This is a genomic window from Kangiella shandongensis (assembly GCF_020005365.1).
In the GTDB taxonomy this organism is placed as follows: domain Bacteria; phylum Pseudomonadota; class Gammaproteobacteria; order Enterobacterales; family Kangiellaceae; genus Kangiella; species Kangiella shandongensis.
This window is the reverse complement of the sequence record NZ_JACNML010000005.1, coordinates 115344-173014: the sequence shown is the minus strand read 5'-3', so window position 1 is coordinate 173014 and position 57671 is coordinate 115344. Positions and strand designations below refer to the sequence as shown.

The following is a 57671-nucleotide window of genomic DNA, read 5'->3' as shown; positions in this document are numbered from 1 at the left end:
ACCAGATGGCGCCTCCCGATCCAGATAGGCCATAATGTATTGCATAACCTGCCGCCCCAAGCCTTTTCCCTGATGGTCAGGATCAACGGCAACATCGACCACGTCAAAATTCAAACCGCCATCACCGACCACACGCCCCATCGCAATAGCCTTGTCATCGACAATAATATGCACACCGTACAAGCTGTGCGGCAGTCCTTTCTCTGCCGCCGCTCTCGGTCTTGGTGTTAAACCCGAGACTTCTCTCAGTCGCATAAAGTCATCAATCGGTGCGACTTGCTCTATAGTGTTATACATAACTTCTATTCCAATACTGATTTACACAGCTCTCTCGCCAGAGAACTAACCTTCCTGAGGTGGACGATAGAATAGAGCCACCTTATTACCATCCAGATCACGGAAATATGCTCCATAGAATGCGCCCGAATTTCTTTCTCCGGGTTCCCCTTCACAACCGCCACCATGATCGATCGCCGCAGCATACAGCTGTCTTACCTGAGCTTTACTCTGTAACTGAAACGCCACCATAGTACCATTACCATAGGTAGCCGGTTTGCTATCAAAAGGCTTACTGACAGCAAACTTCGCACCGCCCTGCTCAAACTCCCAGAACATCACCTGTTCCGATTTGTAAATTTGCCTGCCTCCCATCGGAGGCAGAATTTTTTGATAAAATCGATCGGCTTTTTCGATATCATTGGTTCCAATCATCGTATGAGAAATCATTGGCGAAACTCCCGTTCCATCTTGAAATTAGGTTGCTCATTTATACATTCCAATAACGCACTATTTGCTTTTTATACTCTTTATTCATCAATACTGTTTACTGGTTAAGGCCTAACTCGTTCTGCTTTTTCTTGGTTAAACCTAAAGATACAATCCGGTGTGACTCTGTCAGGTAATACTTTAATTCATCAATGGTGTCTGCTGTCACCTCATATTGCTGGATCCATTTCATACCTCGTGAGGCCAGGTAAGGTGCGGGCCTGAAACCTGGCTGATCCTGTAACACCATATAGTTATGCTCAGATACTTTAAAAGTAAAAGCAGGCTGCTCTCTTGACTTATCCCAGCCACCGATGGCAAACACCTTACCACCGACCTTCCACACATGAGAACTTCGCCACTGCATGACATAGGTCGTAGCCGGTAATTTTTGACAAAAGTCATTAAACTCTTCATAAGTCACGCTTAGATCTCCTTGCTTGTTACCACCAGATTAAATGCTTCCTTCTGACTCAACCACCAGGACCCTGGCCTGCCCAATGGGATGCGCTACGTGCTCAGTCCCTACTGAGGCATAAAATATATCACCTGACTTTAATATGGTAGAGAACTCCTTCCCGTTCTCGCGGTAAAACATGTCGACCTTTCCATCCAGCACCGCAAACACCTCCTCACCATCATTGACGTGCCACCGATAAGGTTCATCGGTCCAGTGTAAGCGAGTAGTAATACCATTCATGTTTGCAATTTCAGTTGCCCCCCAGGCTCTATCGGCCTTGAACTGCTTACTGCGGATGATTTTCATACACTCACCAATTAGGTAAACTTGTTTGTGTTATAGCAAAGTCATCAGCAGTTATCACCACTTTTATGAGCCATGACTTTAGTCAGAACGGGACTTAATCAAGGTAAGATACCTCTGGGGAAATGCCTTCCTTGCGCTAACCGAACGATACAGTGCTAGCACTATAATACGCAGGGCCTCTCCTGTTCTGCTGGGTGTTTCGTTATGCTTTGTTTTTACCGTTTCCCTTTGAGCCAAACCGGCTCCTTATGTCGGCAAAAGCCTGCAAACGGGTACACACTCTTTGGTTCACCGTGCCGTCTTTGAAACTTCCTTCTTTATCCGCCTGGCCAGCATCAACGCCTGTTAATAGCGTAATCGCCTCATCTACATTGCTAATCGCATACACGCTAAACTTTTCTTCCCGAACCGCTTCAACGACGTCCTCGTGCAACATCAGATGCTTAACATTAGCTGCCGGTATTAATACCCCTTGGTCTCCGTTTAGTCCACGTTGCTGACAGATATCAAAAAAGCCTTCAATTTTTTCATTAACACCACCAATGGCCTGCACCTTGCCATGTTGATTCACTGAGCCAGTTATCGCCAGTGATTGTTTTATTGGTAATTTTGATAATGACGAGAGCAACGAACACAACTCAGCAAGCGACGCACTATCGCCCTCAACGCCTCCATATGATTGCTCGAAAGTGATACTTGCCGTCAGTGATAGTGGTGTTAGTTGAGAATAACGAGCCCCCAAATAACTGGAGAGTATGTAAACGCCTTTCGAATGAATCGGACCTCCCAGTTCCACCTCACGTTCGATATCCACCAGATTCCCTTCCCCCGAGCGAGTGGTGGCAGTGATCCGTGTTGGAAAGCCAAAGCTGGCTTCCCCCATTTTAATCACCGACAAGCCATTGGTTTGCCCAACCACAGCGTTGTCCGTGTCGATCATAACGGTACCACGCAAAATTGCTTCCTGTATCCGATCACGAATTCTGTCACTTCGATCTATTTGCTCTGTGATGGCCCGTTTAACATCCTTTGCTTCCACAATATCCCTGTCAGACTCACCGGCCCAGAAGCTTGACTCGCTTAACAGGTTAATAAGATGACCCATATGCGCCGAAAACTTCTCACTGTCCCCTGTCATCCGCATGCTTTGTTCAATAACCGCGGCTACTGCATCTCGCTCAAAGTCCAGCAGCTGGTGCTTGCGTATCAGTGTCGCCAATAAATGCGCGTACAACATTTCATTCAGATCGGCGCGTTTAAAATTATCTTCAAAATCTACTGCCACTTTAAACAGTTCTTTAAACTCAGAATCATACTCAGCCAACAAGTAGTACAGCAGGCGCTCCCCTATCAAGACCACTTTAACGTTAAGAGGAATAGACTCGGGCTCCAACGATATGGTACTCACCATACTCAGCATATTGTCCAACGACTGAATTCGCACTTCCTTAGAATATAAAGCCTGTTTCAGAGCTTCCCAGGCAAAAGGCTGCATCAATAACTTGTGCGCCTCAAGTAACAAATAGCCGCCATTAGCGCAATGTAAAGCCCCCGGTTTAATCAAGGTGAAATTAGTTACTAAGGTACCCAGCTCAGAAGAATGTTCAACACGCCCTAATAAATTTGTATAGTTTGGATTAGCTTCATAAATCACGGGTGCGCCATTCTGTTTATTATGGTCAACCAGAACATTAACCTCATAGCGCTGCAACGCTGACTCCGTATTTGCTTCTAAAAAACTTGGTCTGGATTCCGACTTGCCTGCAAACAGGTCGACATTATCAATGACATCTTCTTCGACCTCATACAAATACTTACCTATCGATTCAAATTCAACATACTTCTTTCTTAATGGATCAACACTTTGTCTGACAGTGTTAAGGGTGACCTCATCGTTCACTTTCTTGGTAAGCTGCCACTCTTCCTTGCGCCACTTTGGGATCTGAACATGTAAAATGTCCTGTAGCTGCTCTTCCAGACTTTTAATATTCTCACTGATAGACTCTTTCTCTTCCTCGGAAAGTTTCTGGAACTCCTCGGAGTCCATGGTCTTACCATCTTTGGTTGGAGCGAAAGTAAATTCGCCAGGGCTTTGCAAAACCTTAACGTGTTTTTCTTCAGCGTCTTTCGTTAATTGAGTAAAGGCGGCTTGCTGCTTTTCTTCAAACTCTGAATTGATCTGATCGATGCGGGCTTTGTATTCTTTACTTTCAAAGGCAGCAGGAATGGTCGTTTTCAGTTGCGCCACTAACTCCTGCATATCCATGCGCAACATCTTTCCACGTCCCGCCGGTAACCGCATAGACCGTGGTTTGGTCGCGTCTTTAAAGTTATTAACATAAATCCAGTCGGGCGGAACCTCTGCCGAAGAGGCTTTTTCTTTAAGGTATCGTGATATGGCAGTATGCTTGCCGACTCCAGCCTGACCTAAGGCATAAAGATTATAGCCCGAGTTTGGCATATCGGTGCCAAAACGCATTGCTTTTAACGCGCGGTCCTGGCCAAGCATTTCACTGATGTCCTTCAGCTCTGCCGTCGTCTCGAACTGAAGATTCTCAGCGGTAAATGTAACTCGCAGTTGATCAGCTGAGAGCGTTTTTATGTCACTCATGGCTCCCTTTCAATTCAGCAATCCTGCAACGCCTTACTTACAGCAACAGCACACACCTATAACTAAGGTCGAAAACAATAAACAGCTCCTGTAACCACTATATCGCCATTCTCTGACCGAGATCAACAGGCATGGTCATCGCTTACCGCCCCAGGCATTTCTGTAAAGTGCTATTCGCAAGGTCGCTGCCCAATAAGCTCTAAAAGGTAACCGTTTTATCTGCCCACTTGACCATCTCGACACAGTCATTCATGGTCGATAACGGGCATAGCTCTGAAGAATCCTGGTTTCTGGATTTAATGCAGGTACCGCAAGCTAATACAAGGCCTCCATTGGCGACAAAATCTTCAAGTTCCGCACTGGCGTTAAACTTTTCACCATTGATCCGTTCAACTTCAACTCCGGCACCCATTAAAAACAGCTTTACGACATGACCTTTTTGTTGCGCCGTATTAGCAAAACGAAGTCCATTCCAAGCCTGCTCAGGATCATTGGTTTCCAAAATGATACCAAAATACATGCGGTAACCTCCTTAACTTTCTCACAACGCCAGTAATAGATAGACCTCAACGCAGGACTCAAGTTTCTTTACGCCATAATAACCATCAGTCGATTTCCTCAACAACGCTATATGATTCGCCGTTGTAACTCACGCATACTTTTGCCAATAACAACCAGTATGATGGTGCCCAACAAAACGGGGGTCAGCAAAAAATTCCAGCTCTGGCCTGTTAACATGACTAACAGTGGGTTAGCTCCTGCTGGCGGATGGGTGGTTCTTGTCAGCAACATGGCGCTCACAGCCAGGCCCGTGGCAAGCGCTAAACTTAGCGGCGTTACGCCAATTAATTCAACAAAAACAATGCCTATAAATGCCGTAATTAAGTGCCCACAAATGACGTTTCTTGGCTGAGCCAGAGGGCTTTCCGGCAAACCAAACACCAACACAGTCGTTGCCCCAAAGGGGGCCATTAATAAAGCAAGGCTCGAAACCTCTGCATCAGAATAAGACAAAACTCCAATGGCTAATGCTGCCCCTAGTCCTGAGAATAAAGCCAGTAATAAACGATTCATAATCTCCTCCAAACAAGTAGACCGAATTGTCTACTTCGGCACATAATAGACAAACCGGTCTACTTGTGTCAATATCGCTTCGTTGCAGGAGGTAAATTATGAATAGCAAGCGCCAGACATTGGTTGATACCGCACTGAATTTATTTTATGAACATGGCATCAACAGCATCGGGATTAATCAGATTCTCAAGGTTTCCGGTATAGCCAAAAAAACCCTTTACCATCACTTTGATAGTAAAGACGCTCTGGTTTTAGCCACACTGGAGCAACGAAATCACAGCTTTAACGAGTGGTTAAAACACAGGCTTAATCACTCTAAAACAAATAGCGAAGTGATCAGTAACCTGTTCCATGCTCTGCAAGACTGGTTTTCGGATAAAGCTCCTGAGCTTGGTAAGTTTCGTGGGTGCTTCTTTATCAATACTTCGGCTGAGTTTAGCGATCCCTCCAGTGACATTTCTAAGTACTGTCAGTACCACAAGCAACAAGTACGTAATATCGTTGCACAATACCTCTTTAACCCAACGGAAGACCTGCTTGACGCAATCTGTATTTTAAAGGAAGGAGCTATATCCATGGCGTATGTGGCTAACGACCTTTCAGCACCGAAAAAATGCATACAGCTATTAAATAAATTCTAAACATGGTGCTTAGTGCACTCCCAGCACAATAAACCGTCGCCAGCTCGGTGAACTCCGCACGGCAAACGCTATTGAATGAACTGTCTGCGGGCTACCATTAGGGGCCGCATATTTTAGGCCAAAAATAAAAACCGCATAGGATAGTCCACCAAGCAGACCCGCGCCGCCCCGGTTACACTGACATTATTGCCTGCTCTTGAGGGCTTTTGTCAGTATTATTATCGCTGAGGCATCATTTGTTACACCTCCAATTTGACAGATTTAGTTGCCAATCAGTAGTATTTCCTTTACCAACATTAATTTTAACGATAATGGAACCTTTGATTTTTAAGGAAATTCCCCCCAGCGCTGCCTTATCGAGGCATATTGAGTGCTATTGGCAGGCCACATTTCAACTTTGTCAGTCACAGGAGGCACTCTGCAGTCTACCCCCGCAAGGCACCTTCGATTTGGTTTTTAACTCAAAAACCGTCAGCCTTTACCAATATGATGGTCATCACTATCGCCAGCAAAAACTCAAGCCTGGATGCTGGTTATTAGGTCAGCAAACCCGAAGCTACTATTGGCAAGCAGCTAGCCAGGCCAATCTTTATGGGATTCGGATAAAGCCTTTCGCCTTATTCTCCAGCAAAGCGATTGCAGCACCAGAATTAAAAAACGCTGTAGTTAACCTGAAAGCAGTCGGGAGAGAAGCAAATGAGGATATTGAACGGCTACTGATTGTACTTAGCGACTCGCAGAGCCAGCCATTCACTCTTGACCACTTGCATCCTTTTGCAGAGCGCATCTCGCTCAAATTATTTAATGATTCTTTACAAACTCCATTACCCTCGAGAATACTCTCCAATGTCATTATGCTACAGCGCGGCAACCTGCGCTTAACCGAGCTTTGCGCCCAGTTTGACATCGGCAAGGTCACGCTACGGCATAAATTTCTTACCGATATTGGCCTGCTGCCAAAAGAGCTGTGTAAGGTATGGCGACTTAATAACTTTCTACTACTTAAACAACATCAGCCACAACTCTCTCTAACCGAGCTCGGCCTCCAGGCGGGATACTATGATCAGGCCCACTTAATTCGAGAATTTAAAGCCACGTTTCCTTTGACACCCGCTCGTTACTTCAAACATCCAGCACGCCTATCCGCAAGCACGGCCGGTCAAATTCACCGTCGTTTTAATCGTCAATACGCCCCTTTTTCCTAAACACCTGCCTTAACTTTTTTACAATTATTGCTGTCACCGCTTTGCTAAACTGCTTAACCAACAGCGACAACCATGACAGGGTGAATAATGAACAAGCTTAAAATAACCTCCTTACTATTTTGGGTGCTTTTTACAGCACTTGGCACTACTACTCATGCCAAAGCACCGACTATCGACAAAAACATTAAGGCTGATACCGTTAAAAATATTGGTCAATTAATGCGTGATCACTATGTGTTCCCCGAAATGGGCAAGAAAACGGCTCAAGCGCTACAGGCCAGGTTAGAAGCTGGTGACTTTAAAGATATTACTGACAGCCATGAGTTTGCTAAGGCTTTAACAAAAGCCGTACGAGAAATTACCAAAGATAAACACCTGCGAGTGCGTCCTAACCCATTAGGTAGTCAAAAACATAGCCGTGAAGACGCCATCAACCATCGCCTCGATCGCCGGGAACATTCTCGCCAGGCTAATCTCGGCATTAGCCAGGTTCGTAAACTGGACGGTAATGTTGGTTACCTTGATCTTCGAGGTTTTCACTCTCTCACTCAGGCCAAATCATCTCTCGATTCAGCCATGGCTTTGCTCAATAGTTCTGACGCCATTATTATCGACTTACGCAAGAACGGCGGTGGCGATCCTCACACCGTACAGTACCTTTGCAGCTATTTTTTCGATGAACACCTATTGCTCAATAGCCTTTATTATCGTGAAGGTGATGTTACCACCGAATTCTGGACTCTGGATGAAGTCGATGGCGACAAGTTACCTGAAGTCCCATTGTTTATCCTAACCAGTGGTCGAACCTTCTCTGCAGCAGAAGAATTCAGTTATAACATGCAAACTCAAGAGCGTGCGACGTTGATAGGTGAAACCACTGGTGGTGGTGCTAACCCTGGCGGCGGCTTTAAAATTAACGAACTTTTCGGCATGTTTATCGCCACCGGTCGCGCTATCAACCCAATTACAAAAACCAATTGGGAAGGTGTTGGCGTGGTTCCTCAGATCAAAACAGATTCTGACAATGCTTTTGGCAAAGCAGTCGAACTAGCATCTGAAGCTGCAGAACAAAAGCGACAAGCAAAGCGAGTAGCTTATCTCGAGGGAGCCCTCGCTATGTATCAACATTTAGATCAAATGGCTCAATCAGTTCAATATCCATTCAATAACGAGCAGGAAACCAAATTTTTTGCAGCAATGGACAGATTTAAATCTAACCTTGCGATGAACGAGATACAGCTCAATGACCTGGGTTATGAGTATCTGCTAAAGAATAAACAACCTACCATCGGGCTCTTAGTCATGAAGTTTACTGCTCGAACTTACCCTGATTCAGCCAATGTCTACGATAGTTTAGGCGACGCCTGGTTAAACATGAAGCAGCCTGAGCTGGCTAAAAAGAGCTTTGCCAAGGGCTTGCAGTTAGTTGACGAAGCAGATGAAGCGCTCAAAGAAACACTCCAGCAAAACTTGGCTAAGGCAGAACAAATGGCGCAAGGTCAATAGACTTCAGGTTTCTACTAACACCATATAATAACCATAACCCTCCGCCGTAGTGGGCCTGCTCTACTACGGCGATACCTTTTCGATTCAATCATTGCTTATCCCCAGCGAACTTTTGACTTTGTGCTCAATGCAGTAACAGTGATCAAAATCAGTCCCATGCCGATAAACTGTAGACTGGTCAGGCTTTCGTTCAATACTACGACACCAAATAATGCCGCGGTAACCGGCTCAACCATGGCCACAACCGAGGCCAAAGTCGGCGTGGTAGAGTTCAGACCAATAATATAAAGAATAAAAGACAAGCCTCCACCAAGGACTCCCAGCACGACAAACAGCAGCCAGCTCGGTGAACTCAGCACGTCAACGGTTTGCTCGACGTCACCAAGAGAGGTGAGAATCACCACCAGTACGGCAAACGCTATTGACAGGATCGCCTGTGGGCTCCCATGAGGGGCCGCATACTTGAAGCCGAAAATAAAGACGGCATAGGAAAGCCCCGCGAGCAGCCCAGCGCCGACTCCGATAAGCGTGACACCAGAGGCTTCGGCTTCATAAATTCGTGTCAGCAACACCACCCCCATCAAGACCATAACGATGGCTAGCCATTTACGCGCTGTAGGGCGTTCGAGCTTGAGTACGAACGATACCAGATAGACGAAGACCGAGGCGCAATACATCAGGGTGACCGCCACCGCAATGCTGCCCTCGGCAATGCTCAGGAAATAAAATGTGAAATTTCCTGCCACGCCAATCCCGGCAATCATCGACCACAACCATAGACGCCAATGCCTTAACCCACTATTGCACGGTCGCAGCACCAGCCAGGCAATGATAAAGAACAGACCGATCCCGCCTCGGTAAAGCGTTACCACCAACGGCGACCAGCCATCGGCCATAAGAACTCCGCCGATCCCACCTGATAGCCCCCAGCACAAGGCTGCCAGAGCCACAAATAACGTACTCAACCTCTCCATTTGTCTCTACTTGCCTGATGACATAAGTTTCATCGATGGCGACGGTAACCCTGTGCCCGCAGGGATAACACCGCCACACTCAAGTCATTGTGTCACAAACATTTATACTGAACCAGATAGACAATGTTAGGGGCGACATTGAATGACGGCACCATATACCTTCACCGGGACTTCCTCTCAACGTGGACTTGTAGATACTGGACCGTTGCGGACTACTGCCTCTTTATAACGCTTAGGGGTAATTAAAGCGATGCGCTTGCACTCCCTGGTCATATGCGACTGATCTGAAAATCCGTTGTTCAGTGCCAGATCGACTAAATTCGTTTCAGGCTCGACTTTTAGTTGTTCAAGGACATTTCTGACACGCTGGATCCTCTGATATTCCTTCGCCGTTACACCCACCCGCTTCTTGAACTGACGTTCTAACTGACGTTGACTCATTGGAAAGTTTTTCTGTATCTGCCCCAGAGGCTTGATAACTTTAATTTCGTTTAAAAAACGTTGCAGTTGAGTCACGGATAAATCGCAGACCGGCATTATCGTGAGCAACCAACGGTACATTGCACCGATCTTGCCGTAGTGCCCCTGCACACTCTGCAACTGATAATACAGGTCCTTAAACAGCTGTCCTTTCTCATTGTCGATGGTTGCAGTAGGTAGCTGATCATAGGCTCCGAGGTAATCGAAGCCAATCCCTGGATGAAAGCGGATACCCGCCAGATTTGCTCCGGGCATCAAGGATATTGAATGAGATTGAGTAGTGACGGGAAGGTAGAGTAGTTTTTGATGATAAATTTTGTCGTTAAGGACAATACCATTGCCAAAGTTAAAGATCACACCGCTGCAAACATCTCCTTTTAACCACTGCTTTATACCATCAGATTCCTGAGATGGAATGGAAGCTGACCAGACGCCTTGTATATGCTGTGATAACTTACCCTGTGGCTTAAGTAGTCTTAACGACAAAGTAGCGCTCATGTTGTCTCCCTTAAATCGGTCGTGGTTCACCTATCTTCGGCTTAAAAACCTTGGTCACTCGGTTCCAATGATTAATGGCGTTAATCGCAACGGTCAACTCCACAAACCCGCGCTCACCAAACCTCTCTATTGCTGATTGATATACATCGTCGGGAATTTGCTGACAACCGGTCATTAATTCCGCCACTTCTAAAGCCAACGTTTCCTGTTCAGAATACAGCGGCATATCTTTCCACGCACTTAGCCCATAAATTCTTTCGGGTTTCTCACCCAGCTCGATCATTTCCTTGGTATGCATATCAATACAGAAAGCACACTGATTTATCTGTGACACTCGAATTTTGACCAGCCCTAAAAGTAGCGCCATTTCCGAACCACCTTTATGAAATTGATCACGCAGATAGTCCTCTAACTGAAATAAGATATCGAATACTTCAGGGGAACTTTGTAAATAATTTAAACGTTGATTCATAGCACGTCTCCTGTATAAAAATGCAAGAATAACGCTTTATATTTTTCAACGATTGAATATTTTCGACACCGATACCCTTGATCGATTTAATCGCTGAGGGATACCTGGACCTGCTAAAAAAAGATAAACAGCCCAGTACATTTACTGGGCTTTATCGATACTTTCACTGCGCGACCAGCTCCACTCGGCGATTCTTGGCACGCCCCTGCTCTGCGTTATTACTCGCAACGGGGGCAGCATATCCCACTCCCCACGGTTTTAAACGACTCGCATTGATCCCATAGTTACTGGTCAAAGCTTGCTTAACCGAAGCAGCACGGCGCTTCGACAGGTCGACATTGTAAGCAAAGTCTCCCTGATTATCGCTGTGGCCAACGACCAATAATTTTAAGTCAGGATTATCTTTCAACAGTTTGGCTATTTCATCTAAGGTCGGTTTAGACTCTGACTTGATGCTTGCCTTGTTGCTATCGAAATACAGTCCATACAATGCAACTTTACCGTTCAAGTCTATCTTTTCAGCCATTTCACTGGCTTTAACCATAACCACTTTACTTTCCTGCGCTTTTTCTTCTAACACATCAACTTGTGCAAATACCCGTTCGCTACTGCCTTCGCTGTTGGTTCGGCCATTTTGAATCACGTGCAACGAGACATAGGCATCACCTTCTGCTCTCGCTATCTTTGCCACTAAATAGCGCGTTTTATCGTTATGCGCATTTCCGAATACCAGTGCAAGAACACTGTAACCCGGAGCTACGTACTTAAAATTATTACCACTTCCCCTTGTGGTACAAGACTCCTGGCCACTATTACCGCTGCACTCAAAAATGATTTCAGCATTATTTTTCGCAAGCGCATCTTCGTAGGCTCGAAACATTGCTAAACTACTGGTTCCTTGCGGAGCGCGATAAGTCATTCGCGTTAACTTACCCTCTCTGGTCACCATATGCTTAGCATTCTCTTTTTTGACGCGTGACGTTAATGGCTCGACAATAAACCGAAACTCATCAAAATCTCTATAGCTGTATTCGATGATCTCAGCTCCCTCAAAACGCCCGGTCAAAGGATGATCCTTTGCACCCTCGACATCAGCTGCCGGGGCTGTGACAGCCCAACACATGATGCTTATCGTTACTGCAATTATTCGTAGCATTTCATAACTCCTTGTCGTTAATTTCTTTGTTCACACCTGATCGCTGAAAACACTTTCCCCCAGCCCGGCTCAACTCCATTCTACAAATAAGCCGTTTTTAGGCTCTAAAGCAGTCCACAACATACCAAATTCAGCCCCTTAAAGCAGGCATAACAGCTCATTAATCAGTTTTTACCCCTCGCATGTCACTGTCTTTGCGGCTTAGCCCTTAATTCTTCACAAGTTTTACATAAGCGACTGTACATCATGCGCCAGCCTTCCTATGCTATTGTTAAGCAGGGCATTCGGTTCATGGTTCCCATACCAACGATTGAACCCACAGGACAAGGAGTTTCACTATGACAACATTTAGCAATAAAACACATAAACATACAGGCACCGCTTCCTCGGCCATTATTACTCTCCTTGCTATCGTCGTTATAGGCGGTGGCATAGCATACTTTACACTCAGTAACGACCAGTCATTATCAAGCTCCCCTTCGGCGGTGACCCAATCTACAGACGCGCCCAAACAAAACGTCAAAGCCAGCCAACCCCCTGAACAACAAAAACAAGTCTCCGTTGATGCCGAAGCCTTCTGTACTCAACTGACAGAAGTAGGCAATGTATTTAACAAAGAATATACGGGCGGTAGAGTCAGGGAAAATGCCTCCTACGGTCCAAAAGCCGGATGTTCTTGGAACGGCCCTTCTGTCACCGTATATTTCGGCGATAAATCTTACCATCGCATGAGCACAGGCTTTGGTTCTGAAGTTAATACCGATTACCCGGGACTCGACTTTCCGGCTTTTAAAAAAGAGACTTCTACGACAACTGCTGGCTATGAAATTCGTGTAAAGTCAGACAAAGGATGGACAATAGTAATCAACGATGGTCGAGGGCTAAAACAGGATATTACCAAGCAACAGTATAACGCTATCGCCCACATTGTTAATGATGTGTTGAATAAGCATTATTAGAATTAAGAGTTACCAGAAAAAGCATGGCCCGAACCGCACATAATCACTGGAGTGCTTTTAGAGCACTCCCTGTGCTACATGCATGGATAATGTTTTTATTGTGATGGTGTAGAAAGATTCCAGCGAATAGTCACTGTTCGTTTGCCCCACTTCCGTGCCGAAGCTTTGTCTGTCATCAAAATATCAATTTTATTGCGCCAACGACGGTGCATCTTATCCAGCACCATAAATTTCCCCATGCCCACAATTTCGACTTCCGTCTTATGCTTCAGTCCTTTCTTAATCAAATCCCGAGACACCGCAATTGCCTTCATTCCCGGCTTCAGCCGATCACCCCAGGCAGCCACACCAATATGACCTTTTTTCGTTTCATCCTCAGCAATAGTATATGCCGTCGCCGTCACTTCCTGACTCAACTCTTGACCAGAGTTCTGCTCTGTACTTTTTGCTGACAAGCTTAAAATTGCGAGAAACGTTATTACCAAAAATTTCATGCAGCCGCCTTCTTCATCTCATCCTCTAGTTCGACATAAGGCTAACAAAGCAGAAAGTAAAAACCAGTTCCCGTGTCTCGAAATTGATAATTTACCAAGGAGCGGAAATAAATCCTTTACCCTTTTTAGGTTTTATTCCGATGTCGCTGCCTGTTTTTTAGAGCCGGGCTCACGGGCCGACAATACTTGGTTAGACTTCTGCTGGCTCCGGGCTCTGCTTCTGTCCCTCGGCAGATAAAGTGTTTTCGATCCAGTCTATGTAATGAGAAATACGAACATTATTTCCACCGTCACCATACTGCGGACCGGTATAGGTGCGTAAATCTCTGTCGCTGGAATCCCAGGCAATCAGGAAGAGCTTTGAAAAAGCACCACTACTTATTCGAGTCTTGTCTGCCTAGGTTCATCTGTTAGTAATTTGCGACTACTATAAGTCTGGAGCGGGCACTAGTAATACTAAAATAAGCCACCGGTACTAAAAGCATCGCAGAGCCGGATGACTTTTTTCAGTTATTATATTCTTCTACCGCCCTCCGTAAGCGAATGAGGCAGGCTAATGCTGATTTTTTATCAGGAAACGTGATTGTTACCTTGTTCCCAGTACAGCTGAACTTTAACTGCGAGGTACCAAGCATTCCAGGTTTGACTTTGATTGTATTTGGAGCTACTTGCCCAAAGCGATAAACCTTTCCAGTCCCACTCAACAAGTAGCCTTCCGAAGAAATCCTCAAAGCATTAGAAGTTAGGACAATAAACCTTCTCTGATCTTTTGCACTCATTGCCCCTTGGTCAAAGAATATCAGTAAAAGGCCCAATACCAAGGCAGCACCTGCCGCCTCAATAACAGGCATATCGGAATAATACCAGATCACAGCAGCAGCAATAGGCGAGAGGACTGCTGCATAAAGCAACCTTTCCTTCAACGAATAGAAATCACTTTCTTCAATGGTGTGCGTCCATATCACCTCTGACATTTCCGTAAGCCCCTTTTACATTTAACATTATATTCTTAGTCTAAAGATTTTTAATCCTGTTTTGTCACCTACATCAAAAGCATATGATGATCATACACACCTTCTTTTTCCGTTCTTTCTTTATCAAGTGAGTCCATTTCTGCCAAACATGCCATGGCTGTATTATATTCTTCACAACCATCCTCAAAAGATTGATGAAACATTCGCAGCAAGTAATCAAACGATTTATCTGTACCAAGAGCACCAAGGGTATATGCAAGTTCTATAAGTATCTCCTGACCGCCATATTCATCAAGAATTTTGGTTAAGCGTCCTAAATGCTCGTCAGTTATATGACCTCGAACAGATTCTAATGTTTTTATTATATTTTCTTCTGCTTTTCTAAAACTATCGCTACCATATTTTTCAGTCATTAAAACTTTAAAATGAGCTTCATACTCATCTAATAATTTATTTACGTCTATCATGGATTCCTCTTTTTTTACTGAACGCCGGTCGAGAAGGCTCAGCCCACTTAATAGTAAACTTAACGCAGCGAGCCACAAATAATTCAAAGCTATAGAACACCTTGATGCCCCCCCTTAAACTCTGCTGCGCTAATCATATACCTGTAAACTAATGGGTATATTAAAAATACGTTTTAAACTACGCTGTTTCTTTTTGCATTTGCTCTAAGATATTAATAATTACCTTTATATCTTCGGCGCTTCCCTGTTCATCTAAAGGCTCATAATCAATAACAAGCGGTAAGATTTTTAAGGTCTTTTTTGCCGCCTCTATCGGGCAATACTCGCCATCAAAATCAGGGGCCGCTCCCTTTTCAATCAATTTTTCAACCACATCCAGCAGGCCTGTGCTTGCAGCTAAGCTTAATGGTGTTCCGAATCTATCACCTCTAACTGCATACACAGCGTTTAAATCAAAGTCATAACTATCTAGCATATCTAGCGCTATTCTTGTTTTTGTTTCTGCATCAACTTCGAGGCTAGCTATGACTTCTGTAAGTTTTGAGGAGGGCAGCTTTTTCCAACCCATCGGCTCTGGATTTACAAGTTGAGCACCTAGCTCAAGAGCTCTCTTCAGATATTTAGTATCGTATATTTCTGGGTTAAATAACGCTTCGTTAATATGCACAAACCCTTCATGTTCCTGAACGAAATCAGAATCCTCTGTAGGAGACCACACTTCATCTTCATCATCGTCCTCGTCGTCTTCAAGTGCATCCTCTACATCGAGAGAGCCTGACAAATCTTCCCTGATTTCTGAAGGAGCCAGCTCTAACCATGTTTCTCCAATTTCCTTTTCTCTCTCGACGTTGTGATCACCTTCAAAGTCCACATATTCAAAATAAGACTCACCATCGTTATTCAGAACATAATATTCATCGTAGCCGTATTCATGACTAATCTTTCCATATACTTCTAAGTCTTTACCTTTCTTGATTAGTGTTTTAATTGCTGGCATCCACTCGTCACCAAAAGTGATGATCCGCAAATAGCCATCTACTAACTCCATCCCCTCAGCAGTAAACCTGGACCATTCATGAAGCTGACATGATGAAGAGTCACTACTTTTACTTGCATCTATTCCCGCATGTTTAAATAGAGCAGTCATAGATTCATAAGTAACCTCATCAAAGTCGCTCAAAAGCGTTTTCATTAATTGCTCTGGTGCTTTGATTAGTACATAACCACTTGCTTCTGCCATTATAACTCCCCTATTAGATAGTTTCCGCTTGACAATATTAATTATGGTTGAGCTGAAAGTAACGCCAAGTCAGGTGGTATCTATGCGGTGATAAAACCATGAAAGATTTTCTAGGCTTCATCGCCCTGCTAACCGCTTATTATTCAAAAACCGTCACATTCAATTTTGAAGTGATTGTAGAACAAAACCAATTGGGATTTCCCTAACGAAAAGCTTTCCGTTTTCTAACGCTATATTTGCAATAATCTCTTTCTCTTCGACGTGATATGCTTTGCTTTAACCGAGACAAGCTATTTTTATTGGTTAAAGGACCTTCACATCTCGAGCCTGAATTTGACGTGGTAAAGGGCTAGACTCTAACATCTTGCCCCACTCAGCTAAATGACTTTTTGAAATTTTCCTTTTGGTTCTGCTCCAACCCATTGCTTCCCTTCGTAGTAAACTTGGTTTGCTATTACTCTAACTATCCCTTTCTAATTGGGGTCGGAAAATACGAAGCAAATGCATACAGACCAAGCCAACACCCAAACCTCGCCATAACCTGGCACCACTAGTGAACGTAGCCTCGATTAGCGAACGCGTAATCGAGGACAGAGAGAACCTATAAACAAAACCTCGAAATCACTTAAGTTCTTTCGAGGCTACGCTTGCTTTTCCCTGCTTAATTTCAAGAGGAACTACTAGCTCTCTAGAAATTTCAAATAGTATCCACAAGACTAAAATTGGGATCGCTGAATAAAAGCTAAGCCAATTTATCAGATAAAACGTTACCATAAGACAGACGAAGAAACCTAGACAATAATACAACGGGTTTAGTAGCCAGTGTGCTCCGATGATGGATTTGCAACTTCTGCACTCCACATTTTTAATGAGTAGCGACCAAAGTCTAATTGTGGGTTCTTTACAGTGAGGGCACTTCCTGTTCATCTCTTATCCATATAACATAAGAATACGGCGCATTGCTCGTATCCCATTGAATTTATTGATTTTAATTTTTGATGTTCCATTTGCTCGGAAATACCCCTATAAACCGAACCTAAGCGATTGGCGTATCTTCGTGCGATTTTTTTGTCGTTTATTAGTACCGATCTCCTACAAGCCTTATAGTACATGACTATAGAGTGAGTTCAACTTTTTGTTTACACTAAATTTTTTCAAGCAAACGGAACTTGCCATGGGAAAATCACCTTTTATTAATTCCATTAGAAATATTATGAGAGCGAATCATTACAGCTTTCAAACCGAGAAGAGTTATCTCTACTGGATAAAAGACTTTATTCGCTTTCATCAGCTTGAACACCCACAGAACTTATCTGCTAAGGATGTCAGCTCTTACCTTTCATACTTGGCGGTCGATCGAAATGTCAGCCGCAATACTCAAAACCAAGCTCTCAATGCTTTAGTTTTTCTTTATAAGAACGTTATCGGTAATCCATTAGGTAACTTACCTTCTATTTCTCGCTCAAAAAAACCTGAACGACTACCAACAGTCTTTAGCCGAGAGGAAATTGTTAGAATTTTCAGCCACCTTCACGGCGATTATAAAATTATAGCTTCTTTGCTTTATGGTAGTGGTCTTCGTATTTCTGAGGCATTAAGGCTTCGAGTTAAAGATATCTCTTTTGATACTCATACGCTTATCGTTCGCTCAAGCAAAGGTAATAAAGATCGCGTCACATTACTTTCCGATACTTCCTTTAGTTTACTCAGAAGCCATTTAGATTCTCGCAAGTTAGAGTACCAAGATTTAAAGTCCAGCTCTAACTGGAACGGGGTACACTTACCTAAAGCACTAGGCAAAAAATATCCCCAAGCCTACTTTCATTGGGGTTGGCAGTATGTCTTTGCATCAAAAAACCTTAGTCCTGACTTAATTACAGGAACACTTAGGCACTATCACAGACATCCCAGGGCTGTGGGAAAGGTTATTAATAAAGCCTTCCACGCAGCGAATATAACCAAACACGCTTCCAGTCATGCCTTTCGTCATTCTTTCGCTACACACTTATTGGAAAATGGATATGACATTCGTACCGTCCAAGAATTACTCGGACATAAGAACGTTGAGACAACCCAAATCGTCTTTCCAGACTCCTGTCTTCCCAAGACACTCGCACATCCCTGTGCGTCGTACAGTCATGTTATGAACAAAGGGGCTAATGCAGTCAAAAGCCCTTTAGACCACCTGTAAAAAAGGATATTTATGTCACTTGCTATTGTTTATTCACGCGCTGGGATGGGCATTGAAGCGCCGTTAGTTACGGTCGAGGTTCACCTTTCGCACGGCCTGCCGAGCTTAAATATTGTGGGGTTACCGGAAGCTGCTGTTAAGGAAAGTAAGGATCGCGTTCGCAGTGCGATTATTAATTCAAATTTCGAGTTTCCGGCGCGGCGTATTACCATTAATTTAGCGCCGGCGGATTTGCCCAAGGACGGCGGACGCTTCGATCTCCCCATTGCACTCGGTATCTTGGCCGCATCGGAGCAAATCCCTGCCGAAAAGCTATCTCAGTTTGAGTTTATCGGTGAGTTGGCACTTACTGGCGAGCTGAGACCCGTTAAAGGCACTCTTCCTGTAGCTCTATCCTGCACCGAGGCGCAGAGGACTTTGGTCGTGCCGAAAGAGAATGCTTCGGAAGCGGGGCTGGTGCCTTCTAACCAGGCTTTGCATGCGGAGCATCTGCTCGACGTTTGCGCTTCGCTGGCGCAAAACCAGTCGCTTTCGGTCTGCGAGCCGGGTACTCACCTCAATGGTCACAACTTCGATGTCGATATGTCGGACGTTATCGCTCAGGAGTCGGCTAAACGCGCCATGACGATCGCGGCGGCGGGCAAGCACCATTTAATGTTCATCGGCCCGCCGGGAACGGGTAAAAGCATGCTCGCTTCGCGCATGCCGACGATTCTTTCGTCGATGAGCGAAGCGGAAGCTAAAGAGTCTGCTTCTATTTATTCAGTGAGTCACCTTGGCTTCGACAGCCGTCAGTTTTTTAGCCGCAAGTACCGCTCGCCACACCACTCCTGCTCCGCGCCCGCACTCATCGGCGGCGGCTGTGAATTCTATCGATAAATGAGAATAATATAGATAAATGAGAAAATACTAGCGCTATTTGCGAATAACGACAAAAAAATGCCAAATTAGCAGACTTTTACATCTACAGCATGGATGGGAATGCTCCTTGGTTATACCCTCCCAAACAAACATTGTAAATTTGACTCTAGAGTGGTTAACTTAAATGGTAATAAGTTAACCCAGTAGCTATACCGCAAACCTTATTGACTCACAGAGCTATAGCTTACGATTGCTCTGCTGTAAAGCAGGTGAGGGCGAAACCATGAGTGATTTAGATAGGATATTGAAAAAATACATTCTATTGCTGGAGAAAATAGAATGTAAACCTGACTTATTTTCTATGGCCAAAGAAACGCTGGGCTCAGAAGATGCTGCTATTATATGGCTTATATCGCCACACAAAAAACTCAACAACCAAGCGCCAATAAACTCTGATGACGAAGAAGTAAAAAACTTATTGTTGGCTATTGAGCATGGCGTTTACTTATAGTTGTTTTTCCCCTATAAACAGTCCGTTTCACTCTTTATATTAATCATATTTACCGACAACCACATGACCTAAGAGGTGCAAATACAGCTATTATTGGTTATTTTGCACTTACCAGCCTCATTTACATCTGTTAAGCACCAATAGAAGGCTCGTCGGTCTAACGAGCTCTTTAAGCCGAAGTTTTATTGCCGCACTCTATAATATTTTGTGAAATACTTCCCGTAATTTCAGATGCCTAACACTGTTTCACCGTAACCCTGTGTTAAAATTCTCAGCACTGGTTAGATTTAGGAATTCACAATGAATCAAATGGAATGGACATACTCACCCCAAAGCAAAACTCTATCGCACCCCAGCGGTCTTAAACTTCAAATCCTCGACCATCGAAACGGCGAGATTTCGGAAATGAACCCTCAGATACCTCAGGATATGGACAGGCTAGAATCCATACAGCTGATTCGGGCTGGAACAGAATGTTTTAGACTAAATTACCGCTCACTTACTCAACCTGAGCAGTCACGATTTGATACAATACTATCTCTTAAGCGGTAAATCACTCGCAGGCAAGAAATGATTATTTATATTGATATGGATGGCGTTCTAGCCGATTATGACAAAGCCTTTGCAGAGGTAAAAAACCATCAGCCCAATGTGGCTTATCCTCAATCTTTGCCACAATTCTTTGAGAACCTTGAGCCCATAGATGGAGCTATTGATGCATTTAATGCGTTAAGCCAAGAGCATGACGTTTATATTTTGACAGCGCCTTCTAATCGGAACCCTCTTAGTTATACTGAAAAACGATTATGGGTAGAGAATCACTTAGGCTTCGAAGCTACCGAACGGTTGATTATCTGCTCTAACAAAGGCCTTCTTAAAGGCGGCATCCTAATTGACGATAACATTGATGGGAAGGGGCAAGAGTCGTTTGAGGGGCAAGTGCTACATTTTGGGAGTAAGCAACTCTCTAAATGGTCAGACATCATCCAAAAGATCACCGTCATGCATTTATAGTTCCGTCTGAATAGAGCAGCTTGAATAGTCTCAATATGCCAGAATAATTGGCATGTAGGAGCAGTAACCAATTGTTTTGTACTTTTCTAACACTGTACCAAGAATAAACTCAGAGCATTAAAACCCCCGGCATAAAGTCGGGGGTTTTTACTATTTGATATTGATATGTTTTAGGTTGTACGCACTCTAAGCCTCTTCAGCCGCTCTGTAACATGATTAGGATAAGCCCCCGTTAAATATTCAACCACCAAAGGATTACTAGCAAAAAAGTGTGATGAAAACATTGACCAAACCTCTTTAGTGACCACACCGTTCATTTTAAATAGCTTTTCTGATTTTGCTTTAATCAACCGACTTCCTTTTTCATTGTGCCTAAAATTACTATCCCGTCGCAGATAATAGTCATCAGGCCTATAATAATGAATCGCTCCATCAAAATGCCTAAAATACTCTTTCTTTAAATCGTATTCAGCATGGATATATCTTACAGGATGATATATCTCACCATCTTTTTCTATGGTTATGTTGTCTTGCTTGAACTCTAGCGCTTGAAATGTCTTTATCGTTTCTTTGGTGCTCCAATAAATGTCTAGCGCATAAGCGTTGCGAAAAAGTGTTGAGGTTATTAGTGGTGGGGTATCAATAGGAGACCGAAGGTAAGTTGAACCGTCTGGTATCGACTCAATATCATCACTGAACAAGGCTCCATACCAGGTATCAAACTCCATATACCTTGAGTCATTAACGTTTATCCTCACCCGTTCGAGATCTAATGCGAGATATAGCTCGATCTCTGATTCTTGAAGTACCCAAAACTTGTTTATGAAACAGGGCGCCCAATTATTGTGCCGACTCATGCCTCGCCTAAAAGCAGGATGAGCCATTATCATGTAATTTTCAGCTAAATAATATCCTTCAAGAAATTTATCTTTTGTGAATAGATTATCAAGCTGTTTACAGCTAACAAGACCATCTTTATCAACTTCCAACTCAGGGGCTAGCTTAAGTAGGAGGTTGTGTTTATTAGCCAACACTCCGATAGTTTGAACAAAATTGAAGTCACCTTTTTCAACCTCAACCCCTATCGAATCACAATATTCCCTAAAAGCTTGAATTATACTGTCATTAGAGGCTAGCATTTTTCTTTCTAAAGCTTCAGTTTGCTTTCTATATTGCTTCTGTAGCTCGTCATCGGTCACTAATTATTCCTTAAAACCTAAAAAAGCGCATAATTGCAGGTGAATTTAGCAGTAGGGTTTGGGATGTTAGCTGGAGCACCTTCGGAGCTTCTTTTGGGGTATCCTCGTAAATGAGTGGTACCATTACAATGTGGTAACGCATCAACATAACCCTGAATTTCCACGCGCACTCTTTAAAGTGTCTATATTACTGTGCAGAACTATTTCTTGTCTGTGATTGCTTTTATGCCTTTAATAATAAATTTTTTTGAGTACAACTCCGACTTGTAAAATCTTTTTCCACTTTTCTCTGCCGTTTCAATAAGAGCATCCAGCTTTTCTTCCAATCCTTCATCTTTATATGCAATTGACTCGTTACCTGCAAAGGGCTTATCTGGATCATCTGTAATACAGCTGACTGAGGGGTGATTAATTTCGTCAAGATAATTGAAAAATGCTTCTTTTGCTATAACGATTCCACCGTACGCTCTCCATGCATACTTTTTCCCCCAATAATACCCATCGCTAGCACTATGAGAAACTCTGTCATCATTTTTTTGCTTGTTAATATTAAAATCTTCAGATGCAATTTGTTTTGCGTAATTATAGCTAATGTTTTTATTGACGCTTGATACTTTAGACAATGAATGTAATGCAATGATATTTCTTCCGCCTATCTTTTCATAACCTATATTATACCTTTCATTCTCTTCAACAATCTCAATACTTTTCCCTTCGTATTCAAATTTATTTCCTGTTGTCTTAGTTGTAAACGTATGCAGATAATGACCTTCTCCAATCTCCTCAATATTATAGTTATCTACAATTACGTCATAAACCGTTAATAACTTTCTATCCCTCATAAATACCTCTTCACTCCTAAACTTTAATCAAACCTTAAAGGCCTAAGTATTTTTTGTATGCTCTTTCTATCAATTCTTTTGACACCCCCTCTAGTTTTGAGTTTTGTTTTATATGCTCAAAGTCAATTTTTTTGGTGTTTTTAACAAACTCAAGAATCTTACTTGCATTATTTTTATCTATATCACCATACTCTGCTATAAACTGCTCAGAGATTCCTTTAGCAAAGTCTCTTGGGACCCCTAGTTGGCACGCTATTGCTGATACTGGATTAGATACTCCGTATTGTATGTAAGCTGGAAGAAATTCGTTTTTGTTTTCATTTTCTCCATCTTCTTTTGTGTATTTCAATGTTGAAGCATAACTGTGAGCTCCCCAGGAAAGTAATTGCGATACCTTTTTATATATATACTCGGCTGCATGAAAGACTTTACCATCATAATCCAGTTTGTGACTTTCGGGATACTTATCCACCATATCTTTTGGAACAGCACCGTTTACCCACTTTTCGACTAATTCACCTGCTAAGTCAGTTCTGAATGTGGCTTCGCTAATTTTCATTTCAAAGTCAAATTCATCTAGATGCCCAAGCGCACCTATCAATTCTGCAAAACCTTCTGCGCCTGTATTCAGGATATTTTCTGTTCCATGCTTTAAATGTTTGCTGTCATTTATTTCATGCCTCAGCCTTGTTAAAGAGAAATTTGATAACCCCACCGAGTCCGCAGTTTTTACAAAATTTATTTTACTTTTAATGTTGTTTAAATATTCATCAGCTAAGCTTCTTACATTCCGCTTTATTGCAGCATTACTTATTTGCTTGTCTGCAAGTGATGATTGTAAGATAATCTGTAGTCTTTCAGTAACTTTCTCAGGGCCATAAACAACTAGTGCATGCGCTAAATATTGGATAAATGGCCTTAGCGTCACCTTTTCTCTATAAAGCATGCGTATGCTTTCGTAGCTAAAGTCCCCGCTTAATTCAGTAAAGACCTCTAACAAAGGAGACTCTATTTCTTCCTTTGCAATATTTAGGTAACTTTCAAAAACTTTTTCGTCGTTTGGGCGGCTATTTGCAAATATCATATACCCCTTCGATGACAAACCAACCCTTCCAGCTCTACCTGCTATATTCCAGAACTCATTATTGCTTAAATACCTTCCGCCTCTTCTTTGATTAATGAATGCAGACTGCATAATGACGGTACTGATCGGAAAGTTCATGCCTTGAGCAACAGTTGTAGTAGCAGAAAGGAATCGTATGTCACTGGTTTTTACTGCTAATTCAATTAAAAACTTCATTTCTGGAGATATAGATGAATGGTGAAGGGCAACTCCATTTTTCAGGCACTCCACGAGTGAACTTTGCTCTCCATATTCCATCTTAGCGAACTCTATTGCCAATTTTAAGTTTTCGCCAGGTGATTTTATCAGACGGCTTCCTCTAGCTACTTTTTTAGCCGTTTCTAAGCAACCAGCTTTGCTTCCTGGGTTCATGCATAAGACAGTCCCAAACTTTTTAAATGTCTCATTTAATTGTATAACTTGCTCTTTTTTTGACCCTCCAAGTGCATTCTTAAAGACATTTTCCATCAATACTGTACTTCCATGTTTAACGAATGGGTTATGTGGCTCTTCCCACCTTATATTGTAATTTCCTTTTCTCTTACCATCTTCAGCATTAAAATATGGTAAACCCATCAATAACCGTGATGGTTTCCACTCAGTTTGAACCACCATTGATTTGTCTATATCTCTTGATAGCCATTCTGCAACACTTAGTGCACCAGGCATGAAGGGGCTTAATAACAGATATTTTAACTCTCTACACTGATTAATTAAGTTTGCCAATAAAAGTTCTAACCGAGCTCCACGCTCTCCATCTGATACATTATGAGCCTCATCAATCACCATGAGGTTCATTTTTTCAAACCACTTTACTTTAGTTCTAAGCAACATATCTGCTTTTTCATACGTTGCTATAAAAATACCATTGTTCTCGCCAATAATTTCATCTTCAAACGGATCTTCTTCAAATGCTGATCCGACAGCGACAACATTAAGTCCTAGCTTTGAGAAATCTTGTGTTAACTGTATTCTTATCTGGTTAGCAAGCGCCCTTGTCGGTACAACATATATTATGTTTGTTTTATCGCCAAAAATTTGGAAGGTCTGCAATATTGCTAACTCTGCCATTAAGGTTTTGCCACCACTAGTAGGCATTTGAAGAACTTTTGCAACAGGGGAAGGGTCAAGAAGCCTATCTTTTAGTACATCTTGCTGAGAAGGTAATAAACTGAATATATTACCCTCTCTATCTGAGTCAGTAAGCTCCTCAATAAAACTTTTAATGTAATTACCTGTTGTATCAACTCGAAACCAAATTGAATTCCTGTGTAACAGTAACAGTATTCCACCGACTAACTTTGACCATGAAAGCAATTCAAAATTATCACTAATAGCCAAGTAATTATCAGCTCTATTCAGAATGACGTTCAAATAGGCTAAGAAATCAACATTTTCATCACTTGAATCTTTAGCAATTCCCGTCAACAAATAATCGGATGTAATTTTTACTGCATAAGCTATGTGATATAAAGCAGCTGCTTCAGCTGCTTTTTTAGTTCTTGTTAAATTAAAGTTTTGTAACCACTCACCTTCGTACTCTTCTTGAATATCTGCCAGTTCATCAATTATATTCTGTGTTTTTCTTATCTCATCATAATTTGACTGGCTTACAATATATAACAAAGCACAAGTTGTAGTTATTTTTACTCTTTCTTCCCAGCTTTTGTTCTTTGATTCAATCAATTCTGAATGTATCGCATACTCTACCTTACTTGACTCTATACAACTTTTAAGTCTACTGAGATTTCTAGAGTAATAGCCCGAAATAACTAAATGCAAGACATCTTCGAGATCGAGGTCAGAGTCAAACTCTAAACTTGAATCTAAAAGCAACTCCCAACCTAAAAATAACTTTTGCTGATCTTCCCTATCTATTATATTTGTTCTTCCTATATCAATTAGAAACTGTTCTAATCCTGTGTCACCTAGAAGATTTGATGCCTCTATCCTCAATACCGTCAATAATTCTTGCTTGTTATCAATTTCTTCATCAGATATTTCTTCTCCATAGATCGCTGACTGTAGTAAACCATGATCTAGACTTTTAATTGATTCATTGATCTTAAAGTCAGGAAAGATATCTCTGATATTGATATTCATTTCTTACTCACTTTCTCATAGGCTAACTGACATAGTTGCTCTATTTCGTAGCCATTCATTGAACAAGAAACACCATCACTGCCATTTGGCGAATAATCTTGGTTACTCCCCATAAACCCTTCGAGATCTTCTTTTCTAGCTGTTACTTTTCCTCGAATTAAAACTGGGCATATCCTTTCAACAACCGATTCTGGTTCCGAGTGTAGACCTCGAATCCAATTCGTTAATAGTTGTTTTAACTCGTCATTACTTTGATATTGTCGATACATTGCTACCAGGGTGGTAGTTAATTTTCTTATCCCTTTCCCACCAAGCGCATTTCGACAATCGCTTAGTAGACTTTTTGCGACGGCGGGTGGATAGTTTTTATCTTCAGAGGTTTTAACCTCTACTATCACTAATTTTTTTTCGTTATTAAGATCAACTAGCCCGTAACCATCAAGTCCTAATTTAGGTTGATCAGGATTTTCTTTCAGCGAGTGGGTAGCAAAAGGAAATGATATATCAGTGCAGTGATCAAGAACGACCTGTGCAGCTATTTCCCCAAACTCATTCCTAGTAACCCTTAATTGCGGCTTTTGATTAGGATTGTCTTCTGGAAGAACAGCTTTAACGAGAGTCTCTCGCAGGTTTTCCATATCAAAATTGATATCATCCCCTTCAAGTAACTCATCTATAACCTCTAATCCTGATGCACTATTTATCCTATCTACGCAGGCTTTAATAAAGGCATCATTTTCATCTCCCAAATCTATTTGGGCGTCCAATATGTACCAATTATTAATCCCGTCTTCTATTTCTTCTTTTTCTTTAAATACTTTTTCCATTAAGAATCCCCTTAGTCCTAGGCCAGCAATATACAGGCATTTCCTTAAGGATTCAAAATAAGTTAATTGACTATTAGCATTAATAATTAAACTTGACATATAGTAACAATATAACAAAAATAGCAACATGTTGCAAAAAAATGTATTGTATTTATTCGTATGAAAATAGATCAAGTATCAGCATTTAGGATACAGTTTTCAATCAATGAAACCCTTAGAAATCAAGGGATAAGTATAGATTCGCTATCAAAAAAAACTGGTGTTGATCGTACTCAGATCTGGAGATTTCAAAAAGGTCGCTTTAAAACTTATTCAAAAAATCTTGCAATAGTTTGTAAATTTTTATCTATAGAGGTTGAAGATTTTGTTGGAGGCAAAGATCAAATATCTCTTTTGATGGAAACTCTTCATGATGTGTGGGATGGATCTGAAGAGCATGCTTGTAAGATTACAAGTCTATTGAGAAGTACAGCTCCGTTACTTGAGAAATAGCGTTATTTGAATAAGTTATTCTGGTTAGATTAATTTGTGGCTAGTGGCAAATGATCTTTAATCCGTCACAGGCTTACTACTAATATCTATATATGCCTAACAGTCTGACTAGATTTGCTCACAACCACCTTAATTGATCAACTCCACATCACACTAACTCAAAATCTTACGAGATTTCTTACAATGATTATAGTTATCTCTGGTAGGAGCAGTTATCGGCCTTATATACAATACGCGGGCTTGGGCTGCCTTCCTTGCGTTTTGATACGGAATTTGATTCGCCATCCCTTGCAGCCCAAGCACCTTTAATGTGATAAACGTCACATATCTTAAATATCATCTGATATATATAATGGATTTTAAAATATATCTATTAGAATACTCAGCAACTATTGATTTGCATCCGTCTAGGGAACAGATATGGGCTTACTTGAACGCTACACACAGGGAAACCGTCTCTTACAGATCCACTCTCCGTTGGGCGATAATACGCTCTTAATGACCGATATTCATGGTCAAGACAGCTTGTCTAACCCTTTTGAGTTTACCTTAACCTGTTTGTCTGAAGAGCCAGGCCTGCCAGCACAAGACTTGGTTGGGCAATCCATAGACTTTGGGTATGAGCTGAATCATGGTGGCGTCCGCTATTTTAATGGCTATGTGGCTCGGTTGAGTAACTTAGGCCGAGCTTCAGAGTCCTTGTATCGTTACCGCCTTATCATAGTTCCTAAAATTTGGTTCCTGGGTCAGCGGGTCAATTTACGCATATTCCAAGAGCAGTCGTTGCTGGATATCGTGCAGCAGGTATTGGGTGAGCATGAAGTCGCCTTTAAGAACCAGACGGTCGGTAGCTATTCACCGCATCCCTATTGCGTTCAATACAAAGAAAGTGACTTAGCTTTCATTCATCGCTTGTTGGAAGAAGCGGGGATTTACTATTACTTTATTCACGAGCAAGGTAAACACACATTGGTGTTAGCCGATAATAAGTCGAGCTATCCCACTTGTCCGCAAGCCATCGTGTCGCAAAGCTACGGCAGCTTGAATGAAGAGTATATTAGCGAATGGCAAAGTGACGTGGTGTTCCCAAGAGGTGTATATTCGGCTCGTGGTTTCAATTTTGAGAGCCCTGATGATCCGCTTGAGGTGAGCAATCAGGGCAAAAGTGGTTTCCCAGGGTGCGAGACCTATGAGGTTTATGATTACCCAGGTGAGTATTACGATTCGGGGCTTGGCGAGCAGGAAATTAAAGCCCGTATGGAAGAGCAAGAGCAGTTCCATCAACAAGTCACAGCGCACAGCACTTGCCGAGAGCTGATGGTCGGCGGTACCTTCAACCTTAAAATCCATGAAGATCCGACTGAAATCGGCAAAGGTTTCCTGATTACGGCCATGACCTACGAGGCCTCGGACGATAGCTACTTAAACAACGACGAGCCGAAGCAAGAAATCAGCAATCAGTTCACTTGTATTCCTAAAACGGTGCAGTATCGCCCCGAGCGTCGCCAACCAAAACCGTCGATTCAAGGCTTGCAGAGCGCCATAGTCACGGGGCCCGCGGGTGAAGAAATCTACACCGATGAATATGGTCGCGTTAAAGTCCAGTTCCATTGGGATCGCGAAGGCCAAAAAGACGAAAACAGCTCCTGCTGGGTGCGTGTCTCACACCAGTGGGCAGGCACGGGCTTTGGTGGCATGAACATCCCGCGTATTGGTCAGGAAGTCTTGGTGGAATTTGAAGATGGCGATCCAGACAGACCGATTATCACAGGAAGGGTTTATAACGCCAACTCGATGCCGCCTTACTCTTTACCTAATAACAAAACTCAAAGCGGTTGGATGTCTCGCTCCACGCCAGGTGGCGGTGCCGATAACTACAACGGCATTCGCTTTGAGGATAAAAAAGGCCAAGAGCAGTACTCGGTGCAGGCCGAGAAGAACATGGACACCTTGGTTAAGAATGACGAGAGTCGCGATGTTCTGAATAACCGCACCAAAACCATTGGCAACGATGAAACGGTTCATGTGAAGCACGATCGTACTGAAACCGTGGATAACAACGAAACCATCACCATCGGCAATAACCGCAAAGAAACGGTCGGCAAGAATGAAACCATTGATATTGGTGCCGATAGAACGGAATCAGTGGGTGGCAATGAGTCGATTACCGTTGCTAAAGAGCAATCCATCGAGATTGGTAAGAGTCGTACCGAGAATGTTGGTAAAAACGAAACCATCACCGTTGGTATGAATAAAGCTGAAACGATCACCTTGGCTAAAGCTCTCAGTATTGGTGCAGCGTATCAAATCACTGTTGGCGCGGCTAAAAACGAATCGGTGGGCTTATCCAGCTCTGAGCAAGTGGGCTTGATGAAAGACGTCCGCGTGGGTAAGAAAGTGACCATTGTTGCTGGTGATGAAATCCAGTTTGCCACAGGCGAAGCCTCGATTACGCTCAAGAAAAATGGCGAGATTGTTATCAGTGGCAACAAAATTAACATTAACGGTGACAAGAACGTCACGCTCACGGGTAAAGTTGTGGATGTGAACCCTTAAGGACAAGGCATGGAGTTTATTAACGTCACGCCTTTTCCGCCATTCTTTTTTAGTAACATCGACCATGCGGATAAGGCTGTTCACATTATTGTGTTCAAAGGCACTTTCGAATACCAGCCGAACGAGGTGATGAAGCCCTGTCAGTTTCAAGACGAACTGGTGACAGCCGACAGGTATCACGACGATGACGATGCTGCGAGCATCTTGTATGAAAGCGACGTGGTGCCGTTTAAACCGCGTAGCGATATTGTGGTTACGGGACACAGTTACGCCCCAGGCGGCCATCCCATGGAGTCATGGGGAACGCGTGTGGTCGTTGGTGAGCATCAAAAGGCTTTGGCCGTTTATGGCGAGCGCCATTGGCGAAAGCGAGGTCTAGGCTGGTCACTGTCACGCCCTGAGCCAGCCTTAAGTGTGCCACTACGCTATGAATACGCCTACGGCGGCAGCTGGGGCGCAGGCGATAAAGCGACCTACTATGAGCAGAACCCTGTGGGCATGGGCTTTGCGGGCTTTGGTAAATTTGAATATCAGAGCATTCAAGCACCACAAATAGAATCCATTGAAGAGCCTGTTCAAGAGTTCGGCAAGCATTACCGTCCTGAAGGCTTTGGCTTTATTGGTAAAGGCTGGCTACCGAGGCGTGAGCTGGTGGGTACTACCGATGATGAGTGGTTACAGCACGAGCATCCGAGTTTGCCTTATGATTTTGATTTTAGTTTCTATAACGGTGCCCACCCTGACTTAATCTATCCAGGCATGTTACGGGGTAACGAACCTATTACCCTGATTAACCTTCATCCACAGTACCGTACCATTAAGACGCAGCTGCCAGGTTTGATGATAGGGGCGCGTATCAATAAAGCGGTCGTCACGCGAGCTTATCTGGACACCTTAATTCTCGACCCTGAAAACTTACGGGCGCATCTGACCTGGCGGGCGACCTTCCGTATGGATGACGAGATTGAGCATATTGAAGCGCGTTTGGTAGAGATGGCGGAGCAAAGTCCATCATCGAATAAACCGCAAGGAGCGCACCATGGGTAAGGAAGCAGGTCGCCAGATAGGTGATGCTAAGGTTACACCCCTAGCGCCCGACTTTTGTAAAACGCCTGTGGGTAGCTCAACGCCACCCTTGCCGTACTTTCCTATCGGCAGCTTTCAAGACGCTGACGGCGTGACGAAAACCGTATTCTTTACGGGAAAGAAGGTTTTTACCACCAACAGCCACATCACCAAAGTGGTGGGCAACGAGCCTGGTAAGCTCGGCGGCGTCAAGTCAGGCGTGAATAAGGGCTATTGTGTGCCAAAAGCCATGTACAGTAGCACCTTCCGTGTCGAGGGCGGTTGGGTGATTCGTCACGACAGTTTGTTTGAAATGAACTGCTCCAGCCCAAAAGGCGGCGGCAATGTCATGGGCAAAGCCGTTTACATCAAAGTCACGGCCATGGCTTATGTTGGTGAGAATGGCGAAATCAAAGCCTTCACTTACGATGCCGAGGATACACAAAACAATAAAGAATCACTGCGGTATCAAAACGGTACCAATGAAGAGCTTAAGGCTATGGATAGCCAGCTGCCTGATGATGCCTTTCAAAACCCGTTAGGAAGCAATAACTTGTTCAGCAGCAATAACAACCCCATGGGCATTGACGGGTTGGAGTACAACCCAGAGTTCGGGACGTATGACTATAAGCCTGACAGTCTTGATGATTTTAATTACGATAATGAAATCATCGCTAATCCTGATGTGGAAGATGCCCTAAGCTCACAACGCGCAGCGCAGGCCGAGCTGGATGCAGCCAACGCTGAAATGGCACGACTGGAGCAAGAAGCCCAGCTCGACACCGCTCAAGCAGCCCTTGGCGCCACAGGGCTCATTGACCCAACACCTGCTTCTGACTTGGTGAATGCTGGTATCTCATGGAGTCGGGGTAATTACGGTGAAGCCATTCTGGATGGGGTGTCAGCTTTTCCGTATATCGGAGATTTGGTGGCTAAGCCCTTTAAAGGCGGTATTGTTGCCAGGCGCGGCATCAATCTGGCGCGCAAGCTGGAGAAAGCCCGAGCCGCCAAGAAAGCTGCGATGCAAAAGCTGGCTGATGCCAAAAAACAGTTACAAGAAGCGGCTGCTAATTTAAAGAAGAACAAAAAGAATGCCCAAAATGCCGCGAATGGCAAAGCTGCGGATGCGGTGCCGCCTAAGAGCAAAAAGAGCCAAGATCAGGTTAAAGGCGATGGGAAGAAAAAGAAAGGTAGTAAGAAAAAACTCAAGTGCGGTGAAAAAAATAGCTATAAGAACTTAAAGAAGAAAACAGGAGGTGGTAAGTTTGACAGAGACCACGTTCCTTCAAAAGCTGCTTTGAAGAAAAGAGCTGAAATGATACTTGCTAAACGTGGTAAACGGTTAAGCTCTGAGCAAGCTAAAGCTATTGAAAACGCCGCAGACGCGATTGCAATACCTAGAAAAGCCCATCAGCAGGTCAGCCCAACCTATGGTGGACGAAATTCGGCAAAAAGGGTAATACAGGATGCAGGTAATTTAGCTGGAGCAGCTAAACGAGATACAGAAACAATGCTTAAGCAGATTGATGAGTACGATGCGGACGGCGGTTGCCGCGAGGCTTATAAAGCTGCTGCCAAACAGATACTGAATATGACTAACAAAGATTTTGATACTTTCTTAATGAAAACGATTAAAGGTGTTAAGTAATGATAGATGCCAATAGTTTAGTGACATTATTAGGCAAGACCAGCAACGATCCAAATGTGAAGACTGTACTGGAGACTATGGGCTACAAACAGCCTGTTGCTCTATCAAGTTATGACGAACCTACAACTTACGCGACACTACCCAAGCACGGCATAGAGTTTATTTTTGATGATGAAGCAATGGTTAAAGAGCTAGAGTATCAGGAGTTTGGTGATGGTGACTTAATACTAACAGGTATTCTCTTGTTCAACTCACCTGAAGATAACAAAGTGTTCGATGGACACTTGTTCGATAAAGTCTCTCTCAACTCTTCTAGGGATGAAGTTATTGATATTTGGGGTGATCCAGGTAACTTCGACGATTTTTTCAACTCCGAGTTTTGGGAGAAAGATACATATCGTGTTGCTGTAGATTACTCTGATGATAAGACAAATATTAGTTTAATTACTTTAACCTGCTACCCTTATGAACAGGCAAAGGAAAAAGGCCTTTATGGCTTTAAAGACTAAAACATCAGGGAGCTTCTATGCAGTTTGAGCAAGTAATTCAATTACTGGGAAAAGAGGCGTTAAGCCCAGAATTAGAGTCGGTTTACGATAAGTTTGGTATTCGACGAAGGCCTTACCTTGATTCGGATGATATTGAAGATTATCAGTTTTATACGTGGCTGCCATGTCGTAACCATGGCATCGAGCTCACGTTCTGTGATAAACCCTATTTCGACAATGAGGATGAACACTTGTGGGGGCAAGGACCTCTGATATTGACGGGCGTTGTTTTCTATAGTGAGTCTGACGATATTTTAGCTTATCAAGATACTCTGCCATTCTCCCTTCAATGGAATGATACTCAAAGAGACGTTAGGCAAAAACTTTCCAATTACGAAGAATCTAGACGTTCTTACCTACGAGATGTGTGGTCACTACCCCAGTGTGAACTTGTGGTGTCATACGATGAAAGCTATGAGAAAATTGTCGATATTGTGTGCGAACTAAGAAAAAGTAGTGAGTTGTCATCAACCACCCTAGAACTCAATGCAATTATTGATGCGTTAGGAAGCACCGTAGATCACTCTGACGTATTATCAGCCTTTGATGGGTTTGATATTCCTGGTGACATTAAAGCGCTGGATGAAGGTGAGCATTCCATTGATTATCTTAACTATGGTTTTGAGTTTTTCTTACAAGACGAGTTAAAAACACCTACATTCGGCGCAATTAAGCTATATCGTGCTGGAGACTTAGATGCAAAAGGTTGGTCTGGGCAGCTTCCCTTTAATCTACAGTTCGATGATAGCCCAGAGATATTATTTCAAAAGATTAGTTTGCCACCAGACTCTCATCAAGATGATGTTACAACAGGGTTCGCCTTGTGGCACTTTGAGACTTACGACTTACACGTGCTCTACAGTACCTATCTTAACCAAATACAACGCATAAATATTATGTCTAAGAGTTACTGGTAGGGCTTTTATTTCCCAACACGATAACAGTACTGTTATCCATTAAATATTAAATATTAAATAACGTATGGAAACATTGACACCCGAATTAATAGCTGAAAACTTACGAAACCACTTAACCACACCATTTGATAGAGAAACAATTACCGTTAAAGGGATTTATGAAAAGCCTGAGAATTACGGTGTATACGGTGGTTATATTTACTGCAAGCTATACGAGAATGATAGTAAGCTCTACCTTACTATAAAAGTTCACGAAAAAGACTTTCCAAGACTCCAGAACAACGCACAATACGAACTTAACGGTTATTTTCAACGTTCGGTTAAAACCAAAGTCGCAGTTAACTTTAGTTTCGTTGTCAAAGAAATCGTTAGCGGAAAAGCGTTAGACCTAGAGCAATCAACGTTATCTGACTTATTGGCTCGGAAATACAAGCTGGGCTATAAAAGCATACCCTCGCTTGTGCTACACAAACTTGAGCAAAGCACTCCTATCAAACTTCATATTATTACAGGGCTTCAATCGAGTATCATATCGGATGTGGAAAGTGGTTTAGCGGGTGTCGATGAAATCGTTGAGATCACTATTCAAAATACAAACCTAAGTGATCCTCATGGGATTATTTCTGAGCTCACAAAAGCAGACTCCGAAGGTTATGATTTATTAGCTATTGTTCGTGGAGGTGGGGATCACCTTGAAGTATTTAACCACATAGATCTGGTTTCAACGATTACCAACTTATCAACTCCGATCATAACCGCTATTGGGCATTCTTTTGATGTATCTCACGCAGATATGGTGGCTGACAAATATGTTGCTACTCCGACAAAACTGGGACAATACTTGAAAGAACAGTGTATCGACTTCGACATGAGAAAAAAAGCTGAGAGTGAACGACAACAACGGCTCCAACAGCGTAACGACGGACTTCATCATGAACTCAATCATATTAAATCAGATGATGCTGTATACCATACATCTCATAAAGCCCCGTCTTTCTTTAAGAACTACATTAAAACCATCATTTACGTCTTACTCGGATCCATCATTGGTATTTATTTAGTTTTAACTATTCCTGGAGCCACAGAGTTTGTAAAAGGACTACTCCCATGAGTGATGATAATGAACTGCTCCCTTTGAGTGCTTTTCCTAAAGAGGGTCTATGGAGAATTGACTATCTAGGCTCACTGTATAAAAACCAAAATATGCCGAGCAATCCCTTCATCGAGCTTGAAATTAGTCGATGTCATTATCGTCCAAATAGAAACTCATACTCAGTGCAAATCATTGATGAGTCTTCTAAGAAAAAAGTTCGGGTGGGTGCATCCTATTTACATCATCTTGAGATAGGTTCTATCATTAAAGATCAGAAATTCTACCAGCCACCTGTATCAAGCAAAAGAATATTCACTCTAGATATTAATTCGAATACCTCCACCATATCGGCAGGGAGCGAAATAACTAAAGGCCGATATTATATTCCTCCATATCTATACCGACTACCGTATTCGCAGCAGTCTAAACTGATAAAGGTTACAGCGACTGATGATACTACTGTACTTATTCCCATGCTGGAGCTAATACGGTTTTACTTCTCCTCGTCTTCTTATATGAACCGATGCCTGTTTAGTGATGAGATAAAGAGCAAAACAGCTGGTATTGACTGGGAGAAATCGTCTTATCTTCCTGAAGAAAATATTTTCCATGCCTTTGCTTCACAAGGGGCTAACTTAATGGATGTATGGATGGCTTCAAGAATGGCTTGCTCAAAGGAAGCATTCTCCTCAGCGGTTAGAGTCTACAATTCGTTAATGATTTCTCACACAAACAGTGACTTACTGCTACCCGAGACCACTTTCCCATTTAAAGGAAGAACCACCTTAATCACTAGAGGAGTCAACCTCCAAAACGGTCATTATTTAGCCCTTAACCTTGTTCAATGCTCACATAGTTTTCCCTTCGACAATATTACAATTACTTGGCCCACTGATGGCCCAGAAGACGAAGAAGGCAAAGGTACTAAGCCTTACAACCCTCGCCGAAAGAAAAGGGGCGGCAAACGTCAGGGTAATACAAACGACAATGAAGAACCTGACAATGATTTTCTTAAGAGCCAGATTCTATTATTTCAAGATCGTTTTACACATATTCGCGGAAAGAAGCCTGAAAATAAAAAGAAGGAGGCTACTAAGTACTACTATGATGGCAACAAACCGCCAAAGAAAGGAGAAGCAAAGAAAGGCGAGTCTTCAGGCAAAGGTACCAGCGGCAAATCCCAAAACGCTCCTGTAGACTCTAAAACATCACCTCCAGAAATTACAATAAGGCTAAATCAAATTATTGAGGCTGTTAAAATCAGTGCACAAAAGTTTTCTTTTACTGCCAACGCTATTCCTGTGGCAGGCTGTAAGAGTTTTACCATTCATAATGAGTACTTTAATCTTTTTCCAAGTGATAATTTTTGGGCCAATAATAGGCAGTTCGTCATATTTGAATGTAACTATAAAGGCAAGGTTGTTTATCTGACGGAAATCCAAAGACGGCAAGTAAGTGACAAAATGCCTATGATTATCTTCTATAATCAAAGTTACAGTTATATTGACCATATTGACTTAACATCGCTCTTTCGGGAGCTAGGATTTGCTAGAATGACGAGGTGGCATGACATTATTAACCGTCAGTACGCCTATGTAAGAGGTCTTCATACCAAGAAGGCTTTAGAGAGTCCGCAAACCTTAGCTGAGCGTATTTTCAAGAAGGTTCGCGAGGCGGCTGGCTAGCCCTTTTCCTGTACTCATTATAAAGATGGGTCTGACTTGGGATGCCTAGTATTCCAGATATATTAGCATTGTTAACTTTTATGCCTATTTTCTTTAAATAGGCTTCAACCGAAATGAACTCTTCATACGATGGGGTGTACGGCTGTTTAACAAACTCAACTTTGAGTACTCGATCAAGAAAGTACGGAAGGGTGCGCTCATTTATAATATGTAATGGAAGCCGCTCAATGCCAGCATCTTCAAATACCTGAATTAATCGGTATGGCCAATCACTTAATAACCATACGCTAGGGTTAACGAACACGCTCCTTGCTTTCAACGATTGCTTTTCGAGTTCACCTAAGGGTTTTTCTCTTACTTTAAAATGATCCCGCTGTCTAAAATACTGCCTTAATTTACCGCCATATTTACTAGATGCCAGGATATAGATTATCTTCCTAAGGGCTTTAAAATATAAGTGTGAATAAACAATACGATTGATACCAATATCGACCCATCCATTATTAATTGCGCGAGTTACAACGCCGACTGCATGAGCATCATAAGCATTTAATTTTCTGACAGACGTTTTTGATAAGTCATACTCACAGTTATGGCAGTGATTTATGGTGAGCGCAGAAGGAAATACTCTATCCACATTGTCGCAACGGTTAAACGATATCGGCATTTGACATTTGGGGCACCTGTCTTCTAAATGGCATTGATGCTTATAACAGCCTGTAACGAAAGCCACCCTCCATATTTTTCGATAATAGGGAGGTGACTCCGCTAGACATTTAGGGCAATACATCTGCCCAAACCGTTTGTGCACCCTATGGTACATACCGACCGCTAATACTCCTTTCGTTATCGCACCTTCCCCAAACTCCTCATAAACAATACTTTCATACCCCCTAAGCGTGGTTTGCTTAATGTCTTTGAAGGGTTTCCCTGCTCTAATAGCGATAGTGCTTAAAATCTCATTGGTCGCAATTCGATCCATATCTCGAGCCCAAAATGATCGCTTGTCTAACAATAGTTGTGTAAATGACCGAATTTTTTGAAAGTTACTCATTGCTAAGCGATACACCCAAGAAGATAACAATTCATCTGGTAATGGGTTGGGATGAACGGGTAATAATCGTCCCGAGTGCTTAGACATCCATCCTCATTCTCCTTCGCTCAGAGGGAGGTATATAACTAATTCTATTCAACGATTCCAACGTAATATGCTCTTCTTCGGACTGAATACTATCAATCGCGGCTCGAGTCAGAACCGTGCTTATTTCTCCTATCGACCCTTCACTCAAGGAAAGTATCTTGGTAGCCATTTGCTTAGTAGCAAGTTTGGATGCCTTACGCAATGGAAGCGTTGCTTCAAAACTAGCCAACAGCCTTAAATAATCTTTATCCAACTTCCATTTAGGTAACAAGCAAGGGTTGAACCGATTAGCCAGCTGATCATCCGACTGAATTGCATTAAATGCCTCAGCGGTTCCTGCTGCAATGATTGGTATTTTCAAATGATTCCCTAGACCTTTAATCACATTCAGAAACTGTTTCTTATTTTTCTCACTACCTGCAACCACATTATGGATCTCATCAATCACCAGGACTCTAACCTTGAGTTCTTCTAGCAGCCCATAGACCTGAAATTTTTTCTTTGAAACTCGGTCATTTGGCTTATAAGGCGCAAACACTTTCTCTAAGATAGAGCAGTAAAACTCATCAACATCTGGTTTTGCTGGTGCCTCTATGGCAAGGACGGGAGCATAGACACTCTCTCCGTCATCACCTTCTCTTGCTGGGTGCTGCTTCACAAAAGTATCTAAAACCATGGTCTTCCCATTATTGGTGTCTCCGACCAATAAAGCGTTTGGCATTCGAGAGACCTTGGGATGATTTAAGAGCTCATTAAAGTAAGCAATCAAATTCTTAGCACGCTCATAGCCAATCCATCGACCACTTTGTATATGATGAATCCGCTCCTCAGCACCGAGTTTTTTAACATCCTCAATATTCATCAACTCTTCCCAAATGTGTCAATATCATCAAAAGGTTGAATGTCTTCAAACAACTCATCATCCAATTCCGTCTCAGTATTTTCTGGTTGTGGAATAACTTCTTCAATCCTGTCTTGCAATACCTTTTGCCTAATGGCATTACGCTTTCTCGCCTTTATCGTTTTACTGCGGGAGTTTTCTTCTATTTCCTTTAGCTTCTCATGAGCCAAGAAAATCTTTTCTTCATCATATGCCTTTTCCCCTTGCTCTTTAAGATATCGCTGACACTCTCTTAACTCCCAAATACTGATAGCAGGTCGACGTGTGTCGCGGTATGGAACTTTAAAGTACCGATTAAGCTCTGGATCTAAGAAATAGATATAACTGATATCTCTTGGATCTCTTCGTACGATAAATTTTCTTTTGACTCTACTGTTTTTAGGATCTTTACAGTTAATCCAACGTCTCAACACATCTGAATAGTAATGCACCTCGTCAATTACAATGCCATAAGATTGAACGGTTCGTTCTTTGTAGGGCATGAAATCTATTCTGAAGCGCTCCTCATCTTCAATCTTTCGTGGTAGCCCAACGCCTTTTTGGTCATCGTCACCAAATATCCCTCTCATCCATTTATCATAGGGCGTTGTTTTTATCTCCGAATGAATGGTTTGGTGGTACTCTTCGACTATTTTGATAAGCAGTATTTTCTCAAACTCCTTCAAAGAGAAAATGGCCTCTTTTTCAGAAGGGTAATCACCACGCTCCTGTGTATTACTGAAGGTCGTTCCTTTCATACCGTGGATCTTCGTTAACAAGGTGCCAAGATACCTCTCAATATGACCGCCCCAGTTTGTCTTTCCTACAGCACGCCATTCCAAATCAATACCATAGTTCTGACACGCTCTGCGCACCATATCGCCACGGAACTCTTTTGCGTTATCTGCGTGCACTGTTTGGATTTTCCCCCAAACGGGCCACTCAGCGTCAATGTCATGCTTAGCCAGCAATATATCTTTAGATAACATAGCACTAGAAAGGCACAACCCCACGGACATAGCGCTCGGCGGCTCAAAGCCTACATAAAACCCAGCAACCATTCGTGTTGCAACATCAATAGCAAGAGTAATCCAGGGCTTACCAATAGGTTTTCTATCAATGTCATCAACAAGGATAATATCCAAGGGTGTGTGGTCTATTTGGACCAGGGATAGGGGAGCGCCATTTTCATGAAAGTGCCCCCTTACAGGCTGATGCTTTTCAATACCTTTCTTACCATATCGAGCTTTTGCTCTAACTTGATGAGGTATCACTTTTATCCTAGCAATGACCGTATTGTGATTAGGTAATGTTAAGTTTTTTCGCTTGCACCTTCTCCTTACCTCTAAACATACCTCTTGTTGGGTTTTCCTTTCCCTAGTGAGGTACAGTTCTTCAATGACATTTTGAATGACTTCTTCTACTTCAGGTTGAAGTTTTCTTGTCCCTTTGTCTCGACGTGTCATTCGGGATAATGAAGTCATTGAGCCATATCTTTCATAATCAGATAGCCATCGGTATATTGTGGACTTGTTAACACCACTTTCCTTTGCAACTTCCTCGATCTGCTCTGTGTCTCTTTGGTATTTTGGAGTTTTTATCAGATCTTTAATTGCTAAATACTTACGCTGAACGTCTTTCCAGTGTTTATCATCTATAATTAATAGATCTTCTCTTGTTCTAGAGCTATCTTCCGACTTCTCATCCGTTAGATCCTTAATTTTTACTATCTTGAGCTGATTATCTTCAACACCTCGAACACATACCTCTTTCATATCAATGTGATTCACAATGAGGTGCTTCTTAGCGCCTAAATAAACCTCAGCTCCAACATCAAGATTGAGCGTTACTCTTCGTGAACGTAACCTTCCCATATTTTTGCTACCTTAATCCTTGAATTCATTGTTAGGGTGACTGTTAAATCTGCAAGAATGTACTGTCGCGCTACTAACTGCCAAACAGCGAATAAGAGCTCAGCCTGTGTCATTTTATGGCTCGACATGGACTCAATTATCTGTCTTGGAGTTGACTCTCCAACTTCTGCCAAATATTCGAGTATCTGAAATGCTCTGGGGCTAAATCTTGTCTCTCTAAAGTGTGGCTTAAGAAATGTAATATTGTCCAGATAGGGTGTACGGATTTCTTTTTCGGTAATGATCTTGAACTTCCAGCCATGCAGTTTGGCAAAACGGATTGCCGCCTTAAATCTGGGTTTAAACTCTGACCATGAATCTTTAAGCTGCTCTCTGTACTTAACTTCATACAAAGTATGCTCAACGATTCCTTTGTCTGGATTCTTGGTTGTGACCAAGGCATCTGGGGTAAATTCCTTCGTTTCACCACCGCTATTTTCAAACACAATTGTCAGTGGCTGTGCCTTGTATTGCTGAACTTCTCTGTCAAATTCTAGCAACAGAAAAAAATCACGCTCTAAACTTGACTCAAAATCACTATAGTGAGGATTGCCGACATTGTTGTGAACCCCAGTTAAACTCCTGTAATTCTTAGTGATTTTCCTTGCTGGCCTGCTAGTTTTCATATCAATCCATTCTCATTTATCGCTAGTAAATCATGCAAAACAACAACACTTATCTTGCTATATTCGCAAATAGCGTTAGTAAAAACATCAAATAATAGATAAATTTTCTCAAAAAGCGATAGAATTGTCAGCGGCAGTCAGCCCAAACCGGGCGAGATCTCACTGGCACACAAAGGCGTTCTGTTTCTGGACGAGCTGACTGAGTTTTCACGTCAGGTTCTGGATAACCTGCGCGAACCTCTGGAAACCGGCAAAGTCACGATTTCTCGTGCCGCTCATCAGGCCGAGTACCCGGCTGACTTTTTATTACTCGCTGCGACTAATCCCTGTCCCTGTGGTCACTTTGGGAATCGCAAACAACATTGTCGCTGTACTCCGGATCAAATCCGGCGTTACCTCGGTAAGGTTTCCGGGCCACTTCTGGATCGCATCGATATGCAGGTCGAAGTTCCTTTGCTCAGTCAGGATGAACTGCTACAGGGCAATCCTGCCAATACACCGAGCAGTGCTGACATTCGACAGCGTGTCGAACTGGCTCAAACGCTACAGCATCAGCGTCAGGGAAAACTCAACGGCCAGTTACAGGCTTCCGAAGTCGATGATTATTGCGTTCTGAGTAACACGGCTAAGGATTTATTAACGCAGGCGCTGGAGCGATTCAATCTTTCAGCCCGCTCCTATCACCGGATTTTAAAAGTGTGCCGCACTATTGCCGATTTAGAACAGTCGCCCAGCATCGAACAGAAGCATATTAGCGAAGCTCTGAACTACCGCAAAATGGAGCGCTACCTATCTCAACTGCCGTAACTTTTTCACACTTTTACTAAGGCCCAAGAATAAAAGCTTCTCCTGTTTCGTCACCCTTGTGAATGTTCAAATAACAGAGAGGGTTATCATGACAGTTTTTAATTATTCGATACTATTTGTTGCACTAACGTTATCCAGCCAAGTCGCGCTTTCTACAAAAGCAGAAGCTCGTGCTAACTTACAGGCCGATGCCTCTGTCTCGGCAGATTTATCGACAGAGAGCGAATCGACTCAAGAAGTTGCAGCTCAAGCTAATGAGTCTGCAAAAAGCGGCGTTCAAGCAACTTCTAAAGCGGCATCTCAGGCTCAGGCCAAGCTAGATGCCACTCAAGATCAGGCACAGGAGCAAACAGCAAATGCAGAAGGTTCTGCTGAAGCTCAAGCACAGTCTGGGCTAGACGTTGCGGCCGATGCCACCGATAATGCATCTGCTACGGCCGATAGCGCAGCTTCTCTTGGCCTTGATACGGCGGTCGATGCCAGCACAAATACCGAAAATTCCAACGGCGAGGACGATAACAGCACCGAAGAACATGCTGAACAAGGTCTTTCAGTAGCTGCCGACGCCACTCAACGTGTTGGTGAAAATGCTAATCAGGCAGCAGCTGCCGGTATTGATGCTGCAACAAATGCGCTGGATACTGCACAAAGTGTTGTTTCAGATCTCAACCATAGCGCAGACGTTTCGGCCAATGTTAATATTGGCGCTGAAGTTTCTGCCAGCGTTAAAGACTCTGTCGCAACTAACGTTGGCTCTGCCATCGGTGCTGAAATCAAAAGCTCGGTTAAAGATGCTGTTGATGACAATATCGCTGACAGCATTAAGGATCGACTACCCATCGATCGCTAATTATAGATTTCGGGCCAGCCTAGCTGGCCTGCTTTTATTTTCTAACGGGAGTTATTCATGAAATACCTTTTGCTAACTTTACCGCTGATGGCCATCAGTCCATCGGCTCTAGCAAAAACTGAAGCGGATTATGAGCTTACTGCGGAAGCTGGTGCCGTTTATAACTCAGAATTGGTAGTCGATGAAATCGATCAGCGCAGTAGCAGCGGTGACATGGCCCGCTACCTTTCTCTTGATCTTGGTGGCGACTGGGTTATTGAAGACCGTTTTAATATTAAGGCGGGCTATAATGTTTCGGATACAGACTATCAAGACAGTGACGATTTCGATTTAACGATTCATCGCTTCTATGGCGACGTCTCTTATGACTTTTCTGCTGTGACTGTTGGTGCCAGCCAGCACGAAATTGATGCTAAACTCGCCGGTGATAGCTTCTTAGATATGAGTCGTGGCAGTTTTTATCTGTCGAAGCTGTTTAACAACAGCATCTTCGTTCGCGCGGAAACTATCCGTATTGATAAATCCTTTGATACTCTCCCTCAGCGTGACGCCACTAACGATGCGCTCGGTGTCGATTCATATTTTTTCTATAACCAGGGTAACAGCTTCTTTTCACTAGGTTATTCAGCGGAAGAGGAACGTGCGGCGTCGCCTGAGTTCAGTTATGACGGCGATAATTATCGTGCCACCCTCTCCAATAAATTTGGTCACGATAACAACCACCGGCTACAACTTCAGTGGCGCTATTTCGATCGAGACTATCGAGCAGACTTTCCCAGTATCCGTAAGGTTCGTAACGACAGTCGCAACACATTACGTCTGGCTTGGGATTATTACTTCACGCCACAATATTCGCTAGTCACTCAACTGGAAAATACAGAATCCAGCTCAAATTTTGAGACTGCCGATTATACGGCTAATGAAATAAGCCTACTGTTTAAAGTCGAGTTATAGCTATACTACCCCAACAGCAAGGATGCTGCTTACTCTACTAACCCGTGACCATAAACCGCGTCTTTTCCCGCCTTCCCGAGATCAATCGCTTCCTGTTTTAAACTTTCAACCACGGTTTTTTTATTGTTTTTTTGTTTTACTGCGCAGGCAGCTTTAGCCATCACAACTGGCGATGCCATAGAGGTTCCACTTTCGCGTCCATAGCTATTGTTCAATCTTGCCGTTTGCACGGCGACGCCAAGCGCCGAAAAATCGATATAGCTGCCCTGGTTTGCCCACCGATAAATCTTTCGCTGTCTATCCACTGCGGTTGCTGCAATAACCTCATCATACGCCGCCGGGAATCGCGGCGTTGCCGCCGGCCCTTCATTGCCTGCTGCGGCCACTAACACCACATTGCTTTTCGCCGCCTGTTTAATCCCCATCGCGAGTATCGGGTTATCGGGTCCGGTTAGACTCATGTTAATAACCGCTACATCCTGCTCAACCAACCAGTTCAGCGCCTGCAATAAATGCATCAGGGTTGCACCCTGCGTATAGTCGTTTCTCGGATAAAATACCGAAGCGGCATATAAATCGGCTTTAGGTAACAGGGGCGTCAGCTCACCCTCGCCGACCAATATACCGGCTACCGCCGTACCATGTGCTTTTGGTACCACCATATTTTCCGGCATAAAATTTCTCTGAGTTATTGTGGCGCTATTAAAAGCCTGATGCTTTTTCTCTACCGCCGTATCGATCATGCCAATCGCCACTTTTTTTCGACAGGCGTTTTTCTTAATGCTGGCGGCTGCCGAATGTTTATCGTTTTTTGCTACGGCCCGGCTGGCATCATAAATATGATTGCGCCCCAGTTGCTGGCTTAAGTGCTGTGGCAACATCTCTTTCACGGTCTTCTCGTTTTGCGGCAACGGAGTTTTAAAACGCACCAACGTCATATTCAGGCTTTTTAGCTCTTTTTGCTCAACAATCTCCATTTTCAATTGTTTTAATAAAGCGGTGTCGGCTTTGCTGCCAATGACCAGCCATTCTCTTTCTATTGCACGCCAACCGTCTTCAACTTCCGTTTCGACGAGAACGGTGTTGCCCAATTTATCCGCCACTCTCAGTTTACCGACCATTTTTGCTAACGGATCCGGTGAGCCTATAGCAGCCTTATCTAGCCCTTCGATATTTTTATTGATCTGCTCAATCGCCTGCTCAGGAAGCTTGGGCGTTAGCTTCTCTATTTTTTCAAGCCTCTTTGACACAGCAGGAATATCTTGGACTTTCTTTCCAATGCCACGTACCGCTTTGTCTGCAATATCTCTTGCTGCCTGAGCCTGCATCGTTGCGAAAAGCGCAAACAAACTCACAAGAAGGTGTCTTTTCATTATCTTTCCCATTAATCGGCGATCTATACTCTATACAATAATGACGTTTGGCGTCTTGTATAAATTCCCAATCCTGGGGAATAAACTCAATTGATAAAACGTCTTCCTGATATAGGCTACACAATATTAATTCGACAATGAATAAACAGCTTCAAATGACAAAGCAACTGCGAGAACTGATCCCGGCGATTCGGCGCTTTGCCTTTTCCCTAACCGGCTCAGATTACGACGCAGATGATTTGATGCAAAATACATTGGAGCGCCTCCTCGACAAAGGGGTTCCTGATGATGCCAATCTGACCAAGTGGGCATTTCGCGTCTGTCGCAATCTGTGGATCGATGAGTATCGCTCACGCAAGGTACGTCAGGCTGCTACTGAAAAACCTGAATTACAGGAATCTGCAATCGACGGCGATAAAACCATTGCCAACCAAATTACGCTGAATCAGGTGCAACGCGCCATGAATCAGTTACCCGAAGAGCAGCGCTCTATCCTGTCGCTAGTGGTAGTTGAGGGACTCAGTTATAAAGAAGTTTCCGAAACGTTAAATATTCCTGTCGGTACCGTAATGAGTCGCCTGTCGAGGGCGCGTTCGGCGATGGTGGACTGGTTCAACGATCATGATATGAGGATATTAGCATGACAATTTCTGATGAAAAGCTTTGTGCTTTTATAGACAACGAGTTATCACACGACGAAATGAACGCCATTCGTGATCGTATTGCCGAGGATGAATCTCTCACCGATCGTATTGCAGAACTCAATATGCTCGATCATAGCGTGCGCAGCACCATTCATGCCATTGACGAAAAACCTGTTCCAGCGGCTACCGAACGTTTGCTACAGCAGTCTGAAACCCAGGCCCCGTCGGATAATGTCGTGTCATTCCCACTGTGGCGTCGTGTTAAACAAACGGTTCGAGAGCATGCCGCCATCGCCGCCGTTTTGGTATTAGCACTGGGATTAACCGTCGGTACCTATTTCACGGCTGATAAACAGAACAATGAACTGGCCTGGAGCGAGGTTGCTCAATTACTTGATACCGCCCCCAGCGGTCAATCGGCAGCGCTGAACTCAAGCTGGGAAATATTCCCAAAAGCCAGCTTCAAAAACAAGAGCGACCACTATTGCCGCATTTTTGCTTTAAGCTCCGGGACCACTTCCCATATGAATATCGCCTGCCAGCAGAACGGTTCATGGCAGCTGCACTCACGGATGCCTTTAGCATTATCCGATCCGGCTCAATATCAGACAGCTTCTGTTGATCCAGCGCTCGATAAGCTTGTAGACTCCATGATACAGGGTCAATTCCTCAACCAGGAGCAAGAATCGCAAGCGATTGAGGCACAGTGGAAGGTTCATTAATAAATAGACTATGAAAAATACGCTGCTGATTTTCATCATGATAGTATTAGGGGGCTGCGCTACCCAGTATCGCTATAATCCTACAACAGCCACTGGTTCCGGCCCTTATCACGCCCAGGTCAATGACAATTTATACCGTGTCCACTACAAGCTGCTAAAGGACGACCAAAAGCAAGCCCGTCAACTGGCATTGCAACATGCTGCAAAACTCACTCGTCAACAACAACTCGACTGGTTTGTTGTTCTCAGGCAGCAAATGATCACCGAGCAACCGATTAACAGCAGTTCCGATAAAATTATCCGTCTCACCTGCGATAATGGCCAGTGCCAGCAAAGCTCTTATGACAACCCATACTTCAGGCAGCAGTTTAAAGAGTCGACCCCAACGGTCACCACAGAAGCCATTTTACAGATCCGCATGGGGCGCGGGATGCGACCGCACGGGGCCAAGAGTTTCGATGCCTACCAACAGTGATTGATCAGGTGTTGCAACAAAAACTACACCAACCAGCGTCTGCTAGGCTTGCTTCCCGTTGCCACTAAAGTTATATTAGCAATCATTAATATTTATTCTTCAGTGTTAACCTTATGAGCTTAACCGAGCACTTTTCGCGCTTTCGACAACATATTATCGGGGAACAACACGATTACTCCGAACATAACGTCAGTAAAGATATTCTGTACGCCGACTGGACCGCCAGCGGGCGCTTATACCGTCCCATTGAAGAGTTTATTATCAATGAGTTAGGCCCCTATGTCGCCAATACGCATACGGAAACCACGCTCACCGGCACCACCATGACCGAAGCCTATCACGATGCACAGAAAATCATTAAGCAGCACGTCAATGCACACGATAGCGACGTTTTGATTGCCGCCGGCTCAGGAATGACGCTGGTTATCAACAAGTTCCAGCGCATGCTGGGCCTACGTGTTCCGGAAAAGTGGCGTGAACGACTCGATATCGCAGAGCACGAAAAACCTCTGGTGCTGGTGACTCATATGGAGCACCACTCCAACCAGACGACCTGGCATGAATGTGAAGTGACGTTGGAGATTGTTCGTTCGGATGATGATGGGCGTCCCGATCTCAAGCATATGCGCCAACTGCTCGAGCAGTATAAAGAGCGCCCAGTTAAAATTGGCTCCTTTACCGCCTGCAGTAACGTTACCGGCATCACCACGCCTTACCATGAGATGGCCGAAATCATGCATGAGTATGACGGTCTGTGTTTTGTCGACTTCGCCGCTTCCGCGCCTTATGTCGATATTGATATGCACCCAGCGAACCCGGCGCAACGTCTGGATGCGATCTTTATGTCACCGCATAAATTTTTAGGCGGGCCTGGCAGTAGCGGTATTTTGATTTTTGACGACAAGCTTTATGATTGCAAAGTCCCAGATCAGCCGGGCGGCGGTACTGTCTCCTGGACCAACCCATGGGGTGAACATCGGTTTTTCGATAATATCGAGGCAAGGGAAGATGGCGGTACGCCAGCATTTCTACAAACCATAAAGTCAGCCTTATCAATCAAGCTGAAAGACGCCATGCAGGTCGATAAAATTCAGCAACGCGAAGAGCAGCTGGTGGCGATTTTACTGGAAGGACTGCGTCAACACCCGGATATCCGTATCCTCGAAGATCAACAAGATGATCGCCTCTGTATCGTCTCGTTTTACGTATTAGGCATTCACCATAACTTGCTAGTCCGACTACTCAACGACAAGTTTGGTATCCAGTCACGTGGCGGCTGTTCCTGTGCGGGCACTTATGGTCACCTGCTATTAGGTGTCGATCAGTTAAAAAGCCATGAAATTACAAACCGTATCGATCAGGGTGATTTAACCGACAAGCCTGGCTGGGTACGCGTCTCATTACACCCAACTAATAGCGATGAAGAAGCCCAATTTCTGGTAGAATCTATCCACAAAGTCATCGAAAATGCTGAAACTTGGTCCCAGGAGTACGATTTTGATCAGACTTCAGGCGAGTTTCGTCCGAAAAAGAGCATGCCAGAACTTCGATCACTTAAAGACTTCAGCCCTTTGTAGTTTTAAGGCTTCTTCTTCAACCGTTTGATGTTCATCCAGTCCAACATGATGGTCTCCCAAACGGTTGTAGATTTTCCTTTACGGATTTTTCTCAGGAAGTATTTTTCAAAAGCCACTTTAGCCCAGTGGACCCACTTCCCTTCACCAGCCCAGTTCAGATTTCTAGGCCCTATCTGTGGTTTAGCGACGAAGGCAACGCCCCCATCACCGAAGTCTGCTAAACAGATAGCATTAAGACTCGGTTTATGGCTGGGTTCTTCACCATTAATCAGCTGCTTAATATTATTGGTTGCCGCGGTTACCATCGACTCAATCATATAACCCGTTTTAGGCACCCCGACAGGTACCGGAGTTTCACCTACCGGCGGAATGGCTACGCAAACGCCAACTGAAAAGATATTGCCAAAGGTCGGATTTTGCTGGAAGTCATTGGTCAGAACAAATCCTCTCGCGTTAACCAGGTCATCGATACCAGCTACAGCATCAACCCCCTTAAACGCTGGCAGTAACATACTATGTTTGAACTCCAGTTTTTTTTCTTCACTGGTTTGGTCCTGCTCATTGGTTACCTGGTAATATAGCGCGCCTTCTTGCACGCTGTTGATTGAAGCGTTAACGACCCACTTAATATTGCGGTCTCTTAGTTTCGACTCCAGTAATGACTTGGTATCGCCCACACCATCCAGCCCCAGGTGTCCAATGTAGGGTTCAGAAGTGATAAAAGTAATAGGCACCTGATCACGTATGCCCCGCTTTCTTAAATCGGTATCCAGAATTAAGGCATACTCATAAGCAGGTCCAAAGCAGGATGCTCCCTGCACCGCGCCAACCACTATGGGTCCAGGGTTCATAACGAACTTCTGCCAGTCTCTGCCACATCCACCTGCGTGACTGGTGGTACAAACTGAGTACGTAAAATGATTGGGCCCCATGCCCTCGATTTCATCAAACGCCAGCTTAGGCCCAGTCGCAATAATTAAATAATCATAAGTAAGTTCAGATCCATCATTGAGAACCAGCTTGTTATCCTTAGGTTCGACACGTTTAACCCCAACCGCTGAGAAGTTAATATTCCTTTTTGCCATAATGGGAGGTAACTCGACCTGGATTTCTTCTTTTTTGCGCCAATTAACGGCAACCCAGGGGTTAGAAGGGGTAAACTGAAAGCATTCCGATTCGCTAATTAAGGTCACCTGGTGATTGCTACCAACCAGATCTTTCATTTCGTAAGCAGCAGGTATACCGCCAATTCCACCACCGACAACGACTATATGAGCCATAATAACCTCCTACTATGATAAACTCATTGTATTAAATATAGCTAATTAAGCAAATGCTAAATTAGCTATTTGAAAACATCTCCCTTCTTTGTCACAATATAGTTTATAATTTTTCTAATTTAGTTGTATGTTAAATTATATACACATAGAAGATACTTGATCACCATATAGAGGAAAACTGATGGAAGTTGCCCCAATAACTGATGAGATGGCCAAACACTCATCGCAAGCAGCCCAATTTCTTAAAAGCATCTCCAATGAGCAGCGCTTATTAATTTTATGTATTCTTCACGATCAAGAACTGTCTGTCGGTAAACTGAATGAATTACTGCCCAACCTGAGCCAGTCCGCTTTATCCCAACATCTGGGCGTTCTGCGTAAAGATGGCTTGGTGACAACTCGACGTGACTCACAGACCATTTATTACAAACTAGCCTCGACTGAAGCGGCTAAAGTGATCCATTTACTTCACGAACTATTCTGTAAGGAGAGTTGTTAATGAAACCTTGCGTTGCCAATTACCTTTCAAATATTAAGCAACAGATTAACGAAGTATCCGTCGAGGATGTTAAGCATAACCTGCCACAGGATGCCTTGATTATTGATGTTCGTGAGCCGGCGGAGACACAACAGGGCATGGTTGAAGGTGCGGTAAACATTCCACGCGGTGTGCTTGAGTTTAAACTCTTTGCCCACGACTGCGTTAACGGCCTGTGTGATGAAGACTTATTTAATAAGCCTATTTATCTGTACTGTGCTTCAGGCGGCCGCTCTGCCTGTTGTGCCCATACTTTACAACAGCTTGGCTTCAATAACGTCTACTCGGTCGATGGCGGCTTTAAAAAATGGGTCGAGCGCGATGGGGGTTGCACCCAGCCCTAAGTTAATAAAGTTCATCAAAGGCAGCTTTCTCAAGCTGCTTTTTTTACCAGCCCTGCTTACGCCAGTTCTTTTTCCGTTTTAAACCCGAGTTTTTTAATCATCATCATCGCCGGGCAGAAGCCGGTAAACGCTGACTGAAATAAATTAGCGCCAACAAAGACCGTTAACCATAACCAGTAATGGTGAACAAACCAGGTTAAAAGCACTGAGATTAATACCATACTTCCGGCAAAAGCCATTAGTACTCGTTCCGCACTCATCGTTTTCTTTGACATAGGATGACCTCCTAAAAGTTGTACCTGACGCGCAAGTAAGCGTTGGTCGCGTCTTCAAACTGACCAAAGAAGGTATGCCTTTTCTGGCCATTAAAAATATTGGCTCCAGCCGTAAACTGCCATTCATCACTTAACCGATAATTGACACTCGGACGAATATAACTGTCCTCATCAGTGGGCGAATAAAAGGCGAACAATGACCAGATCCACTTATCTTTCACGGTGCGATAGGTAAGTCTCGCCGTCACGACGCTCCGCTTTTCTTCTGCTTCAAATAGTGGCGTAGGTGAGTTTGCTAATAACGCGTCATAGTCCTGCGTCCACTCAAGGTAATATTGGACGCCTAACGTCATACGCGCCATCAATTCGGTTTCATAGCCCATTAAAAAGCGCCATTGTGAATTCTTGACTAAGGGATCAGCTCCATCTGGGTCTTCAATCGCATCGTGATAGGCAACCTCGAGGTTATACAAACCATCTGCAACATTGCCGCGAACACTGGCACCCAAAACATCACGACGGTGAAACGTCGGTTCAAAATTGGTCGTTAACCCCACCGGCTGTTTATCAAAGCCGCGGTAACCGTATACGGCGTATTCAGTCCCCTCGATGTTTTTATACAGGCGTAGCGCAATTTCACTGTTGCCGATGTTTTTGTCCGGCATCACCGGCTCAATGAGATCACGACCGCCGACATGTTGGCCCGCCAATGGGGTAAAGAACGAGTACCGCTCTCCATCGATATAACGATCGTCTGTAAATACAGGCATCCACACCAGATCCACATTGACCGCATCAAAGTAGCTGGTGATACGTACGGCGTCTGCCGGCGCCTTCAGGTACGTATCTTCGCGACCAGAAAAGAACGACTTCCAGTCCTTCGGAAACAAATCGTTAAGGAACAGCAGATCACCGGTTCCCCAGGTTGAAATCTGCCGACCCAGCTTAAAGTCCGTGTTACCAAACGCAGAGAAACTGATACTCAGCTCCCGAATGTCGAGTTCGGTATCATTTAGGACATCGTCATACCAAAGATCGCCGCGAAAACTAAAATCAATATCGTCTCCACTATAATCGCCTTCCACATGACTTCGTATCTCACTTAACGTCTGTTTATCCGCAAACAGCGGATCGGTCTGTAGGCGCTGACCATAGGCTGCTTCAATAAAACCGCCCCACAGCCAGTTGGATTGTTCTTCCTCGGTCCACTCATCGCCCCATGCATCAAATTCATCCTCTGCTGCCGAGGCTGCCAAAGATAGAGCCGACAGCACAGCGATCAGGATCGATTGTGACCAGGCCCCTGTCATCTTACGCATAGTCTTCACTCGCTCATTGCTTAGCTTCTAACCACTCACGAGGAGGGTTACGTAATGACCGCGAGGTAAATACTTCCTGTGGCACACCAATGTCATAGGTGGGCCGTCTGAATTGCATATAAGTGACGCTGTCTGTCTCCAGGTTCAAAATCTTCGACTTCATGACAGTTGGGATACCCTGTACCTCTTCCACCTCGACCACTTCCATTTTGCGATAGATCTCACCTTGCTCATTGTAATAGTCTACAACCATAGGCAAGAAGGTCTCTTTGTTGATACTGGCCTGATAATAGGCAAACTCTACATTCGCCTTATCGTTTGGTGTGCTCTTTAGAAGGTAAGCCTCATCACTTTCCTGCAGCAATTCGTGAGTATCCAAAGCCGGGTTACGTCCCGAAACATCTTCATAAAAGAAATCCGAGCCGACAAAACTGGTTCGCTTATCGCCTGCCGAAATGCGCTTGACCAGATCCAGCCCCGGTAAATACAACCAGCGATCATCGTCACTATCCACATGCTTATTGACTAAAAATACCGTTCCGCGCACATCCGAAGGTCGGCTGAATACCACCAGAAAATCCTGATCACCCTCATCTTTCTCATCTTTGCGCAAAATCACAAACTGTCGTAACTGTTTATTGCCATCCTTATCGACAATAATCATACGCGCGTCGCTGCGCCCATCGTCGCCGGCATAGTAAGATGCCTTATTTACTTTACTGACGATCATGTCGACTGATAATGAATCACTTTCGTCAGCGGCCTGAACCTGTGGCAACAGCATTGCTGCCACCATCAGCACCAAAGCTCGTTTCAATAAACTCATAATCAACCTCCTTAAGGTTTAAAGGCCCAACGGCGTGTTGCTTTTAATGCCACCGGTAACAGAATTAAGGTGACCACTGCCGAAGCTGCCATAATGGTGGCCAGGAAAAAGCCCACCGTAATGTAAGGTACCAATGGAGCGAACAGTAACGGGGTAAAACCCACCGCAATAACAATCGCATTACGGCTGATGGCCGACGCCGGTTCACCAAACATTCGCTGCATGGTTAACTTGAAGTCTTTCGTCTGTTTATAAATATCTCGCGCCCGCTCTAAAAAGTGAATCGCGAAGTCTATCGACAACCCCAGGGTTAATGACGATAGCACTGCGATCGGCATGTCATAATCCTTACCAACCCAACCGATTAAGCCGTAGATGAACAGGATGGTAATGCTTAGCGGCAACATCGCCAGCACACCAAACAATAAGCTGCGGAAGAGTATGATCATCATGATAAAAACCACCACAAAGGCGCTGATCAAGCTGCCCAGCATGCCTGCCACCATTTCATCCTGCCACACCATGTTCAGATAGCTTTTACCGGCCCACTTTGCACTGACGTTTTCCGGCAGTGGATTCTCCGCCAAGTAGTTGTTTACGTACTCTACCACCCGTGTCATGTCCTGATTATCACCGCTTTTCAGCTGTAACCACAGCGCCGTTGAGCTGTAATCCTTCGTCACCATATGCCACAAATCCTGAGGGCGGTGCGATGACTGGTATTGCAATAATGCCTGCGCCACACCTCTTTGACTGGCGGGGATCACAAAGTCTTCCTGCTCGCCACTTTTCAGTTCACGAGTCACCGTTTTAACAACGTCCGCCAGCGAATTGCTCTTACCCACAAGGCCGCTATCCTGTAGCACCTGTTGTAATTGCTCGATGTTTTCCAGTGCTTGCGGCTGCTGAAAGTAAGCCAGCGAACGCCGCGCCTGCTCCGCCTCTGTCAGCAAGTCTTCAATAATTTTAGCCTGAGCATCATTAGCTTCGAACAACCTGTCTTCCAGTGTAATGATCGCCTCATTCAGTTGAGTACCAAGATCTTCATCCGTGTGCATCAGTTCGAGCAAGTCACTTTTCAGCACACGATGCTTTATGGCATTCACCGCGTCCAGCCACTGCTCTCTCGCCGCACCTTGCTCATAATCCAGCACCAGATAGGCATTATAGGTTCCGGCAAAATGCTCATTTAAAACCTTATCCGCGATCCGGATCTCATGATCGGACTTAAACCAGCGAACCGGGTTGTCATTAATCTGAATCTGAGTAATTCCCCATAGACTCAACCCAATGACAACAACAAATCCAACAGTTACCAGTTTACTTAAAGCCAGACTTTTACTGCCCACTTTGGGCAATAGTTTCTGTAGCCAACTTTTCTTGCCTGCATCAGACTGTAATGATGCCAGTGCTTTAGGTTTCAGGGCGCATAAATAAGCTGGAATGAATGCGATGGTCAGGATGAAGGCCAGCAAAATACCAAAACCAACGTAGGCACCAAATACCTGCACCGGAGGGATCGGTGTTAACATTAATGAGAAAAAGCCTACCGCCGAAGTAATACTGGTGTAGAGCATGGGCGTAAATAAGTGACCGACAACTTTTTTCACCACCGTTTTACGATCTTGCCCTTCCTTATAGTTATCGGCAAATTCCGACATGATGTGGATCGAGTCCACCACCGCGATCGGCATCAGGAAGATCGGGATCATCGAGCTCATAATATGCACCGTAAAGCCCATCCCAATGAGCGCGCCCATGGTAATGATCACCGTCGTCATGGCGATGATCATCGGCGCCGCCACAAACTTTAAGTTGCGGAAAAATAACCACATCAACACAAAGATCATCAGAGCGGCTAACGGTGCGGAAATCCCCATCTGCACAAACATCTGGTAACCGAAGGTGTCCTCTGCCACTGGCAACCCCGTAATGTGGTAGGCATCGCTGGAGTCGAGTTTATCGATCAGTGTCTGGATTTCCTGCGAAATACGATAACTCTCGTCTTTATCCTCAATTGGCACGTAAATCGCGGTTGCTTTGTCATCACCCGATACCAGCGTTTCCTGCAATAATGGCAAACGCTGCACTTGTTGAGCGATGGTTTCAGCCTCCTGCTCGGACTGTGGCGGCTGCTTCATCATCCACTCAAAGCGAATAGTGCCAGGCCCTTCCTGGCTAATATTATCGACCGTCGACAATGCCATCATATCCGGTACCACCACGCCTTCGATTCGGGCAATGCCTTCACTGAGTTGATGAATGGCCTGCAACGACTGTGGATTATAGACCCCCTGCTCCGTGACAGCCCCAACCACGATTGCGTCATACAGATTAAAGCGCTCCTTCACCTTATTATGGAACACCCTGGCCGGCTGCTCTTCAGCCAACATATTCTCGGGATCGGTATCGACTACAATGCTTGGGATCATGGCCCCGGCAATAGCGGTCAACAGTAAAGTAATGACAAAAACCCACTTCGGTTTTTGCATGGTGAAAGTCAGCAGCGATTGTTTCATAAAACCTTCCATTAGAAAACTCTAATATATTGTAGATTAGTTATTGCTAATATTCAACAGATGATTTATTCTTCAGTATAAACCTATTAACCCCATAAGCTATGTCTATTCACATTGAATCCTTTTATCATAAGGATACCAGTACTTGGAGTTACGTGGTTCATGATACCCAAAGCGGCAACAGCGCTGTTATCGATCCCGTGCTGGATTTTGATCTCCATTCTGGCGAAAGCAGCTACCAGTCAGTACACCAGCTGGTTGAATACATTCGTCAGCACAAGCTCCAGCTTCAATGGATCCTTGAAACCCACGCTCATGCCGATCACCTCACCGCCGCCCAGTATGTTAAGCAACAGCTCGGTGGAAAAATCGTTATCGGTGCTGGCATTAAAGATGTTCAGCAGCATTTTGCACAGCAGCTCAACCTGGACATTAACACAGACGGCAGCCAGTTCGATATTTTGGTCTCAGCCGGTGATAGCCTCCGTCTGGGTCAGTTTGAGTTCATCGCTCATGAAACGCCGGGACATACCGACGACAGCATGAGTTATGAAATCGACGGTAACCTGTTTATCGGTGATACCTTTTTCCACCCCGATACCGGTACCGCCCGCTGCGACTTTCCCGGCGGTAGCGCAGACAAGCTCTTCGACAGTCTTCAGTTTTTAACCTCTTTTCCCGAAGATTACCGGCTATGGCTCTGCCATGACTATCCTAAAGGCCGTGATCCGGTCGCCGCAACCACAGTCGCCGAACAAAAAAATAACGTCCACTTTCAACAGTCCGGCGGTAACCCAGCAGCCTATGTCGAGCTACGACAAAAACGTGATAGTACGCTGGCCGTTCCTCGATTGATTTTCCCATCAATTCAGATCAATATTCGGGCAGGCCAATTTCCTGACGATGAACCTAATGGACGTAAGTATTTGAAACTTCCGTTTTCTATCGATAATACATAAATTTGAATGGTCTTGCTGGCGGCGAGTTGCTAAACTTGCCGCCAATCTCGAATAACCATAATGATACACCTTGTCTCTTCCGCAATTAAACGAACGCCAACAACAGGCTCTGGTTAGTGCCTCCGGGCCCCTATTAGTACTGGCAGGTGCAGGCAGTGGCAAAACCAGCGTTATTACTCGTAAAATTGTTTACTTGATTAAGCAGAAACAGATCCCTGCTCGAAACATCGTCGCTGTAACTTTTACCAACAAAGCAGCACGTGAAATGAAACAGCGGGTGGGGAAAATTGCCGGACAGAACGCTACCAAGGGGCTTACCGTATCAACTTTCCATAACTTCGGGCTCAACTTCATTCGCCGCGAATATAAAACCCTCGGCATGAAATCCAACTTCACTATCTTTGATGATCAGGACAGTTTAGCCCTGCTCAAAGATCTCGGTTTCAAAGAAGCAGAAAGTGATAAGGCATTGCTTTCAAAACTCCAAAACCAAATCTCCACGTGGAAGAATGATTTAATACTGCCAGAACAAGCGATTGCTCAGGCTAATGATCAGGAACTGTTGGTGTTTGCTAAGGTCTACGAAAAGTATGCACGCAGCATGAAAGCCTATAATGCGGTGGATTTTGATGATCTGATCCTGATCCCGACGCTGCTATTACGGGACAACCTGGAAGTTCGAGAAAAATGGC

The 57671-nt window shown here is 43.9% G+C and carries 56 protein-coding genes and 1 pseudogene (2 of these 57 cut by a window edge); 27 read left to right on the top strand and 30 right to left on the bottom strand.

What is annotated here, in order from left to right:
• The 7 genes from H7708_RS07445 to H7708_RS07415 form a co-directional block, all read right to left on the bottom strand.
• A protein-coding gene (locus H7708_RS07445) for a GNAT family N-acetyltransferase (RefSeq protein WP_223669875.1) crosses the window boundary here: on the bottom strand, positions 1–297 show its 5' portion. It extends 102 nt beyond the left edge of the window; only the first 297 of its 399 coding nucleotides appear in the window; the start codon lies at positions 295–297; its stop codon lies off the left edge, out of view.
• A 45-nt stretch (positions 298–342) separates the two neighbouring features.
• A complete protein-coding gene (locus H7708_RS07440; protein ID WP_223669874.1) occupies positions 343–726 on the bottom strand; it encodes a VOC family protein in 384 nt (127 codons plus the stop codon).
• Positions 727–823: 97 nt separating this feature from the next.
• Positions 824–1189 (bottom strand): MmcQ/YjbR family DNA-binding protein, encoded by a 366-nt coding sequence (locus tag H7708_RS07435; RefSeq protein ID WP_223669873.1) that lies wholly within the window; start codon positions 1187–1189, stop codon positions 824–826.
• Between the two features lie 30 nt (positions 1190–1219).
• Positions 1220–1531, bottom strand: a complete 312-nt coding sequence (locus tag H7708_RS07430) for a cupin domain-containing protein (protein WP_223669872.1) — start codon at positions 1529–1531, stop codon at positions 1220–1222.
• Between the two features lie 202 nt (positions 1532–1733).
• Positions 1734–4142, bottom strand: a complete 2409-nt coding sequence (locus H7708_RS07425) for a Lon protease family protein (protein ID WP_223669871.1) — start codon at positions 4140–4142, stop codon at positions 1734–1736.
• A gap of 199 nt (positions 4143–4341) precedes the next feature.
• Entirely contained in the window at positions 4342–4662 is a 321-nt protein-coding gene (locus H7708_RS07420; RefSeq protein WP_223669870.1) for a DsrE family protein, read from the bottom strand.
• Between the two features lie 107 nt (positions 4663–4769).
• Positions 4770–5216: an HPP family protein gene (locus H7708_RS07415; RefSeq protein ID WP_223669869.1), complete on the bottom strand. Its 447-nt coding sequence runs from the start codon at positions 5214–5216 to the stop codon at positions 4770–4772.
• 98 nt (positions 5217–5314) lie between these two features.
• Here H7708_RS07415 and H7708_RS07410 point away from each other — a divergent pair, with 98 nt between their 5' ends.
• The gene (locus tag H7708_RS07410; RefSeq protein ID WP_223669868.1) at positions 5315–5857 is read left to right on the top strand and encodes a TetR/AcrR family transcriptional regulator; all 543 of its coding nucleotides are present in this window, start codon (positions 5315–5317) and stop codon (positions 5855–5857) included.
• A 15-nt stretch (positions 5858–5872) separates the two neighbouring features.
• Here H7708_RS07410 and H7708_RS13515 read toward each other — a convergent pair.
• Positions 5873–6022 (bottom strand): annotated as a pseudogene (locus H7708_RS13515) (EamA/RhaT family transporter); the annotation flags it as partial.
• A gap of 41 nt (positions 6023–6063) precedes the next feature.
• Between H7708_RS13515 and H7708_RS07400 the strand changes: the two are divergent.
• Positions 6064–7062 (top strand): helix-turn-helix domain-containing protein, encoded by a 999-nt coding sequence (locus H7708_RS07400; protein ID WP_223669867.1) that lies wholly within the window; start codon positions 6064–6066, stop codon positions 7060–7062.
• A gap of 87 nt (positions 7063–7149) precedes the next feature.
• Positions 7150–8568 carry a S41 family peptidase gene (locus tag H7708_RS07395; protein ID WP_223669866.1) on the top strand — a complete coding sequence of 473 codons (1419 nt, stop codon included), beginning with the start codon at positions 7150–7152 and terminating at the stop codon, positions 8566–8568.
• 95 nt (positions 8569–8663) lie between these two features.
• On the opposite strand, the gene H7708_RS07390 is transcribed toward H7708_RS07395, so the two are convergent.
• The 4 genes from H7708_RS07390 to H7708_RS07375 form a co-directional block, all read right to left on the bottom strand.
• The gene (locus tag H7708_RS07390) at positions 8664–9542 is read right to left on the bottom strand and encodes a DMT family transporter (RefSeq protein ID WP_223669865.1); all 879 of its coding nucleotides are present in this window, start codon (positions 9540–9542) and stop codon (positions 8664–8666) included.
• 177 nt (positions 9543–9719) lie between these two features.
• Positions 9720–10520, bottom strand: a complete 801-nt coding sequence (locus H7708_RS07385) for a helix-turn-helix domain-containing protein (RefSeq protein WP_223669864.1) — start codon at positions 10518–10520, stop codon at positions 9720–9722.
• A gap of 10 nt (positions 10521–10530) precedes the next feature.
• Positions 10531–10992 carry a carboxymuconolactone decarboxylase family protein gene (locus H7708_RS07380; protein WP_223669863.1) on the bottom strand — a complete coding sequence of 154 codons (462 nt, stop codon included), beginning with the start codon at positions 10990–10992 and terminating at the stop codon, positions 10531–10533.
• A gap of 163 nt (positions 10993–11155) precedes the next feature.
• Entirely contained in the window at positions 11156–12148 is a 993-nt protein-coding gene (locus H7708_RS07375) for an OmpA family protein (RefSeq protein ID WP_223669862.1), read from the bottom strand.
• Positions 12149–12486: 338 nt separating this feature from the next.
• On the opposite strand from H7708_RS07375, the gene H7708_RS07370 reads away from it, so the two are divergent.
• Positions 12487–13107: a hypothetical protein gene (locus H7708_RS07370; protein WP_223669861.1), complete on the top strand. Its 621-nt coding sequence runs from the start codon at positions 12487–12489 to the stop codon at positions 13105–13107.
• A 95-nt stretch (positions 13108–13202) separates the two neighbouring features.
• Here H7708_RS07370 and H7708_RS07365 read toward each other — a convergent pair whose 3' ends face one another.
• The 4 genes from H7708_RS07365 to H7708_RS07350 form a co-directional block, all read right to left on the bottom strand.
• On the bottom strand, positions 13203–13601 hold the full coding sequence (locus H7708_RS07365; RefSeq protein WP_223669860.1) for a 3D domain-containing protein: 399 nt from the start codon (positions 13599–13601) through the stop codon (positions 13203–13205).
• A gap of 506 nt (positions 13602–14107) precedes the next feature.
• Positions 14108–14575 (bottom strand): hypothetical protein, encoded by a 468-nt coding sequence (locus tag H7708_RS07360; RefSeq protein WP_223669859.1) that lies wholly within the window; start codon positions 14573–14575, stop codon positions 14108–14110.
• Positions 14576–14643: 68 nt separating this feature from the next.
• Positions 14644–15042: a hypothetical protein gene (locus tag H7708_RS07355; protein ID WP_223669858.1), complete on the bottom strand. Its 399-nt coding sequence runs from the start codon at positions 15040–15042 to the stop codon at positions 14644–14646.
• A 178-nt stretch (positions 15043–15220) separates the two neighbouring features.
• Entirely contained in the window at positions 15221–16282 is a 1062-nt protein-coding gene (locus H7708_RS07350) for an ankyrin repeat domain-containing protein (protein ID WP_223669857.1), read from the bottom strand.
• A 1174-nt stretch (positions 16283–17456) separates the two neighbouring features.
• Here H7708_RS07350 and H7708_RS07345 point away from each other — a divergent pair.
• The 4 genes from H7708_RS07345 to H7708_RS07330 all read left to right on the top strand — a co-directional run bounded on the left by H7708_RS07345 (position 17457) and on the right by H7708_RS07330 (position 20859).
• Positions 17457–18473 carry an integron integrase gene (locus H7708_RS07345; protein ID WP_223669856.1) on the top strand — a complete coding sequence of 339 codons (1017 nt, stop codon included), beginning with the start codon at positions 17457–17459 and terminating at the stop codon, positions 18471–18473.
• A 12-nt stretch (positions 18474–18485) separates the two neighbouring features.
• Positions 18486–19352 carry a YifB family Mg chelatase-like AAA ATPase gene (locus H7708_RS07340; RefSeq protein ID WP_223669855.1) on the top strand — a complete coding sequence of 289 codons (867 nt, stop codon included), beginning with the start codon at positions 18486–18488 and terminating at the stop codon, positions 19350–19352.
• Between the two features lie 265 nt (positions 19353–19617).
• Positions 19618–19845, top strand: coding sequence for an MbcA/ParS/Xre antitoxin family protein (locus tag H7708_RS07335; protein ID WP_223669854.1), 228 nt, complete (start codon positions 19618–19620; stop codon positions 19843–19845).
• Positions 19846–20415: 570 nt separating this feature from the next.
• Positions 20416–20859, top strand: coding sequence for a 5' nucleotidase, NT5C type (locus H7708_RS07330; protein WP_223669853.1), 444 nt, complete (start codon positions 20416–20418; stop codon positions 20857–20859).
• Between the two features lie 170 nt (positions 20860–21029).
• Here the strand turns inward: H7708_RS07330 and H7708_RS07325 are convergent, their stop codons facing one another.
• The 4 genes from H7708_RS07325 to H7708_RS07310 form a co-directional block, all read right to left on the bottom strand.
• A complete protein-coding gene (locus H7708_RS07325) occupies positions 21030–22058 on the bottom strand; it encodes a hypothetical protein (RefSeq protein WP_223669852.1) in 1029 nt (342 codons plus the stop codon).
• 200 nt (positions 22059–22258) lie between these two features.
• A complete protein-coding gene (locus H7708_RS07320; RefSeq protein WP_223669851.1) occupies positions 22259–22900 on the bottom strand; it encodes a hypothetical protein in 642 nt (213 codons plus the stop codon).
• Positions 22901–22934: 34 nt separating this feature from the next.
• Positions 22935–26126, bottom strand: a complete 3192-nt coding sequence (locus H7708_RS07315) for a DEAD/DEAH box helicase (RefSeq protein WP_223669850.1) — start codon at positions 26124–26126, stop codon at positions 22935–22937.
• Positions 26123–26953: a Hachiman antiphage defense system protein HamA gene (locus H7708_RS07310; RefSeq protein ID WP_223669849.1), complete on the bottom strand. Its 831-nt coding sequence runs from the start codon at positions 26951–26953 to the stop codon at positions 26123–26125. Before H7708_RS07310 ends, H7708_RS07315 begins: the two co-directional genes overlap by 4 nt.
• Before the next feature lie 159 nt (positions 26954–27112).
• Here H7708_RS07310 and H7708_RS07305 point away from each other — a divergent pair, with 159 nt between their 5' ends.
• The 8 genes from H7708_RS07305 (at position 27113) to H7708_RS07270 (ending at position 36957) form a co-directional block, all read left to right on the top strand.
• Positions 27113–27445: a helix-turn-helix domain-containing protein gene (locus tag H7708_RS07305; protein WP_223669848.1), complete on the top strand. Its 333-nt coding sequence runs from the start codon at positions 27113–27115 to the stop codon at positions 27443–27445.
• 420 nt (positions 27446–27865) lie between these two features.
• A complete protein-coding gene (locus tag H7708_RS07300; RefSeq protein WP_223669847.1) occupies positions 27866–30001 on the top strand; it encodes a type VI secretion system Vgr family protein in 2136 nt (711 codons plus the stop codon).
• A 9-nt stretch (positions 30002–30010) separates the two neighbouring features.
• A complete protein-coding gene (locus tag H7708_RS07295; protein ID WP_223669846.1) occupies positions 30011–31048 on the top strand; it encodes a DUF2169 family type VI secretion system accessory protein in 1038 nt (345 codons plus the stop codon).
• A complete protein-coding gene (locus H7708_RS07290) occupies positions 31041–32714 on the top strand; it encodes a PAAR-like domain-containing protein (protein WP_223669845.1) in 1674 nt (557 codons plus the stop codon). The genes H7708_RS07295 and H7708_RS07290 overlap by 8 nt, the downstream gene beginning before the upstream one ends.
• Positions 32714–33223, top strand: a complete 510-nt coding sequence (locus H7708_RS07285; RefSeq protein ID WP_223669844.1) for a hypothetical protein — start codon at positions 32714–32716, stop codon at positions 33221–33223. Before H7708_RS07290 ends, H7708_RS07285 begins: the two co-directional genes overlap by 1 nt.
• A gap of 17 nt (positions 33224–33240) precedes the next feature.
• Entirely contained in the window at positions 33241–34179 is a 939-nt protein-coding gene (locus H7708_RS07280; protein ID WP_223669843.1) for a hypothetical protein, read from the top strand.
• A 64-nt stretch (positions 34180–34243) separates the two neighbouring features.
• Positions 34244–35290, top strand: a complete 1047-nt coding sequence (locus H7708_RS07275; protein WP_223669842.1) for an exodeoxyribonuclease VII large subunit — start codon at positions 34244–34246, stop codon at positions 35288–35290.
• A complete protein-coding gene (locus tag H7708_RS07270; protein ID WP_223669841.1) occupies positions 35287–36957 on the top strand; it encodes a hypothetical protein in 1671 nt (556 codons plus the stop codon). The genes H7708_RS07275 and H7708_RS07270 overlap by 4 nt, the downstream gene beginning before the upstream one ends.
• Here H7708_RS07270 and H7708_RS07265 read toward each other — a convergent pair.
• The 4 genes from H7708_RS07265 to H7708_RS07250 are packed head-to-tail and all read right to left on the bottom strand — an operon-like array spanning position 36929 to position 41517.
• Positions 36929–38098, bottom strand: coding sequence for a TniQ family protein (locus H7708_RS07265; protein ID WP_223669840.1), 1170 nt, complete (start codon positions 38096–38098; stop codon positions 36929–36931). The genes H7708_RS07270 and H7708_RS07265 overlap by 29 nt on opposite strands.
• Positions 38091–38960 carry a TniB family NTP-binding protein gene (locus tag H7708_RS07260; RefSeq protein WP_223669839.1) on the bottom strand — a complete coding sequence of 290 codons (870 nt, stop codon included), beginning with the start codon at positions 38958–38960 and terminating at the stop codon, positions 38091–38093. Before H7708_RS07260 ends, H7708_RS07265 begins: the two co-directional genes overlap by 8 nt.
• Positions 38960–40852, bottom strand: coding sequence for a Mu transposase C-terminal domain-containing protein (locus tag H7708_RS07255; protein ID WP_223669838.1), 1893 nt, complete (start codon positions 40850–40852; stop codon positions 38960–38962). The genes H7708_RS07260 and H7708_RS07255 overlap by 1 nt, the downstream gene beginning before the upstream one ends.
• Positions 40825–41517, bottom strand: a complete 693-nt coding sequence (locus H7708_RS07250) for a TnsA endonuclease N-terminal domain-containing protein (protein WP_223669837.1) — start codon at positions 41515–41517, stop codon at positions 40825–40827. Before H7708_RS07250 ends, H7708_RS07255 begins: the two co-directional genes overlap by 28 nt.
• A gap of 102 nt (positions 41518–41619) precedes the next feature.
• Between H7708_RS07250 and H7708_RS13475 the strand changes: the two genes are divergently transcribed.
• From H7708_RS13475 to H7708_RS07235, 3 genes are all read left to right on the top strand, one after another.
• Positions 41620–42324, top strand: coding sequence for an ATP-binding protein (locus H7708_RS13475; protein WP_328798972.1), 705 nt, complete (start codon positions 41620–41622; stop codon positions 42322–42324).
• A gap of 88 nt (positions 42325–42412) precedes the next feature.
• Positions 42413–43174, top strand: coding sequence for a hypothetical protein (locus H7708_RS07240; RefSeq protein WP_223669836.1), 762 nt, complete (start codon positions 42413–42415; stop codon positions 43172–43174).
• 57 nt (positions 43175–43231) lie between these two features.
• Positions 43232–44128 (top strand): hypothetical protein, encoded by an 897-nt coding sequence (locus H7708_RS07235; protein WP_223669835.1) that lies wholly within the window; start codon positions 43232–43234, stop codon positions 44126–44128.
• 29 nt (positions 44129–44157) lie between these two features.
• On the opposite strand, the gene H7708_RS07230 is transcribed toward H7708_RS07235, so the two are convergent.
• Entirely contained in the window at positions 44158–45501 is a 1344-nt protein-coding gene (locus H7708_RS07230) for a S8 family serine peptidase (RefSeq protein WP_223669834.1), read from the bottom strand.
• 155 nt (positions 45502–45656) lie between these two features.
• Here H7708_RS07230 and H7708_RS07225 point away from each other — a divergent pair, with 155 nt between their 5' ends.
• The 4 genes from H7708_RS07225 to H7708_RS07210 all read left to right on the top strand — a co-directional run bounded on the left by H7708_RS07225 (position 45657) and on the right by H7708_RS07210 (position 48919).
• Entirely contained in the window at positions 45657–46145 is a 489-nt protein-coding gene (locus H7708_RS07225) for an RNA polymerase sigma factor (RefSeq protein ID WP_223669833.1), read from the top strand.
• The gene (locus tag H7708_RS07220) at positions 46142–46867 is read left to right on the top strand and encodes an anti-sigma factor family protein (protein WP_223669832.1); all 726 of its coding nucleotides are present in this window, start codon (positions 46142–46144) and stop codon (positions 46865–46867) included. The genes H7708_RS07225 and H7708_RS07220 overlap by 4 nt, the downstream gene beginning before the upstream one ends.
• Before the next feature lie 10 nt (positions 46868–46877).
• Positions 46878–47342, top strand: a complete 465-nt coding sequence (locus H7708_RS07215; RefSeq protein ID WP_223669831.1) for a CC0125/CC1285 family lipoprotein — start codon at positions 46878–46880, stop codon at positions 47340–47342.
• Positions 47343–47455: 113 nt separating this feature from the next.
• Positions 47456–48919, top strand: coding sequence for an aminotransferase class V-fold PLP-dependent enzyme (locus H7708_RS07210; RefSeq protein ID WP_223669830.1), 1464 nt, complete (start codon positions 47456–47458; stop codon positions 48917–48919).
• Positions 48920–48921: 2 nt separating this feature from the next.
• Here the strand turns inward: H7708_RS07210 and H7708_RS07205 are convergent, their stop codons facing one another.
• Positions 48922–50199, bottom strand: coding sequence for an NAD(P)/FAD-dependent oxidoreductase (locus H7708_RS07205; protein WP_223669829.1), 1278 nt, complete (start codon positions 50197–50199; stop codon positions 48922–48924).
• A gap of 181 nt (positions 50200–50380) precedes the next feature.
• Between H7708_RS07205 and H7708_RS07200 the strand changes: the two genes are divergently transcribed.
• Both H7708_RS07200 and H7708_RS07195 read left to right on the top strand, forming a co-directional pair.
• Positions 50381–50698, top strand: coding sequence for an ArsR/SmtB family transcription factor (locus tag H7708_RS07200; protein ID WP_223669828.1), 318 nt, complete (start codon positions 50381–50383; stop codon positions 50696–50698).
• Positions 50698–51081, top strand: a complete 384-nt coding sequence (locus H7708_RS07195) for a rhodanese-like domain-containing protein (protein ID WP_223669827.1) — start codon at positions 50698–50700, stop codon at positions 51079–51081. Before H7708_RS07200 ends, H7708_RS07195 begins: the two co-directional genes overlap by 1 nt.
• A 56-nt stretch (positions 51082–51137) precedes the next feature.
• Here H7708_RS07195 and H7708_RS07190 read toward each other — a convergent pair whose 3' ends face one another.
• The 4 genes from H7708_RS07190 to H7708_RS07175 are packed head-to-tail and all read right to left on the bottom strand — an operon-like array spanning position 51138 to position 56020.
• Positions 51138–51341 (bottom strand): YgaP family membrane protein, encoded by a 204-nt coding sequence (locus H7708_RS07190; protein ID WP_407929731.1) that lies wholly within the window; start codon positions 51339–51341, stop codon positions 51138–51140.
• 26 nt (positions 51342–51367) lie between these two features.
• Complete coding sequence (locus H7708_RS07185; protein WP_223669825.1) at positions 51368–52675, bottom strand: hypothetical protein; 1308 nt, start codon at positions 52673–52675, stop codon at positions 51368–51370.
• Positions 52676–52688: 13 nt separating this feature from the next.
• On the bottom strand, positions 52689–53501 hold the full coding sequence (locus H7708_RS07180; protein WP_223669823.1) for an outer membrane lipoprotein-sorting protein: 813 nt from the start codon (positions 53499–53501) through the stop codon (positions 52689–52691).
• An 11-nt stretch (positions 53502–53512) separates the two neighbouring features.
• Entirely contained in the window at positions 53513–56020 is a 2508-nt protein-coding gene (locus H7708_RS07175; protein ID WP_223669821.1) for an MMPL family transporter, read from the bottom strand.
• A gap of 101 nt (positions 56021–56121) precedes the next feature.
• Here H7708_RS07175 and H7708_RS07170 point away from each other — a divergent pair, with 101 nt between their 5' ends.
• Together H7708_RS07170 and rep are read left to right on the top strand one after the other, a co-directional pair.
• A complete protein-coding gene (locus tag H7708_RS07170) occupies positions 56122–56979 on the top strand; it encodes an MBL fold metallo-hydrolase (protein WP_223669819.1) in 858 nt (285 codons plus the stop codon).
• A gap of 70 nt (positions 56980–57049) precedes the next feature.
• A protein-coding gene (gene rep, locus H7708_RS07165) for a DNA helicase Rep (protein ID WP_223669818.1) crosses the window boundary here: on the top strand, positions 57050–57671 show its beginning. 1403 nt of this gene lie beyond the right edge of the window; 622 of the gene's 2025 nt are visible here — the first part of the coding sequence; it begins with the start codon at positions 57050–57052; its stop codon lies beyond the right edge, outside the window.

What these genes read in the sequence shown, in the direction of transcription:
- H7708_RS07440 (WP_223669874.1), bottom strand. Translation starts at nt 726, where the DNA reads ATGATTTCTCATACGATGATTGGAACCAATGATATCGAAAAAGCCGAT.
- H7708_RS07430 (WP_223669872.1), bottom strand. Translation starts at nt 1,531, where the DNA reads ATGAAAATCATCCGCAGTAAGCAGTTCAAGGCCGATAGAGCCTGGGGG.
- H7708_RS07425 (WP_223669871.1), bottom strand. Translation starts at nt 4,142, where the DNA reads ATGAGTGACATAAAAACGCTCTCAGCTGATCAACTGCGAGTTACATTT.
- H7708_RS07420 (WP_223669870.1), bottom strand. Translation starts at nt 4,662, where the DNA reads ATGTATTTTGGTATCATTTTGGAAACCAATGATCCTGAGCAGGCTTGG.
- H7708_RS07415 (WP_223669869.1), bottom strand. Translation starts at nt 5,216, where the DNA reads ATGAATCGTTTATTACTGGCTTTATTCTCAGGACTAGGGGCAGCATTA.
- H7708_RS07410 (WP_223669868.1), top strand. Translation starts at nt 5,315, where the DNA reads ATGAATAGCAAGCGCCAGACATTGGTTGATACCGCACTGAATTTATTT.
- H7708_RS07395 (WP_223669866.1), top strand. Translation starts at nt 7,150, where the DNA reads ATGAACAAGCTTAAAATAACCTCCTTACTATTTTGGGTGCTTTTTACA.
- H7708_RS07390 (WP_223669865.1), bottom strand. Translation starts at nt 9,542, where the DNA reads ATGGAGAGGTTGAGTACGTTATTTGTGGCTCTGGCAGCCTTGTGCTGG.
- H7708_RS07385 (WP_223669864.1), bottom strand. Translation starts at nt 10,520, where the DNA reads ATGAGCGCTACTTTGTCGTTAAGACTACTTAAGCCACAGGGTAAGTTA.
- H7708_RS07380 (WP_223669863.1), bottom strand. Translation starts at nt 10,992, where the DNA reads ATGAATCAACGTTTAAATTATTTACAAAGTTCCCCTGAAGTATTCGAT.
- H7708_RS07375 (WP_223669862.1), bottom strand. Translation starts at nt 12,148, where the DNA reads ATGCTACGAATAATTGCAGTAACGATAAGCATCATGTGTTGGGCTGTC.
- H7708_RS07370 (WP_223669861.1), top strand. Translation starts at nt 12,487, where the DNA reads ATGACAACATTTAGCAATAAAACACATAAACATACAGGCACCGCTTCC.
- H7708_RS07365 (WP_223669860.1), bottom strand. Translation starts at nt 13,601, where the DNA reads ATGAAATTTTTGGTAATAACGTTTCTCGCAATTTTAAGCTTGTCAGCA.
- H7708_RS07360 (WP_223669859.1), bottom strand. Translation starts at nt 14,575, where the DNA reads ATGTCAGAGGTGATATGGACGCACACCATTGAAGAAAGTGATTTCTAT.
- H7708_RS07355 (WP_223669858.1), bottom strand. Translation starts at nt 15,042, where the DNA reads ATGATAGACGTAAATAAATTATTAGATGAGTATGAAGCTCATTTTAAA.
- H7708_RS07350 (WP_223669857.1), bottom strand. Translation starts at nt 16,282, where the DNA reads ATGGCAGAAGCAAGTGGTTATGTACTAATCAAAGCACCAGAGCAATTA.
- H7708_RS07345 (WP_223669856.1), top strand. Translation starts at nt 17,457, where the DNA reads ATGGGAAAATCACCTTTTATTAATTCCATTAGAAATATTATGAGAGCG.
- H7708_RS07340 (WP_223669855.1), top strand. Translation starts at nt 18,486, where the DNA reads ATGTCACTTGCTATTGTTTATTCACGCGCTGGGATGGGCATTGAAGCG.
- H7708_RS07335 (WP_223669854.1), top strand. Translation starts at nt 19,618, where the DNA reads ATGAGTGATTTAGATAGGATATTGAAAAAATACATTCTATTGCTGGAG.
- H7708_RS07330 (WP_223669853.1), top strand. Translation starts at nt 20,416, where the DNA reads ATGATTATTTATATTGATATGGATGGCGTTCTAGCCGATTATGACAAA.
- H7708_RS07320 (WP_223669851.1), bottom strand. Translation starts at nt 22,900, where the DNA reads ATGAGGGATAGAAAGTTATTAACGGTTTATGACGTAATTGTAGATAAC.
- H7708_RS07315 (WP_223669850.1), bottom strand. Translation starts at nt 26,126, where the DNA reads ATGAATATCAATATCAGAGATATCTTTCCTGACTTTAAGATCAATGAA.
- H7708_RS07310 (WP_223669849.1), bottom strand. Translation starts at nt 26,953, where the DNA reads ATGGAAAAAGTATTTAAAGAAAAAGAAGAAATAGAAGACGGGATTAAT.
- H7708_RS07305 (WP_223669848.1), top strand. Translation starts at nt 27,113, where the DNA reads ATGAAAATAGATCAAGTATCAGCATTTAGGATACAGTTTTCAATCAAT.
- H7708_RS07300 (WP_223669847.1), top strand. Translation starts at nt 27,866, where the DNA reads ATGGGCTTACTTGAACGCTACACACAGGGAAACCGTCTCTTACAGATC.
- H7708_RS07295 (WP_223669846.1), top strand. Translation starts at nt 30,011, where the DNA reads ATGGAGTTTATTAACGTCACGCCTTTTCCGCCATTCTTTTTTAGTAAC.
- H7708_RS07290 (WP_223669845.1), top strand. Translation starts at nt 31,041, where the DNA reads ATGGGTAAGGAAGCAGGTCGCCAGATAGGTGATGCTAAGGTTACACCC.
- H7708_RS07285 (WP_223669844.1), top strand. Translation starts at nt 32,714, where the DNA reads ATGATAGATGCCAATAGTTTAGTGACATTATTAGGCAAGACCAGCAAC.
- H7708_RS07280 (WP_223669843.1), top strand. Translation starts at nt 33,241, where the DNA reads ATGCAGTTTGAGCAAGTAATTCAATTACTGGGAAAAGAGGCGTTAAGC.
- H7708_RS07275 (WP_223669842.1), top strand. Translation starts at nt 34,244, where the DNA reads ATGGAAACATTGACACCCGAATTAATAGCTGAAAACTTACGAAACCAC.
- H7708_RS07270 (WP_223669841.1), top strand. Translation starts at nt 35,287, where the DNA reads ATGAGTGATGATAATGAACTGCTCCCTTTGAGTGCTTTTCCTAAAGAG.
- H7708_RS07265 (WP_223669840.1), bottom strand. Translation starts at nt 38,098, where the DNA reads ATGTCTAAGCACTCGGGACGATTATTACCCGTTCATCCCAACCCATTA.
- H7708_RS07260 (WP_223669839.1), bottom strand. Translation starts at nt 38,960, where the DNA reads ATGAATATTGAGGATGTTAAAAAACTCGGTGCTGAGGAGCGGATTCAT.
- H7708_RS07255 (WP_223669838.1), bottom strand. Translation starts at nt 40,852, where the DNA reads ATGGGAAGGTTACGTTCACGAAGAGTAACGCTCAATCTTGATGTTGGA.
- H7708_RS07250 (WP_223669837.1), bottom strand. Translation starts at nt 41,517, where the DNA reads ATGAAAACTAGCAGGCCAGCAAGGAAAATCACTAAGAATTACAGGAGT.
- H7708_RS07240 (WP_223669836.1), top strand. Translation starts at nt 42,413, where the DNA reads ATGACAGTTTTTAATTATTCGATACTATTTGTTGCACTAACGTTATCC.
- H7708_RS07235 (WP_223669835.1), top strand. Translation starts at nt 43,232, where the DNA reads ATGAAATACCTTTTGCTAACTTTACCGCTGATGGCCATCAGTCCATCG.
- H7708_RS07230 (WP_223669834.1), bottom strand. Translation starts at nt 45,501, where the DNA reads ATGAAAAGACACCTTCTTGTGAGTTTGTTTGCGCTTTTCGCAACGATG.
- H7708_RS07225 (WP_223669833.1), top strand. Translation starts at nt 45,657, where the DNA reads ATGACAAAGCAACTGCGAGAACTGATCCCGGCGATTCGGCGCTTTGCC.
- H7708_RS07220 (WP_223669832.1), top strand. Translation starts at nt 46,142, where the DNA reads ATGACAATTTCTGATGAAAAGCTTTGTGCTTTTATAGACAACGAGTTA.
- H7708_RS07215 (WP_223669831.1), top strand. Translation starts at nt 46,878, where the DNA reads ATGAAAAATACGCTGCTGATTTTCATCATGATAGTATTAGGGGGCTGC.
- H7708_RS07210 (WP_223669830.1), top strand. Translation starts at nt 47,456, where the DNA reads ATGAGCTTAACCGAGCACTTTTCGCGCTTTCGACAACATATTATCGGG.
- H7708_RS07205 (WP_223669829.1), bottom strand. Translation starts at nt 50,199, where the DNA reads ATGGCTCATATAGTCGTTGTCGGTGGTGGAATTGGCGGTATACCTGCT.
- H7708_RS07200 (WP_223669828.1), top strand. Translation starts at nt 50,381, where the DNA reads ATGGAAGTTGCCCCAATAACTGATGAGATGGCCAAACACTCATCGCAA.
- H7708_RS07195 (WP_223669827.1), top strand. Translation starts at nt 50,698, where the DNA reads ATGAAACCTTGCGTTGCCAATTACCTTTCAAATATTAAGCAACAGATT.
- H7708_RS07190 (WP_407929731.1), bottom strand. Translation starts at nt 51,341, where the DNA reads ATGAGTGCGGAACGAGTACTAATGGCTTTTGCCGGAAGTATGGTATTA.
- H7708_RS07185 (WP_223669825.1), bottom strand. Translation starts at nt 52,675, where the DNA reads ATGCGTAAGATGACAGGGGCCTGGTCACAATCGATCCTGATCGCTGTG.
- H7708_RS07180 (WP_223669823.1), bottom strand. Translation starts at nt 53,501, where the DNA reads ATGAGTTTATTGAAACGAGCTTTGGTGCTGATGGTGGCAGCAATGCTG.
- H7708_RS07175 (WP_223669821.1), bottom strand. Translation starts at nt 56,020, where the DNA reads ATGAAACAATCGCTGCTGACTTTCACCATGCAAAAACCGAAGTGGGTT.
- H7708_RS07170 (WP_223669819.1), top strand. Translation starts at nt 56,122, where the DNA reads ATGTCTATTCACATTGAATCCTTTTATCATAAGGATACCAGTACTTGG.